The sequence below is a fragment of the Pseudomonas sp. PS1(2021) genome (genome assembly GCF_020405165.1).
Taxonomy (GTDB): Bacteria; Pseudomonadota; Gammaproteobacteria; order Pseudomonadales; family Pseudomonadaceae; genus Pseudomonas; species Pseudomonas aeruginosa.
In genome coordinates this window covers 2,599,473-2,655,786 of record NZ_CP084484.1, presented here as the reverse complement: position 1 = coordinate 2,655,786, position 56,314 = coordinate 2,599,473, and the positions used below count along the sequence as shown (strand labels likewise).

Here is a 56,314-nt window from a genome sequence, read left to right as displayed (position 1 = left end):
TACTTTAAACCCATGAAGGGGCGGAAAGGGGTGTTTGCTACCGCGACGATGAATGACAAGGGAGAGATGCGAACGATCGAGTTGTACTCGCTAGCGAGCACTCCGATCGAACGACACAAGAAGGTGAGTGGGGAGTACAACCCCTTCGATCCTTCTATGGAGGAAATGGGTGAGAAAAGGCGTATGGAACAGATGCTCAAAAGGCTGGCGTACCGTAAGCAAATTTTGAGCCTTTTCCAGAGTCAGAAAGGATTGTGTCCAATGTGTAAGTTACCGATTACGAAGGAGACGGGGTGGCATGATCACCACATTCTGTACCGCACAAAAGGCGGTGGAGACTCCCTAAATAACCGGGTACTATTGCACCCCCTTTGTCACCAGCGGCTACACGCTCGCGGATTGACAGTGAACAAACCGGCTCCCCTTACCGGGGGTTTTGATTAGGCCCGAGCCGTATGCGGGGAAACTCGCACGTACGGTTCTTAGGGGGAGGTGGGCCAGTAATGGCCCATCTCTACCCGACATTCTGGGAGCCGGAAGGACCGGCTTACGTCTGTGCAACGAGGAATATCCATGCAAGTTTCTGTTGAAAGCACTTCCGCTCTTGAGCGCCGCATGACCGTTGGTGTGCCTGCCGAGCGTATCGAGACCGAAGTCAACAAGCGTCTGCAGCAGACCGCCCGTCGTGCCAAGATTCCAGGTTTCCGCCCCGGCAAGGTGCCGATGAGTGTCATTCGTCAGCGCTACGAAGCTTCCGCGCGCCAGGAAGCCATGGGCGATCTGATCCAGGAAACCTTCTACGAAGCCGTGGTCGAGCAGAAGCTGAATCCGGCCGGTTCGCCGTCGGTAGAGCCCAAGTCCTTCGAGAAAGGCAAGGACCTGGAATACATCGCAACCTTCGAAGTCTTCCCGGAATTTACCGTTTCCGGCCTGGAAGACATCAAGGTCGAGCGCCTGCAGGCCGAAGTTTCCGATGCTGATGTCGACAACATGCTCGATGTCCTGCGCAAGCAGAACACCCGTTTCGAAGTGGTCGAGCGTGCCGCCCAGAACGATGACCAGTTGAACATCGACTTCGTCGGCAAGATCGACGGCGAAGCCTTCGCCGGCGGTTCCGCCAAGGGCACCCTGCTGGTGCTGGGCTCCGGTCGCATGATCGCCGGCTTCGAAGAAGGGCTGGTGGGGGCGAAGGCCGGTGAAGAGCGCGTGCTCAACCTGACCTTCCCCGAGGACTACCAGAACCTGGACCTGGCCAACAAGGCTGCCGAGTTCACCGTTACCGTCAATAGCGTAGCCGAGCCCAAGCTGCCGGAACTGAACGAAGAGTTCTTCGCTCTGTTCGGCGTGAAGGAAACCGGTCTCGATGGCTTCCGCGCCGAAGTGCAGAAGAACATGGAGCGCGAGCTGCGCCAGGCGATCAAGTCCAAGGTCAAGAACCAGGTCATGGAAGGTCTGCTGCAGGCCAACCCGATCGAAGTGCCCAAGGCCCTGATCGGCAACGAAGTGAACCGTCTGCGCGTGCAGGCCGTCCAGCAGTTCGGTGGCAACATCAAGCCTGACCAACTGCCGGCCGAGCTGTTCGAAGAGCAGGCCAAGCGCCGTGTGGTGCTGGGCCTGATCGTCGCCGAAGTGGTCAAGCAGCACGAGCTGAAGGCCGACGAAGGTCGCGTTCGCGAAATGATCGAGGAAATGGCCTCGGCCTACCAGGAGCCCGAGCAGGTCGTCGCCTGGTACTTCAAGAACGAGCCCCAGCTGAACGAAGTCCGTTCTGTTGTACTGGAAGAACAAGTCGTAGATACTGTCCTGCAAAAGGCCACTGTGACCGATAAGCAGGTATCCTACGAAGAAGCGGTCAAGCCGGCCGAAGCTCCGCAAGCGGCCTGATTCGTTCCTCTCGTTCGAATCCCACAAGCCAGCCTTAGTGCTGGCTTGTGCGTCTTTGAGGCTTCACTATCTGTTAGGGAGTGATCGCAAGACATGTCTCGCAACTCTTTTATTCCGCACGTTCCCGATATCCAGGCCGCCGGTGGCCTGGTGCCCATGGTGGTGGAGCAGTCCGCCCGCGGCGAGCGAGCCTACGACATCTATTCGCGCCTGCTGAAGGAGCGGATCATCTTCCTGGTCGGCCAGGTCGAGGACTACATGGCCAACCTGGTGGTTGCCCAGTTGCTGTTCCTGGAGGCTGAAAATCCCGAGAAGGACATTCATCTCTACATCAACTCGCCGGGTGGTTCGGTGACTGCCGGGATGTCCATCTACGACACCATGCAGTTCATCAAGCCCAACGTCTCGACCACCTGTATCGGCCAGGCGTGCAGCATGGGTGCCCTGCTGCTTGCGGGCGGTGCCGCCGGCAAGCGCTACTGCCTGCCGCATTCGCGGATGATGATCCACCAGCCGCTGGGCGGTTTCCAGGGCCAGGCCTCGGATATCGAGATCCATGCCAAGGAAATCCTCTTCATCAAGGAGCGTCTGAACCAGATCCTGGCGCACCACACCGGCCAGCCCCTGGACGTCATTGCCCGCGATACCGATCGTGACCGCTTCATGAGCGGTGACGAAGCCGTCAAGTATGGCCTGATCGACAAGGTCATGACCCAGCGCGACCTGGCCGTCTAAGGCTCCGCAATACTGGCGGTCGAGACATTCGGCCGCCTCGTGGGCTTGAAAATGCCCACAATTGCCTTCATCTTGTGTTTGAAGCTACCCATTGGATCGATCGAATGACTGATACCCGCAACGGCGAGGACAACGGCAAGCTGCTGTATTGCTCCTTCTGCGGCAAGAGCCAGCACGAAGTGCGCAAGTTGATTGCCGGCCCCTCGGTCTTTATCTGCGACGAGTGTGTCGACCTGTGCAATGACATCATCCGCGAGGAGGTGCAGGAAGCGCAGGCGGAAAGTAGTGGGCACAAACTTCCGGCGCCGAAAGAGATCCGCACCATCCTCGATCAGTACGTGATCGGGCAGGAGCGGGCCAAGAAGGTTCTGGCGGTAGCGGTATACAACCACTACAAGCGCCTCAACCAGCGTGACAAGAAGGACGATATCGAGCTCGGCAAGAGCAACATTCTGATGATCGGCCCAACCGGCTCGGGCAAGACCCTGCTGGCCGAGACCCTCGCACGTCTGCTGAACGTGCCGTTCACCATCGCCGATGCGACCACGCTGACGGAAGCGGGCTACGTGGGCGAGGATGTCGAGAACATCATCCAGAAACTCTTGCAGAAGTGCGATTACGATGTGGAGAAGGCCCAGATGGGCATCGTCTACATCGACGAGATCGACAAGATTTCCCGGAAATCGGACAACCCCTCCATCACTCGCGACGTCTCCGGCGAGGGTGTGCAGCAGGCCCTGCTGAAGCTCATCGAGGGTACCGTTGCCTCGGTACCGCCGCAGGGCGGTCGCAAGCATCCGCAGCAGGAGTTCCTGCAGGTCGATACGCGCAACATCCTGTTCATCTGCGGCGGCGCTTTCGCCGGTCTGGAGCGGGTCATCCAGAACCGTTCCGCGCGCGGCGGCATCGGTTTCAATGCCGAAGTGCGCAGTCAGGAGATGGGCAAGAAGGTCGGCGAGGCGTTCAAGGAAGTCGAACCGGAAGATCTCGTCAAGTTCGGTCTTATTCCCGAGTTTGTAGGGCGTTTGCCGGTGATCGCGACTCTTGATGAGCTCGACGAGGCTGCGCTCATGCAGATCCTGACCGAGCCGAAGAACGCTCTCACCAAGCAGTACGCCAAGCTGTTCGAAATGGAAGGCGTCGATCTCGAATTCCGTCCGGACGCACTCAAGGCGGTTGCCCGCAAGGCGCTCGAACGCAAGACCGGTGCACGTGGCTTGCGTTCAATTCTCGAAGGTATCCTTCTCGATACCATGTACGAGATTCCCTCCCAGCAGGATGTCAGCAAGGTGGTCATCGATGAGAGTGTCATCGATGGCTCGTCGCAACCCCTGATGATCTACGAGAACAGCGAAAAGCCAGCCAAGGCTGCGCCTGAGGCATGAAAGAGCAGGGGCCTTCGGGCCCCTTTTCTTTTCCGACTGGCACGCTTGTTTTTTCCCGGGCCTAACCCCATCTTAGGCTGAAAGGTCTTCCTATCTGTTTCGTGGCCAAGTGCCGCTGTAGAGCCGACATTATGAAAACACTCGTCGAATTGCCCTTGCTGCCGCTACGTGACGTGGTGGTGTACCCGCACATGGTCATCCCGTTGTTCGTCGGTCGGGAAAAGTCCATCGAGGCCCTGGAGGCAGCGATGACCGGCGACAAGCAAATCCTCCTGCTGGCGCAGAAAAACCCCGCGGACGATGATCCGGGCGAAGATGGCCTGTACCGCATGGGTACGGTCGCTACCGTGCTGCAGTTGCTCAAGCTGCCGGATGGCACCGTCAAGGTGCTGGTCGAAGGCGAGCAGCGCGGCCAGGTCGAGCGCTTCATCGAGGAGGAAGGGCACATTCGTGCCGCGGTCCAGGCCATCGACGACGCCAATGTCGGCGAGCGCGAGGCCGAGGTCTTCACTCGCAGCCTGCTGAGCCAGTTCGAGCAATACGTCCAGTTGGGCAAGAAAGTCCCCGCCGAGGTGCTTTCCTCGCTGAACAGCATCGACGAGCCGAGCAGGCTGGTCGATACCATGGCCGCGCACATGGCGCTGAAGATCGAGCAGAAGCAGGACATCCTGGAGATCACCGACCTGTCGTCGCGGGTTGAGCATGTCCTGGCGCTGCTGGATGCCGAGATCGACCTGCTGCAGGTGGAAAAGCGCATCCGCGGCCGGGTCAAGAAGCAGATGGAGCGCAGCCAGCGCGAGTACTACCTGAATGAGCAGATGAAGGCCATTCAGAAGGAACTCGGCGATATCGACGAAGGGCACAACGAAGTCGAGGAGCTGAAGAAGCGCATCGACGCCGCCGGCCTGACCAAGGAGGCGCACACCAAGGCCACTGCCGAGCTGAACAAGCTCAAGCAGATGTCGCCGATGTCGGCGGAAGCCACCGTGGTGCGTTCCTACATAGACTGGCTGCTGAACGTGCCGTGGAAGGCCGAGAGCAAGGTGCGCCATGATCTCGCCAAGGCGGAAGACATCCTCGATGCCGACCATTACGGCCTGGAAGAGGTCAAGGAGCGCATTCTCGAGTATCTCGCCGTGCAAAAGCGGGTGAAGAAGCTCAAGGGCCCAGTCCTTTGCCTGGTGGGGCCGCCCGGCGTGGGCAAGACCTCCCTGGCCGAATCCATCGCTCGCGCCACCAATCGCAAGTTCGTGCGCATGGCGCTCGGCGGCGTGCGTGACGAGGCCGAGATCCGCGGTCACCGTCGTACCTATATCGGCTCCATGCCGGGCCGCCTGATCCAGAAGATGACCAAGGTCGGCGTGCGCAACCCGCTGTTCCTTCTCGACGAAATCGACAAGATGGGCAGCGACATGCGCGGGGATCCCGCCTCGGCGCTGCTCGAGGTGCTCGACCCGGAGCAGAACCACAACTTCAACGATCACTACCTGGAGGTCGACTACGACCTGTCCGACGTGATGTTCCTCTGCACCGCAAACTCGATGAACATCCCAGCGCCCCTGCTGGATCGGATGGAAGTCATCCGCCTGCCGGGCTACACCGAGGACGAGAAGGTCAATATCGCCGCCAAGTACCTGATTCCAAAGCAGGTCCAGGCCAACGGCCTGAAGAAGGGCGAGCTGACCTTCGAGGAAGGCGCCCTGCGCGACATCATTCGCTACTACACCCGCGAAGCCGGGGTGCGCAGCCTCGAGCGGCAGATCGCCAAGGTCTGCCGCAAGGCGGTGAAGGAGCATGCCAAGCTCAAGCGTATCCAGGCGGTGGTGTCCAGCGAGACGCTGGAGAACTACCTCGGCGTGCGCAAGTTCCGTTATGGCCTCGCCGAACAGCAGGACCAGATCGGCCAGGTGACCGGGCTGGCCTGGACCCAGGTCGGCGGCGAGCTGCTTACCATCGAGGCGGCCGTGGTACCCGGCAAGGGCCAGTTGACCAAGACCGGATCGCTGGGCGACGTGATGGCGGAATCGATCACCGCGGCGTTGACCGTGGTGCGCAGCCGCGCCCAGAGCCTAGGAATCGCGGCGGACTTCCACGAGAAGCGTGACATCCATATCCACGTTCCGGAAGGCGCTACGCCGAAGGATGGCCCGAGCGCAGGCATCGGCATGTGCACGGCGCTGGTTTCGGCGATCACGCAGATCCCGGTGCGCGCCGACGTGGCAATGACCGGGGAGATCACCCTGCGTGGGCAGGTGCTGGCGATCGGCGGGCTGAAAGAAAAACTTTTGGCGGCGCACCGCGGCGGGATCAAGACGGTGATCATTCCCGAGGAAAATGTTCGCGACCTGAAGGAAATTCCGGACAATATTAAGAGTGATCTGGTTATTAAACCGGTTAAATGGATTGACGAAGTCCTGCAAATTGCGCTGCAATACGCCCCGGAGCCCTTGCCCGATGCGGCTCCGGAGATGGTTGCAAAGGATGAAAAACGCGAGCCTGATTCCAAGGAGCGAATTAGCACGCATTAGTCGGTAGGTATTCTTGACACTGTTTTTGGGCCCTTGTTATAAAGCGGCACTTGCTGAGTCAGTTGGCCTACCAGCGCAGAATTTCCTTACACCTAACACATAGAAACATACTCAACAGAAATAAGGGGACTTAGAGTGAACAAGTCGGAACTGATCGATGCAATTGCCGCATCTGCTGATATCCCGAAAGCTGTTGCCGGTCGCGCACTGGACGCAGTGATCGAGTCCGTCACTGGCGCCCTGAAGGCTGGTGACTCCGTCGTGCTGGTTGGTTTCGGCACCTTCGCTGTCAAAGAGCGCGCTGCTCGCACCGGTCGCAACCCGCAAACTGGCAAGCCGATCAAGATCGCCGCTGCCAAGATCCCGGGCTTCAAAGCCGGTAAAGCCCTGAAGGATGCTGTCAACTAAGCGTCTTTTTGGACTCGATCTACCCAGGTCGGCCAAGGCTGGCCTGGCTGCGGAGCGGTAGTTCAGTCGGTTAGAATACCGGCCTGTCACGCCGGGGGTCGCGGGTTCGAGTCCCGTCCGCTCCGCCAGTTACGAGAAGGCGCATCCTCGGATGCGCCTTTCTTATATCCGCATCTCTTACCCACGCCGCGCCGCCCAAGACGGCTGGTCGTGGCAGTTTTTGGGGGCTGCATGCTGCAGAACATCAGGGATAATTCCCAGGGCTGGATCGCCAAGACCATCATTGGCGTGATCATCGTTCTCCTGTCGCTGACCGGCTTCGACGCGATCATCCGGGCCACCGACCACTCCAACGTGGCCGCCAAGGTCAACGGCGACGATATCAGTCTCAATGAAGTCCAACAGGCCGTGGACATGCAGCGTCGCCAGCTGCTGCAACGCCTGGGCAAGGATTTCGATCCATCCATGCTGGATGACAAGCTGCTCAAGGAAGCGGCCCTGAAGGGGTTGATCGAGCGTACCCTGCTGCTCCAGGCCGCCAAGGACGACAAGTTCGCCTTCTCCGACCAGGCGCTGGACCAGTTGATCCTGCAAACTCCCGAGTTCCAGGTCGACGGCAAGTTCAACGCGGATCGCTTCGACCAGGTCATCCGCCAGATGAACTACAGCCGCATGCAGTTCCGCCAGATGCTCGGCCAGGAAATGCTCATCGGCCAGCTTCGCGCCGGCCTGGCGGGCACCGGTTTCGTCACCGACAACGAATTGCAGTCCTTCGCTCGCCTCGAGAAGCAGACCCGCGACTTCGCCACCCTGGCGATCAAGGCCGACGCCTCCAAGAGCAGCGTGAGCGACGACGAGGTGAAGGCCTTCTACGAAGGCCACAAGAGCGAGTTCATGACTCCCGAGCAGGTGGTCGTCGAATACGTGGAGCTGAAGAAGTCCTCCTTCTTCGACCAGGTCAAGGTGAAGCAGGAAGACCTCGAGGCGCTGTACCAGAAGGAAATCGCCAACCTTTCCGAGCAGCGCGATGCCGCACACATCCTGATCGAGGTGAACGACAAGGTCGGCGACGAGCAGGCCAAGGCGAAGATCGACGAGATCAAGGCTCGCCTGGCCAAGGGCGAGGATTTCGCCGCGCTGGCCAAGGAGTTCTCCCAGGATATCGGCTCGGCCGCCACCGGCGGTGACCTGGGCTACGCCGGTCGCGGCGTGTACGACCCCGCGTTCGAGGAGGCGCTGTATGCGCTGAAGCAAGGTGAGGTATCCGCCCCGGTGAAGACTCCGTACGGCTACCACCTGATCAAGCTGCTGGGCGTGCAGGCGCCGGAAGTACCGAGCCTGGAAAGCCTCAAGCCGAAGCTCGAGGACGAACTGAAGAAGCAGATGGTCGAGCAGCGTTTCGTCGAGGCTACCAAGGACTTGGAAAGCTCCGCCTACGAAGCCGCCGACCTGAGCCAGCCGGCGCAGGAAATGGGCCTGAAGGTCCAGACCAGCCAGCCGTTCGGACGTTCGGGGGGCGACGGCATCGCTGCCAACCGCCAGATCGTGCAGACCGCGTTCAGCCCCGAGGTGCTGGAAGAAGCGGCCAACAGTGGCGCCATCGAGCTGGATCCGGACACCGTGGTGGTGCTGCGGGTCAAGGAACACAACAAGCCGAAGGAGCAACCGCTGGAGCAGGTCGCGGCGAACATCCGCGAGCGCCTGGCCGCCGAAAAGGCCGCCGAGGAGGCGCAGAAGCGTGGCGAGGCCCTGATTGCAGAGCTGCGTGAAGGCCGTACCTCTTCCGCAGCGGGTGAGTCGTGGAAAGTGGTCGAGGCGGCCTCCCGCGGCCAGGAAGGCGTCGATCCGAAACTGCTCCAGGCGGTGTTCCGCATGCAGCGTCCGGAGGCCAAGGACAAGCCTTCGCTCTCTGGCGTGACCCTGGCCAATGGCGATTACGTGGTGATCCGCCTGAATGGCGTCAGCGAGCCGGAGGAGGCTATCTCCGACGACGAGAAGGCCATGTACCGCCGCTTCCTGGCTTCGCGCAGCGGACAGGCAGACTTCGCCGCCTTCCGCCGTCAGTTGCAGGACAAGGCGGAAGTCGAGAAATACTGAGACCGAGATGCAGAGAAAAGGCCGCTTACGCGGCCTTTTCTTTATTCCTCCCATGAAAAATGGCCGCTCGAAGCGGCCATTTTTCATGGGCGGGGTGATCAGTCGTCGTCCAGCGGGCCCATGGCGGTAGTGTTGAAGCCGCCATCGACGTAGAGGATCTCGCCACTGATACCGCTGGCCAGGTCCGAACAGAGGAAGGCGCCGGCATTGCCGACTTCCTCGATGGTGACGTTGCGCCGCAGCGGCGTCTGCCGCTCGTTGGCGGCCAGCATCTTGCGGAAACTCTTGATCCCGGAGGCGGCGAGCGTTCGGATCGGCCCGGCGGAAACCGCATTGACCCGGGTGCCTTCCGCGCCCAGGCTGCCGGCCAGGTAGCGGACCCCGGCCTCCAGGCTGGCCTTGGCCATGCCCATTACGTTGTAGTTCGGCATGGTCCGTTCGGCGCCCAGGTAGGAGAGGGTCAGCAGGCTGCCGTTGCGGCCCTTCATCATTTCCCGTCCGGCCTTGGCCAGGGCGATGAAGCTGTAGGCGCTGATGTCGTGGGCGATGCGGAAGCCCTCGCGGGTGGTCACCGCGGTGAAGTCGCCGTCGAGCTGATCGCCTGGAGCGAATCCGACGGAGTGGACGATGATGTCCAGGCCGTCCCAGTGCTTGCCCAGGGCGGCGAACACCGCTTCGATCTGGCTGTCGTCGGCCACGTCACAGGGGAAGCACAGCTCCGGCCGCGAGCCCCAGCCACTGGCGAACTCCTCCACCCGGCCCCTGAGCTTGTCGTTCTGGTAGGTGAAGGCCAGTTCGGCGCCTTCCCGGTGCATGGCGGCGGCGATGCCGGAAGCGATGGAGAGCTTGCTGGCGACTCCGACGATCAGGGCGCGTTTTCCTGTGAGAAATCCCATTGTCCGTTCCTTGTCTGCTACTCAGTTTTCCGCGCTTGCCGGGGCCATGAAGGCAGCCTCCAGCAATTGCTGCGTATAGGGATGTTGCGGCGAGGCGAAAACCGCTTCGGCGCTGCCCTGTTCCACTACCTTGCCATGTCGAACCACCATCAGCTGGTGGCTGAGCGCCTTGACCACCGCCAGGTCGTGGCTGATGAACAGGTAGGTGAGGTTGTACTTGCCCTGCAGTTGCCGCAGCAATTCCACGACCTGGCGCTGCACGGTGCGGTCGAGCGCCGAGGTCGGTTCGTCGAGCAGGATCAGTGCCGGTTTCAGCACCAGTGCCCGGGCGATGGCGATGCGCTGGCGCTGGCCGCCGGAGAATTCGTGGGGGTAACGGTAGCGGGTCTGCGGATCGAGCCCGACCTCCACCAGCGCGTCGATGATCGCCTGCTCCTGTTCGGCCTCGCTGCCGATCCTATGGATGCGCAGGCCTTCGCCGACGATCTCGCCGACACACATGCGTGGGCTGAGGCTGCCATACGGGTCCTGGAACACCACCTGCATCTCGCGGCGCAGCGGGCGCACGTCATGTTGCGCGAGACCGTCCAGCCGGGTGCCTTCGAAGCGGATGCCGCCCTGGCTTTCCAGCAGCCGCAGGATCGCCAGGCCAAGGGTCGACTTGCCCGAGCCGCTTTCGCCAACGATGCCCAGCGTCTGCCCGCGGGGTAGTTCGAAATTGACCCCGTCGACCGCCTTGACGTGGTCCACGGTGCGGCGGAACACGCCTTTGCGGATCGGGAACCAGACCCGCAGGTCGTCCACCGCCAACAGGGTTTCACCCGGCGGGTTGCTTGCCGGCGCACCGCTGGGCTCGGCGTTGAGCAGCTCGCGGGTATAGGGGTGTCGCGGGGCTGCGAAGAGTTCCTGGCAGGAAGCCTGCTCGACGATCCGCCCTTGTTGCATGACGCAGACGCGGTGGGCGATGCGCCGGACCAGGTTGAGGTCGTGGGTGATCAGCAGCAGGGACATGCCCAGGCGTGCCTGCAGGTCCTTGAGCAGATCGAGGATCTTCAACTGGACGGTGACGTCGAGCGCGGTGGTCGGTTCGTCGGCGATCAGCAGTTGCGGCTCGCAGGCCAGGGCCATGGCGATCATCACGCGCTGCCGCTGGCCGCCGGAGAGTTCGTGTGGATAGGCTTTCAGGCGCTTGGCCGGCTCGGGGATGCCGACCAGCTCGAGCAGTTCGAGAATTCTCGCGCTGGCCTTGGCGCCACCCAGGCCCTTGTGCAGGGCGAGGACCTCGGCGAGCTGCTTCTCGATGGTATGCAGCGGATTGAGCGAGGTCATGGGTTCCTGGAAGACCATGGCGATGCGGTTGCCGCGGATCCCGCGTAGGCGCCGTTCCGGGAGCTTGAGCAGATCCTCGCCCTGGTAGTGGATGCTGCCTGCTGGGTGGCTGGCGACGGAGTAGGGCAGCAGGCGCAGGATCGAGTGGGCGGTCACCGACTTACCCGAGCCGCTTTCGCCGACCAGGGCCAGGGTCTCGCCCTGGCGGATGTCGAAGCTGACGCCTTCGACCACCCGCTGGCGTTGCTCGCCGGAGAGGAATTCGACGGCGAGGTCGCGGATTTCCAGAATGTTCTCGCTCATCTCATTTCCTCGGGTCGAAAGCGTCGCGGGCGGCTTCGCCGATGAACACCAGCAGGCTCAGCATGACCGCCAGCACCACGAAGGCGGAAATGCCCAGCCAGGGTGCCTGGAGGTTGGACTTGCCCTGGGCGACCAACTCGCCCAGCGACGGCGCGCCAGGCGGCAGGCCGAAGCCGAGGAAGTCCAAGGAGGTGAGGGTGCCGATGGCGCCGGTGAGGATGAACGGCATGAAGGTCAGGGTCGAGATCATCGCGTTCGGCAGGATGTGACGGAACATGATGGCGCTGTTGCGCATGCCGAGGGCCCGGGCGGCGCGGACGTATTCCAGGTTGCGCCCGCGGAGGAACTCGGCGCGGACCACGTCCACCAGGCTCATCCAGGAAAACAGCAGCATGATGCCCAGCAGCCACCAGAAGTTCGGCTGGACGAAGCTGGCCAGGATGATCAGCAGGTAGAGCACCGGCAGCCCCGACCAGACTTCCAGGAAACGCTGGCCGAGCAGGTCGACCCAGCCGCCGTAGTAGCCTTGCAGGGCGCCGACGGTGACGCCGATCAGAGAACTGAGCACGGTCAGGGTCAGGGCGAAGAGGATCGACACGCGGAAGCCGTAGATCACCCGGGCGAGCACGTCGCGGGCCTGGTCGTCGGTGCCCAGCCAGTTTTCCGCCGACGGCGGGGCGGGGGCGGGAACCTTCAGCTCGTAGTTGATGGTGTCGTAGCTGTAGGGGATCGGCGGCCAAAGCACCCAGCCGTCCTTCTCGGCGATCAGTTGGCTGATGTAGGGGCTCTTGTAGTTGGCTTCCAGGGGGAATTCGCCGCCGAAGGTGGTTTCCGGGTAGCGTTTGAAGACCGGGAAATACCAGCCGCCGTCGTAATGCACGACCAGCGGTTTGTCGTTGGCGATCAGTTCGGCGCCGAGGCTGCCGACGAACAGGATGAGGAACAGCCAGAGCGACCACCAGCCACGCTTGTTGCTCTTGAAGCGGGCCCAGCGGCGCTGGTTGATGGGAGACAGGCGCATCGGATTACTCCCGGTTCTCGAAGTCGATGCGCGGATCGACCAGGGTGTAGACGATATCGCTGATCAGCTTCATGACCAGCCCGAACAGGGTGAAGATGAACAGCGTGCCGAAGACCACCGGGTAGTCGCGGTTCATCGCCGCTTCGAAGCTGAGCAGGCCGAGGCCGTCGAGGGAGAAGATCACCTCGATCAACAGCGAACCGGTGAAGAAGATCCCCAGCAGCGCAGCCGGCAGGCCGGCAATCACCAGCAGCATGGCGTTGCGGAATACGTGCCCGTAGAGCACGCGGCGTTCGGTCAGGCCCTTGGCGCGGGCGGTGACCACGTATTGCTTGCCGATCTCGTCGAGGAAGCTGTTCTTGGTCAGCAGCGTGATGGTGGCGAAGTTGCCGATCACCAGGGCGGTTACCGGCAAGGCCAGGTGCCAGAAATAGTCGAGCACCTTGCCGCCGAGGCTGAGCTGGTCGAAGTTGTTCGAGGTCAGGCCGCGCAGGGGGAACCAGTCCCAGTAGCTGCCGCCGGCGAACAGCACCACCAGCAGGATGGCGAAGAGGAAGGCGGGAATGGCGTAGCCGACGATGATCGCCGAGCTGGTCCAGATGTCGAAGACGCTACCATGGCGGACCGCCTTGGCGATCCCCAGCGGGATCGACACCAGGTACATGATCAGCGTGCTCCAGAGCCCGAGCGAGATCGACACCGGCAATTTCTCGATGATCAGGTCGGTGACCTTGGCGTCGCGGAAGAAGCTCTGCCCGAAGTCCAGGTGCAGGTAGTTCTTCAGCATGATCATGAAGCGCTCGGGGGCCGACTTGTCGAAGCCGTACATGCGCTCGATCTCTTTCACCAGCTCCGGGTCCAGGCCTTGCGCGCCGCGGTATTGCGAGCCGGCCACGGCGACTTCGCCGCCGCCGCCGGAGATGCGCCCGGTGGCGCCGCCGGAAGCGGCGTCGAAGCCTTCCAGCTTGGCGATCATCTGCTCCACCGGACCGCCGGGAGCGGCCTGGATGATGATGAAGTTGATCAGCAGGATGCCGAACAGGGTAGGGACGATCAGCAGCAGGCGCCGCAGGATATAGGAGAGCATGCGGCGTTACTCCCGTTCCGGCTCGGCGTCTTGCGTGGCTTCGGCTTGCGCCTTGCTCGGCAGCGCCTTGTCGCTGGTCTGCCACCAGGTCATCAGGCCCCAGTCGTAGAGTGGCGTCACCTTCGGCCGGCCGAAACGGTTCCAGTAGGCGACCCGCCAGGTATCGACGTAGTAGTTGGGAACCACGTAGTAGCCCCACGACAGTACGCGGTCGAGGGCGCGGGTATGGTCGATCAGGCTTTGCCGCGAGTCGGACTGGATCAGGCTTTCCACCAGGCTGTCGATGGCCGGGTCCTTGAGGCCGATGAAGTTGCGGCTGCCGGCCTTGTCGGCGCTGCTGGAATGCCAGAACTCTCGCTGTTCGTTGCCTGGCGAGTTGGATTGCGGCCAGGTCGCCGAGGTCATGTCGAAATCCCGCGAGCGCAGGCGGTTGACGAACTGCGAGACGTCGACGCGACGGATCTGCATGTCGATGCCAAGTTCGGCCAGGTTGCGCTTGAACGGCAGGATGACCCGTTCCATGTTGGCCTGGAACAGCATGAACTCGAAGCTCAGTGGCTGGCCGTCGGGACCTACCATGCGGTTGTTCTCGATCCTGTAGCCGGCCTCGGTGAGCAACTGGTAGGCCTTGCGCCGCTGCTCGCGGATCACCCCGCTGCCATCATTGACCGGATTCTGGAAGACCTGGTCGAAGGCCTCGTCGGGAATCTTGCCGCGCAGCGGTTCGAGGATCTTCAGCTCGGCTTCGCTGGGCAACTGGTGGGCGGCCATCTCCGAGTTCTCGAAATAGCTGTTGGTGCGCTTGTAGGAGCTGAAGAACAGCTGCTTGTTCGACCATTCGAAGTCGAACAGCAGGCTGATCGCCTGGCGTACCCGGCGGTCCTGGAACACCGGGCGGCGGATATTGAAGGCGAAGCCCTGCATCCCCACCGGGTTGTGGTTGTGGATGCTGGCCTTGATGAAGCGCCCGTCGCGCAATGCCGGCGACTCGTAGCCGGTGGCCCAGTCCTTCGCCGAATATTCGAGGTTGACGTCGTACTGGCCGGCCTTGAAGGCTTCCAGGGCGACCGACATGTCGCGATAGGAGTCGATGGTGATGGTGTCGAAGTTATAGAGTCCGCGGGAGACCGGAAGGTCCTTGGCCCACCAGTCCTTGACTCGCTCGTAGCTGATGGAGCGTCCCGGATCGACCTTGGCGATGCGGTAGGGACCGCTGCCTACCGGGATTTCCATGCCGGTCTTGGAAAAGTCGCGGTCGGCCCACCAGTGTTTCGGCAGGATCGCGATCTGCCCGAGGATCAGCGGCAGTTCGCGGTTGCCGGCGTGCTTGAAGTCGAAGCGCACGCGAAGCTTGTCCTCGGCGACCACCTTGTCGACGTCCGCATAGTAGTTGCGGTACATCGGGTCGCCCTTGCTCACCAGCGTCTCGAAGGTGAACACCACGTCTTCGGCGGTGACCGGCGTGCCATCGCTGAAACGGGCCTGGGGGCGCAGGTAGAAGCGCACGTAGCTGTTGTCCGGTGCCTTCTCGATCTTCTCCGCGAGCAGGCCGTATTCGGTGAACGGCTCGTCCTGCGACTGGAAGGCCAGGGTGTCGTAGATCAGGCCCAGCGAAGGGGCCGAGACGCCCTTGCCGATGAACGGGTTGAGGCTGTCGAAGCCGCCGAAGTCGGCCTGGCGGAGGATGCCGCCTTTTGGCGCATCCGGATTCACGTAGTCGAAATGCTTGAAATCGGCGGGATACTTCGGAGGCTCATCGTAGAGCGTCAGTGCATGTTTCGGGGCGGCGAGGAGCGGGCCGCAGCAGCCGAGCAGCAGGGCTGCCAGCAGAGGGGTGAAGCGGGGACGGATCATCGGGACGTCTCCAGGTTTTTCTGCCACCACGCGCGCAGGCCCAGGGTGTAGGGCGGGGTGGCGACGAAGGCGAAGCGGTTGCGGTACGCCAGACGGTGCGAATTGAGGTACCAGTTGGGAATGCTGTAGTACTGCCAGAGCAAGGTCCGGTCCAGGGCGCGCGCGGCGGCGACCTGTTCGTCGCGGCTGTGGGCGCCGAGCAGGCGGTTGAGCATGGCGTCGACCACCGGGTTGGCGATGCCCGCGTAATTCTTGCTGCCCTTGACATTCACCTGGCTGGAGTGGAAGTACTGCCACTGTTCCAGGCCGGGACTGAGGGTCTGCGGCAGGGTCATGAGGATCATGTCGTAGTCGAACTGGTCCAGGCGCTGCTTGTATTGGGCGCGGTCGACGGTGCGCAGGCGCGCGTCGATGCCGATGCTGGCGAGGTTTTCGCGATAGGGCTGGAGAATACGCTCCAGGCTCGGATTGACCAGCAGGATTTCGAAGCGCAGCGGTTCGCCCTTTTTATTCAGCAGTCGGTCGCCGGACAGCTTCCAGCCGGCATCGGCCAGTAGACCGAGTGCATGCCTGAGGGTTTCACGGGGAATGCCGCGCCCCTCGGTGGTCGGCAGGCTGAACGGCTGTTTGAACAACTGCGCCGGCAATTGCTTGCGGTACGGCGACAGGTACAGCCATTCCTGGCCCTCCGGGACGCCGCTGGCGGCGAATTCGCTGTTCGGGTAGTAGCTGCGCGAGCGCAGGTAGGAATTGCTGAAGAGGGCGCGATTGGTCCATTCGAAGTCGAACATCTCGCCCAGCGCCTGGCGTAGCGCGCGCTCCTTGAACACGGCGCGACGGGTGTTCATGAACAACGCCTGGGTCTGGCTGGGGATCTGGTGCGGGATTTCCGTGCGGATCACATCGCCGCGCAGAACCGCGGGGAAGCGATAGTTGTTCAGCCAGTTCTTCGCCTGGTGCTCGATGTAGAAGTCGAACTCGCCGGCCTTGAAGGCTTCGAAGGCGACGCCGTTGTCCCGGTAGAAGTCCACCACGACCCGGTCGAAATTGTATTTGCCGCGGTTCACCGGCAGTTTTTCGCCCCACCAGCCCTTCACGCGTTCGAACACCAGGCGGCGCCCGGGATCGACCTCGACGATGCGATAGGGACCGCTGCCCAGCGGCGCGGTGAAGGTGGTGGCGCGGAAGTCGCGATCCTTCCAGTAATGCTGCGGCAGCACCGGAAGCTCGCCCAGGCGCAGGATCAGCAGCGGGTTGCCGGAGCGCCGCAGGACGAAACGCACCCGGTGGGGGGTGAGGATATCGACCCGCTTCACCTCCTGCAGGTAGGTGCGGTACATCGGGTGCCCCTGCTTGACCAGGGTGCGATAGGAAAAGGCCACGTCGCTGGCGGTGATCGGCCTGCCGTCGTGGAAGCGTGCTTCCGGCCGCAGGTTGAATACCACCCAGCTGCGGTTTTCCGCGTATTCCACGCTCTTCGCGATCAGGCCATAGCTGGAGGCTGGTTCGTCGCCGGACGGGTCGTACAGGCCGGTGCCCACCATCAACGGTTCGTTCAGCTCGTTGACGCCGTACTGGAGGAAATCGCCGGTGCCGATCGGGCTGGTGCCTTTCAGGGTGTAGGGGTTGAGCGTGTCGAAGCTGCCCGAGGCCATCAGGCGCAAGGTGCCGCCTTTGGGGGCGTCGGGATTGGTCCAGTCGAAGTGCTGGAAATTGGCCGGATACTTGAGCGTGCCGAATTGGGCATAACCATGGCTCTGGGTAATCGCGGCGAAGCTGGGCAGGCTCACGGCCAGGCCGAGGATCAGGAAGGAGAGGCGACGCATCAGGCGTGTGTCCGGGTCCTTGGCTATTTTTGACAACGAATCGTCAGGCAACAGTAACACCTTGCCCGCACAGGAAAAAAGAGGGAGCGCGGGCCTGTCCGGCCTAGGGTCCGGGGTTCTGGCCGCGCTTGCGAAAACGCCACGCCGGCAGGAGCGGGCGTGGCGTTTCGGGACGGCCTGCAATGGGCTGTCAGCGGCTCGCGGTGTCCAGGTAGAGGGTCAGGGTCTGGCCGGGCTTGAGCGCCTGCTTGCTGCGCGGGTTCCAGCGCTGCAGGTGCTTCATTTCGACATTGAAGCGCTTGGCGATCAGGTACATCGAGTCGCCTTGCTTGACCTTATAGTAGGTGGCGCTGTCGCGCTTGCCGGCGGCGTTTCCCTTGCGGGCCGCCAGGGCCTGGGTGCCGCCTTGCAGCTTGAGGGTCTGGCCGACCTTCAGGGCGTGCTTGTCCAGGCCGTTCCAGCGCTTCAGGTCGTTGACGTCGACGCCGTTGTTGCGGGCGATCTGCCACAGGCTGTCGCCGTTCTTGACCTTATAGGAGCGGGTCCTGGCCGGGGTGGAAGCCTGTCGGGCGAGTTGCTGGTAGACCGGCTTGACGGCGCCGCCGGCGATCTGCCCGGGGATGCTCAGTTGCTGGCCCTTGCGCAGGTGGTTGCTGGACAGGCGGTTGGCGCTCTTGAGCTCCGCTACGGTGATCCGATAGCGGTTGGCGATGCTGTGCAGGCTGTCGCCGCTACGCACCCGGTATTGCTGCCAGGCGGTGACTTCCTTCGGCTTGAGGGTGTCCAGCGAGGCGGTCAGGAACGCCGCTTTCTCCATCGGCACCAACAGTTGCTGGGGGCCGTCCATGGTCACGCGGCGCTTGTAGGCCGGGTTCAGCTGGTACAGCTCGTCCTCGTCCAGGTTCGCCAGCGCGGCGACGCTGGACAGGTCGATCCCGCGCTTGACCCGGACGGCCTGGAAGTAGGGCTCGTTGTTGATCGGGTTCAGGCTGATGCCGTAGGAATCCGGCGCCATGACGATCTGTGAGAGGGCGAGCAGCTTGGGTACGTAGTCCTGGGTTTCCTGCGGCAGCGGCAGGTTCCAGTAGTCGGTCGGCAGGCCCAGTTTCTCGTTGCGTTCGATGGCGCGGCTGACAGTGCCTTCGCCGGCGTTGTAGGCCGCCAGGGCGAGCATCCAGTCGCCGTTGAACATGTCGTGCAGGCGCTCGAGATAGGTCAGGGCGGCATTGGTCGAGGCGGTGATGTCGCGGCGACCGTCGTAGAAATTGGTCTGGCGCAGGTTGAAATGCTGGCCGGTGGCGGGAATGAACTGCCAGAGGCCGGCGGCGTTGCTGCGCGACAGGGCGAAGGGGTTATAGGCGCTTTCGATGACCGGCAGCAGCGCCAGTTCGAGCGGCATGTTGCGTTCTTCCAGGCGCTCGACCACGTAGTGCATGTAGAGGCTGCCGCGCGCGCTCGATTGTTCGAGGAACGACTGGTTGCTGAGGAACCAGAGGCGCTGGCGTTCGATGCGCGGGTTGGTGCTGATCGCATCCTGGAGCTGGAAACCGTCGCGCATGCGGTCCCAGATGTCGTTGTAGGCGGCGTTCTGGCCGGGCTGGGTATGCAGCCAGGAGGGATTGAACTGGACGTCGACGGCTCGGGCGCCGGGACGTGCTGCTTTGGCCTGGGCCTCCCCCTTGATCTGGCCGCTGCCCTGGCAGCCGGCGAGCGCACCGGCGATGAGCAGGATGGACACCCGGACGGCGCGAGCCAGGGCGTCTAGATCGGGGGTTTTACGTGTCTGTGGCGGCATCGGCTGAGTGCTGTTCCGGGCAAAAATTCAGCCGATTCTAGAAATGACCTCAAGAGTGGTCAAGATTTCGCCAACCTTCAGAACTGGTCCTTCCAGGCCCTCAGGACGGCGAAAACCTCCTCCGGGGTGCGGTTTTGCTGGCCGCTCCGCTGGTCGGCTTTTTTCTTAACAGAATTTTCCGAAACGCGAAGAAATGGATTGGTCGACAATTCCAGCGAGATTTCCGACGGCAGGGTGATGCGATCCCGTTCGCGCAACCGGGTCGCTTCCTCGAAGCGTTCCCGCAGCGCCGCGTTGTCGGGCTCCACCGCCAGCGCGAAGCGCAGGTTGCTCAGCGTGTACTCGTGGGTGCAGTAGACCCGGGTGTTGGCCGGCAGCGCGGCCAGTCGCGCCAGGGAATGATGCATCTGCGCCGGGGTGCCTTCGAAGAGACGGCCGCAGCCGGCGGCGAACAGGGTGTCGCCGCAGAACAGCAGCGGCGTCTCCGCCGGGTGGTAGTAGGCGATATGGCCGAGGGTATGGCCGGGCACGTGGAAGATCTCGAAGACCAGGCCGAGCACCTCGACCCGTTCGCCGTCTTCCAGCGCCAGGTCGCGGGCCGGGATCTTCTCGTTGGCCGGGCCGAGAACCCGCGCGCCGGTCAGTTCCTTCAGGGCCGCGACGCCGCCGACGTGGTCGTGATGGTGGTGGGTCACCAGGATATCGCTCAACCGCCAGTCGGGATGGGCGGCCAGCCAGGCTTCCACCGGCTTGGCATCGCCGGGGTCGACCACCGCGCAGCGACGGCTTGTCGCATCTTGCAACAGCCAGATGTAGTTGTCGTTGAAGGCGGGCAGGGCGTCGATCTGTATCATGGGTCGATGTCGCTAAGCAGAAGTCATTGGCGCATAGTATTGCTTATTTTCCCGTCGTGCCGGCGTCCGTCGCCGCGAAGGGGAAGACGCTGGAGGTACGCATGAACGAACCGCAAGCCTTCGCCCAGACCGATGCCGAGTGGCTGGCATCGATCAACCGGGCGCGCGACTGGTTCCAGGGCCCGCTGGGCAGCCTGATGCTGGCCGAGGAGCGACGCCTGTTGTGCGACGAGCTGACCCGTTACTTCGGTGGCTACCTGGTGCACTACGGGCCGCATGCCGAACTACCGCCGAGCACCGGGCAGATTCAGCGCGGCGTGCGCCTGGGGCCGCCGCTGCCGGGCGTGGACATCGCCTGCGAAGAGGGCGCCTGGCCGCTCAGCGAACATGCCGCGGACGTGGTCCTGCTGCAACACGGCCTGGATTTCTGCCTGTCGCCTCACCGTCTCCTGCGCGAAGCCGCGCGTACCGTTCGTCCGGGCGGCCACCTGCTGCTGATCGGCATCAACCCATGGAGCCTGTGGGGCATCCGTCATTATTTCGCCGGGGATGCCTTGCGCCAGGCCCGCTGCATTCCTCCGTCGCGGGCCTGCGATTGGCTCAACCTGCTGGGCTTCGCGCTGGAGAAACGGCGCTTCGGGTGCTATCGTCCGCCGCTTGCGTCGGCAGCCTGGCAATCGCGCCTGGCTCGCCTGGAGCGCTGGGGCGACGCCTGGCAGTCTTCGGGCGCCGGCTTCTATCTATTGGTGGCACGCAAGCTGGTCGTGGGGTTGCGCCCGTTGCGCCAGAGCAAGCGCGAACCGCGCGGTCAGCTGGTGCCCATGCCGGTGGCGAAAGTCAGCCGGCGAGATTCCGAAATTTAGGCATGACAGATAAAGAACAGGTAGTGATCTATACCGACGGCGCCTGCAAGGGCAACCCTGGGCGCGGCGGCTGGGGGGCGTTGCTCCTCTACAAGGGCGCCGAGCGAGAGCTTTGGGGCGGCGAGCCGGACACCACCAACAACCGCATGGAGCTGATGGCGGCGATCCAGGCGCTGGCGGCACTCAAGCGTTCCTGTCCGATCCGTCTGATCACCGACTCGGAATACGTGATGCGCGGCATCACCGAATGGTTGCCGAACTGGAAGAAGCGCGGCTGGAAGACCGCCAGCAAGCAGCCTGTCAAGAATGCCGACCTCTGGCAGGCCCTGGATGAACAGGTCGCCCGGCACCAGGTGGAGTGGCAGTGGGTCCGCGGGCATACCGGCGACCCCGGCAACGAGCGGGCCGACCAGTTGGCCAACCGTGGCGTCGCCGAATTGCCGCGCTGAGCGGCCACACCGAAACAAGCGTTCAGCAGCCACGGCTGCAGCGAAACAGAGAAAGGCTCTATAGATGCGTAGCGTCGTACTGGATACCGAAACCACCGGCATGCCGGTGACCGATGGTCACCGGATCATCGAGATCGGCTGTGTCGAGCTGGAGGGGCGCCGCCTGACCGGTCGCCACTTCCACGTCTACCTGCAACCCGATCGCGAGGTCGACGAAGGGGCGATCGCCGTCCACGGCATCACCAACGAATACCTGAAGGACAAGCCGCGCTTCCGCGAGGTCGCCAACGATTTCTTCGAATTCATCCGCGGCGCCCAGCTGATCATCCACAACGCGGCGTTCGATATCGGCTTCATCAACAACGAGTTCGCCCTGCTGGGCCAGCAGGACCGCTCGGACGTGACCGAGTACTGCTCGGTGCTGGATACCCTGCTGATGGCCCGCGAGCGCCATCCGGGCCAGCGCAACAACCTCGATGCGTTGTGCAAGCGCTACGGCGTGGACAACTCCGGCCGCGACCTGCACGGCGCGTTGCTCGACGCCGAGATCCTCGCCGACGTCTACCTGGCGATGACCGGCGGCCAGACCAGCCTGTCGCTGGCCGGCAGCGGCGCGGAAGGCGACGGCAGCGGCCGGCCGATGGTCAGCCCGATCCGTCGGCTCGATCCGGCGCGGGTCGCCACCCCGGTGCTGCGCGCCAACGCCGAAGAGCTGGCTGCGCATGCGGCGCGGCTGGCGGTGATCGAGAAGTCGGCAGGTGGTCCGTCGCTCTGGGCGCAACTGGAAGCGCCGGTCGGCGAATAGCCTGCCCATGCACCACGGGCGCCGCGTTCAGCGCGTCGCCCGCTCCACCAGCAAGGTGTCGCAGAACTGCTCGAAACGGCGGATCCTGCCGTCCTCCACCGTCCATACGTGTGCCACGCGCGCTTCGAACGACTTGCCGCTGCGACGGTGGGTCGCTGCATATCGACCGACGGCGACCACGCTGTCGCCGCCGTCGATCAGGCGCTCGATCTCGACCCTGAAGCCCTCCCAGTCCCGCTGCAAGGCCTGGAACACACCGGCGCCGATGGCGGCCGCGCCGACATAGGTGCCGGCCAGCGGGAAACCGGCCATTTCCGTCCATTCGGTGCGTTCGTCCATGTCCGCCAGCATTCCGGCGAGGTCCCCACGGCTAGAGGCCGCATAGTGATCGCTGACGATCCGATAAGCGCTGCGCATCGTTGTCGCTCCGTAGCAGGGCAGAGAGGTCCATGCTCCTCGCTGGCGGGAGCGGAGGCAAGCGCGGCGCGCCGACTTGTGTTGCCGCGACCTTTTCTTACAAGGGCAAGCCGCCGGGGGTTACGCGCGTGCCGGCAAGTCTCTACCCTGAGCCGACCGGCGGGGTTCGCCCGCCTGCTGCTCGGGATCAACAATGTATAAAGACCTCAAATTTCCCGTCCTCATCGTCCATCGCGACATCAAGGCCGACACCGTTGCCGGCGAACGCGTGCGGGGCATCGCCCACGAACTGGAGCAGGACGGCTTCAGCATTCTCTCCACCGCCAGCTCCGCCGAGGGGCGCATCGTCGCTTCCACCCACCACGGCCTGGCCTGCATCCTGGTCGCCGCCGAAGGTGCCGGGGAAAACCAGCGCCTGCTGCAGGATGTGGTCGAACTGATCCGCGTGGCCCGCGTGCGGGCGCCGCAATTGCCGATCTTCGCCCTCGGCGAGCAGGTGACCATCGAGAACGCGCCGGCCGAGTCCATGGCCGACCTGCACCAGTTGCGCGGCATCCTCTACCTGTTCGAAGACACCGTGCCGTTCCTCGCCCGCCAGGTCGCCCGGGCGGCGCGCAACTACCTGGCCGGGCTGCTGCCGCCATTCTTCCGTGCGCTGGTCGAGCACACCGCGCAGTCCAACTATTCCTGGCATACGCCGGGCCACGGCGGCGGTGTCGCCTATCGCAAGAGTCCGGTGGGACAGGCGTTCCACCAGTTCTTCGGGGAGAACACGCTGCGTTCCGACCTGTCGGTCTCGGTCCCCGAGCTGGGCTCGCTGCTCGACCATACCGGCCCCCTGGCCGAGGCCGAGGACCGTGCCGCGCGCAATTTCGGCGCCGACCATACCTTCTTCGTGATCAATGGCACTTCCACCGCGAACAAGATCGTCTGGCACTCCATGGTCGGTCGCGAAGACCTGGTGCTGGTGGACCGCAACTGCCACAAGTCGATCCTCCACTCGATCATCATGACCGGGGCGATACCGCTCTACCTGACTCCGGAACGCAACGAACTGGGGATCATCGGGCCGATCCCGCTGAGCGAATTCAGCAAGGAGTCGATTGCCGCGAAGATCGCCGCCAGTCCGCTGGCGCGCGGTCGCGAGCCGAAGGTGAAGCTGGCGGTGGTGACCAACTCCACCTACGACGGCCTGTGCTACAACGCCGAGCTGATCAAGCAGACCCTCGGCGACAGCGTCGAGGTGCTGCACTTCGACGAGGCCTGGTACGCCTATGCCGCGTTCCACGAGTTCTACGACGGACGCTATGGCATGGGCACCTCGCGCAGCGAGGAGGGCCCCCTGGTGTTCGCCACCCACTCCACGCACAAGATGCTCGCCGCCTTCAGCCAGGCCTCGATGATCCACGTGCAGGATGGCGGGACCCGGAAGCTGGACGTGGCGCGCTTCAACGAAGCCTTCATGATGCACATCTCGACCTCGCCACAGTACGGCATCATCGCTTCGCTGGACGTGGCTTCGGCGATGATGGAAGGGCCCGCCGGGCGTTCGCTGATCCAGGAGACCTTCGACGAGGCCCTCAGCTTCCGCCGGGCCCTGGCCAACGTACGGCAGAACCTGGACCGGAACGACTGGTGGTTCGGCGTCTGGCAGCCGGAGCAGGTGGAGGGCACCGATCAGGTCGGCACCCATGACTGGGTGCTGGAGCCGAGCGCCGACTGGCACGGCTTCGGCGATATCGCCGAAGACTACGTGCTGCTCGATCCGATCAAGGTCACCCTGACCACCCCGGGCTTGAGCGCCGGCGGCAAGCTCAGCGAGCAGGGGATTCCGGCTGCCATCGTCAGCCGCTTCCTCTGGGAGCGCGGGCTGGTGGTGGAGAAAACCGGTCTCTACTCCTTCCTGGTGCTGTTCTCGATGGGCATCACCAAGGGCAAGTGGAGCACCCTGGTCACCGAACTGCTCGAATTCAAGCGCTGTTACGACGCCAACCTGCCGCTGCTCGACGTCTTGCCCTCCGTGGCCCAGGCCGGCGGCAAGCGCTACAACGGAGTGGGCCTGCGCGACCTCAGCGACGCCATGCACGCCAGCTACCGCGACAACGCCACGGCGAAGGCCATGAAGCGCATGTACACGGTGCTGCCGGAGGTCGCGATGCGGCCGTCCGAGGCCTACGACAAGCTGGTGCGCGGCGAGGTCGAGGCGGTACCGATCGCTCGGTTGGAAGGGCGCATCGCGGCCGTCATGCTGGTACCCTATCCGCCGGGTATCCCGCTGATCATGCCGGGTGAGCGCTTCACCGAGGCGACCCGCTCGATCCTCGACTATCTCGAGTTCGCGCGGACCTTCGAGCGCGCCTTCCCTGGTTTCGACTCCGATGTGCATGGCCTGCAGCATCAGGACGGACCGTCCGGGCGCTGCTATACCGTTGAATGCATAAAGGAATGAAGCCGACAGGCTAAGGGGTGTCGATGGCGGGGGGAGAGAAGGCCGGCAAGCGCGGCATGGGGTTCTGGACCTGCAGCGCGCTGGTGATCGGCAACATGGTCGGTTCGGGAGTCTTCCTGCTTCCCTCCAGCCTGGCGGCGTTCGGCGGGCTCAGCCTGTTCGGCTGGCTGGTGTCGAGCACCGGCGCGGTGCTGCTGGCGCTGACCTTCGCCCGCCTGGCGCGGGTCAACCCCGGCGCCGGCGGCCCCTACGCCTATACCCGCGACGGTTTCGGCAGCTTCGCCGGCTACCTGTGCGCCTGGACCTACTGGAAAGCCGCCTGGATCGGCAACGCGGCGATCGCCGTGACCCTGGTCGGCTACCTGCGGGTGTTCATCCCGGCGCTGGCGGATCCGCTGCTGATGGTCTGCGTGGCCATCGCCGCGATCTGGCTGTGCACCCTGATCAACCTGCGAGGCATCGGCACCTTCAGCGTGGTGCAGAACCTGCTGACCATCCTCAAGCTGCTGCCGTTGTTGCTGGTCGGTATCCTCGGCTGGTTCCACTTCAATCCCGAGCACCTGGCGATCCCGGCGCGCAGCGAGCTGCCGAACATGGGCTATGCCCAGGCGATCGCCACCACCGCGGCGCTGACCCTGTGGTCGTTCATCGGCCTGGAGTCGGCCACCGTGCCGGCCGACGACGTCGAGGACCCGCGCCGCACCATTCCCCGCGCGACCCTGTTCGGCACGCTGGCCGCGGCGGCCCTCTACATCCTCTCTATCACTGCGGTGCAGGGCCTGATGCCGCCGGAGGTGCTGGCCCGCTCCACCTCGCCGTTCGCCGACGCGGCACGGATCCTGATGGGCGACTGGGGCTACTACCTGGTGGCTGCCGGGGCGGTGATCGCCTGCCTGGGCGCGCTCAATGGCTGGGTCCTGTTGCAGGGCCAGATCCCGGTGGCTCCGGCGCGCGACGGGCTGTTCCCTGAGTCGCTCGGCCAGCTCAACAAGAACGGCGCGCCGGCCCACGGCCTGCTGGCCTCGGGGCTGCTGGTGACGGCGCTGGTGATGGTCGACGGGCATGGCGACCTGGTCGATGTGTTCAACGTGATCATCCTGCTCGGCACCATGACCGGGGTGGTCCCCTACGCGTTCTGCACCGCCGCGCTGTTGCAACTGCTGGCGGTGCGACCGGACGAGTTCTCGCCGCGTTCACGCCGGCAATTGCTGGTGATCGGCTCGCTGGGCTTCGCCTACTCGCTATGGGCGCTGTATGGCACCGGCCAGCAGGCGATCTTCTGGGGCTTCCTGGTGCTGATGGCCGGTATCCCGATGTACACCTGGCGGCAATGGCGCAACCAGGTCAACGGAGTGCCGACGCTCAAAGCCAATGACTGACCGCCCACCAGCCCAGGCCGCCCATCACCAGGGTGTAGGGTAGCGCCATCCAGACCATGCGGCCGTACGACAGGCGCACCAGCGGGGCGATGGAGGAGGTCAGCAGGAAGAGGAACGCCGCCTGGCCGTTGGGCGTCGCTACGCTGGGCAGGTTGGTGCCGGTATTGATCGCCACCGCCAGGGTATCGAAATGCTCGCGGCTCATGTGGCCGGCATCCAGCGCCTGTTTCACCTCGGTGATGTAGATGGTGGCGACGAATACGTTGTCGCTGATCGCCGAGAGCAGGCCGTTGGCGATGAACAGCATGCCCGGCTGGCGTTCCGCCGGCAGCGCCAGCACCGCCTGGATGATCGGGGTGAACAGGTGCTGCTGGTGGATCACCGCGACCACCGCGAAGAACACCACCAGCAGCGCAGTGAACGGCAGGGCCTCCTGGAAGGCGCGGCCGATCTGGTGTTCGTCGGTGACGCCGGTGAAGGCAGTGATCAGCACGATCACCAACAGGCCGATCAGGCCGACCTCGGCGACATGCAGGGCCAGCCCGACGATCAGTACCAGCGCCGCCAGGGCCTGCACCAGCAGCGCGGCCTTCTGCTGCGCTCCGCGTTTGCGGCTTTCGCTGGCGGCGTACTCGGCGAGCACCTGGCGCACCGCCGCCGGCAACTGGGCGCCATAGCCGAAGCGGCGGCTCTTCTCCAGCAGCACGCAGGTCAGCAGGCCGGCCGCCAGTACCGGCATGGATACCGGCGCGACCTGGCGGAAGAACTCGACGAAATGCCAGCCGGCCTCGTGGCCGATCAGCAGGTTCTGCGGCTCTCCCACCAGGGTGCAGACGCCGCCCAGCGCGGTGCCGACCGCCGCGTGCATGAGCAGGCTGCGGAGGAAGGCGCGGAATTCCTCGAGATGGGCCCGGTGCAGCTCGGGGACCTGGCGGTCGGTGGCGGGATCGTAGTCCTCGCTGGCGCGCTGCCCCGAAGCGACCCGGTGATACACGGCGAAGAATGCCACCGCCACGCTGATCACCACGGCGGTCACGGTGAGGGCGTCGAGGAAGGCCGAGAGGAGGGCGGCCAGCAGGCAGAACAGGAGCGATAGCAGGGTCTTCGAGCGCACGCCGAGCAGCAGGCGGGAAAACAGCAGGAGCAGCAGGTCCTTCATGAAGTAGATGCCGGCGACCATGAACATCAGCAGCAGGAGCACCGGGAAGTTGTGCTGCAATTCCGCATAGAGCGCCTCGGGGGTAGCCAGGCCAAGCAGCAGCGCCTCCAGCACCAACAGGCCACCCGGCTGTAGCGGATAGCATTTCAGCGCCATGGCCAGGGTGAAGATGAACTCGCCGACCAGCACCCAGGCGCTTGTCACCGGCCCGGCCAGCCATAGCAGCAGGGGGTTGAGCAAGAGGAAGGCGAGCACCGTCAGCTTGTACCAGCGCGGCGAATGCCCGAGGAAGTTCTGTGCGAAAGCCTGGCTCAGGGGACTGCTCACGATGGACTCCACGGCAAGGAAAAGACTGAAAATGCCAGCAGGACTTTCGTTGGATCAAGCGTTTAGCGCAATCATCGAAGAGATTGCGGTATCAATGGGCGTGCCGTGCATCACATAGTGCAGCATCGACATTTGGCTCGCCCTTGTTATAGTTGCGGGATTTTCCGCACAACAAAAATCTCTGCGTTCTGACAGCGCAGTTGCTCTGCCGAGGACTATCGCCGTGACCGAGTACAACGCATTCCGTGTGGAGCTGGCAGACAAGATCGCCCACGTCCAGATCAACCGTCCGGACAAGATCAATGCCATGAACCAGGACTTCTGGCGCGAGATCATCGAGATCTTCCGCTGGGTCGACGATACCGACGAAGTGCGGGTGGTCGTGCTGTCCGGGGCGGGCAAGCATTTTTCCTCGGGGATCGACCTGATGCTGCTGGCCCAGGTCGGCAGCCAACTGGGCAAGGACGTCGGCCGCAACGCCGACGCCTTGCGTCGCAAGATTCTCGAGCTGCAGGCCTCGTTCAACGCGGTCGACAACTGCCGCAAGCCGGTGCTCGCGGCGATCCAGGGCTACTGCCTGGGCGGCGCCATCGACCTGGTCTCGGCCTGCGACATGCGCTACTCGACCGCCGACGCGCAGTTCTCGATCAAGGAGATCGACATCGGCATGGCCGCCGACGTCGGCACCCTGCAGCGCCTGCCGCGGATCATCGGCGATGGCATGATGCGCGAGCTGGCCTACACCGGGCGCATGGTCGACGGCGAAGAGGCACGGAGCATCGGCCTGGTCAATCGTACCTACGCGGACCAGGCCGCATTGATGGATGGGGTCTTCGAACTGGCGCGGCAGATCGCCGCGAAGTCGCCGATCGCCATCCGTGGTACCAAGGAAATGATCCGCTATATGCGCGACCACCGGGTCGACGACGGCCTCGAGTACGTCGCTACCTGGAACGCCGCCATGCTCCAGTCCGCCGACCTGCGGGTGGCGATGGCCGCGCATATGGCCAAGCAGAAGCCGGAATTCGCTGATTGATGCCGTTGTATATTCTTGCGCGGGAGGCGCACTAGACCGATGGTCACAGGAGCCACGTCCCTCAGTCTGGTGCGCGACGAGTTGTTCGCCACCATGGAACAGGCCGAACAGGGTCTTGAGCAGTTCATTGCCGAGCGGCAGAACGGCAGCCTGCTGCAGCACGCCGTCGAATGCCTGCAACAGATCCGCGGCACCCTCAACCTGATCGAGCTGGCCGGCGCCGAGCTGCTGGCCCAGGAGGCCCTGCAGCTGGCGACCGACATTCCCACCGGCGTCAGCGAGGAGCGCGACGGCCAGCTGGCAGCCCTGGGCAACGCCCTGTACGTGCTGCGCCGCTACCTGGAGAACGTCGAGGCCAATCGCCAGGAGATCCCCGAGCTGCTCTTGCCGGCGATCAACGAAGTGCGCTGTGCCGCAGGGCAGCCGGCGCTGCCGGAAAGCTTCTTCTTCAGCGCCCGCCTGGATATCCCGCGGCCGCCGAGCACCGCCATCGACCACCTGCCTTCCGAAGCCGAACTGGGCGAGGAAAGCCGGCGGATGCGCCACATGTACCAGATCGGCCTGCTCGGCCTGATCCGCGAACAGAACCTCTATCCCAGCCTCAAGCTGATGGGCCGCGCGCTGGCGCGCCTCGACAGCCTGCACGGCGGGGTGGCCCGTTCGCGGCTGTGCTGGATCGGCGCCGCGGCGATCGAGTCGATCGTCGACGGCCAACTGTTGCCGCGCAAGTCGCGCAAGCAACTGTTCTCGCGCATCGACCGCGAGCTCAAGCAATTGCTGATCGGCCCGGCCTACGAGGCGCCGCGCCATCTGCTCAAGGAACTGCTTTACCTGGTGGCGCTGTCCGACGGCCAGGGCCCGCGTTCGCGCGAGGTCCGCGAACTGCATGGGCTGGCGCCGCTGCCGTTCACCGACCACCTGCTGGAAGAGGAATCGCAGCGCCTGTCCGGCCCCGGCCAGTCGGTGATGCGTTCGCTGTCCACGGCGATCCGCGAGGAACTCGCCGGGGTCAAGGACATGCTCGACCTGATCGAGCGCGGCGTGGCCCAGCCGGATAGCCTGACCAACCTGCATGCGCAACTGGGCAAGCTGAGCAAGACCCTCGGCATGGTCGGCCTGAACTCGGCCGGCACCGCCCTGCAGACCCAGCTACCCACCGTGGCCGCCTGGGCTGCCAGCGGCGTCGCCGATTCGCCGCCGGCGTTGCTGCGCCTGGCCGATGCGGTGCTCTACGTGGAAAGCATGGTCGGCAACCTCGAGCGCGGCGAGCGCCGCATCATCCGGCCGACTCCGGCGGAGCCCGGGCAGGAAGCCGATGCGTTCGCCGTGCACCAGTTGGCCGAGGCGCGCATCGTGGTGATCGAGGAGGCCAAGGCCGGCCTGGCCCTGGCCAAGCGTGCGATCACCGCGTACCTGGAATCCAATGGCGACAAGCTCAACCTGGCCAACGTCCCGGCCAGCCTGCAGGCGGTCCGGGGCGGTCTCTGGTTCCTCGGTCAGGAGCGCGCCGCGCTGCTGGTCGGCGGCTGCGCCGACTACATCCAGCAGCGCATGATCGAGACCGCGCAGATGCCTTCGGAACAGATGCTGGAAACCCTCGCCGACGCCCTGACCAGTCTCGAATACTATCTCGAGGGCGGTGCCGTGCTGCGTCCGCAGGGCCAGCCGGACGTCCTCGACCTGGCCAGCGCCAGCGTCAAGGCGCTCGGACTGCCGGTGGCCGCCTGATGGTCGGCGAGTTCCGCTGGCAGGCAGGTCGGCCGGCTACCGCCCAGGTTGGCGGCTGGGTGCTCGCGCACTGTCAGCAGCGCTTCCTCCAGGACGACAACGGCCTGCTGTTCCCCCGCGAATGGCTGAAGCGCCAGGAACTCCCGCTGCTCGCCGAACATGGGGTCGGCCATTGGCAGGGCGAGCCGGTCTACGTGCTGGAACTGGACGAGCCGATCGAGCTGCCGGGCATGGCCTGGGCGCCGTTGCGGCAGTTCATGCTGCACGGCGATTTCGATCAGTTCTGCATGCTCGGCTATGCCAGCCAGATCGGCATCTGGGCACGTCACAACCGGTTCTGTGGCAACTGCGGCACACGCATGCAGGCGCAGGACCACGAGCGGGTGATGCAGTGTCCGCAGTGCGGGCTGCACCAGTACCCGCGCCTGTCGCCGAGCATGATCGTCCTGGTGACCCGGGGCGACGAGGTGTTGCTGGCGCGTTCGCCGCGCTTCGTGCCGGGGGTCTACAGTACCCTGGCCGGCTTCGTCGAGGCCGGCGAGTCGGTGGAGCAGTGCGTGGTCCGCGAGGTGCGCGAAGAGGTCGGGGTGGAGGTCGCCAATCTCGAATACATCGGCAGCCAGAACTGGCCGTTCCCGCATTCGCTGATGCTCGGTTTCCACGCCGAGTACGTGTCCGGCGAGATCGTCCCGCAGGAGGACGAGATCGAGGACGCCCAGTGGTTCTCCCTCGATGCCTTGCCGCCGCTACCGGCGCAGCGCTCGATCGCCCGGCACCTGATCGACCTGTACCTGGCGCGCCGCTCAGGCGCCGCTGAACCAGTGCTGCCAGGCTAGCCGCGCGGTCAGCGCCAGGACCACCAGGATGAACACCGGGCGAATGAACTTCGCCCCGCCGCCGATGGCGGTGCGCGCGCCGAAATAGGCGCCGACCATCAGCGACGCACCCATGCACAGGCCGAGCAACCAGATCACCTGGCCGGAGGCGATGAACACCGCCAGCGCCACTATGTTGCTGACGAAGTTCATGCTCCGCGCCACACCGCTGGCGCGGACCAGGTCCAGCGGGTACATGAGCAGCGAGCTGACGGTCCAGAACGCTCCGGTGCCCGGTCCCGCCACGCCGTCGTAGAAGCCCAGGGCGAGGCCCTGCGGCCACTGGCGCTTGCGTCCGAGCGGCGCATCGGCGTCCAGCGGCGCCTTCGGCGTGCCGCCGAAGAGCATGTAGAGGCCGCAGGTGAATACCACCACCGGGAGCATCCGGTTCAGCCACTCGGCGGGCAGCAGGTGAGCCGCCCAGGCGCCTATGGCGGCGCCGATCGCGGTGGCGAGCAGACCGTTGCGCCACTTCCCGGGATGGAACAGCTTGCGCCGGTAGAAGGTGTAGCTGGCGGTCGCCGCACCGAAGGTCGAGCTCAGCTTGTTGGTACCCAGCGCCAGGTGCGGCGGGACCCCGGCGGTGAGCAGCGCAGGGATGGTCAACAGGCCGCCGCCGCCGGCGATGGCGTCGATGAAGCCGGCGAGAAAGGCCACCACGGCCAGGATGATCAGGGTGCTGGGGTCTATCGCGAGTTCGAAGGGCATGAAAAACCGGACCTGCTTCCAATCGGGAAACGGCCTCGCTGGCCGTCGGGAGGAGGGGTGCGCATAATGCCCGCAATTTCACGCAGAAGGAATCGCTTGCATGCAGTACGACGGTCTGGCCTGGGCATTCGCGTTACTGGCCTTGCTGGCCGCCCTGGTCGCGGTGCGCATCCTCTTCGAACGCACCTGGTTCCTCGGCTGGCTGCGCGGCACCTGCGGCTTGGCCTTCGTCGCCGTGGCGGCGCTGCTGCTGGTGCTCGCCTGGGACCTGCGCAGCTATTCGCTGCTCAAGCCCGAGCAGCCGATGGCCACCCTGAGCTTCCAGGCCGAAGGGCCGCAGCGCTACCGGGTGCTGATCCAGGAGGGCGCCAACGAGCGCAGCGTGGTGCTGGACGGCGAACTCTGGCAACTGGACGCGCGGATTTTCCGCTGGAAGGGGCTGGCCGCGTTGATCGGTCTGGCGCCGGGCTATCGCCTCGACGCGCTCAGCGGCCGCTTCCTGGCTCTCGAGCAGCAGTCCCGGGGCCGCCGCCTGGGCTTGTCGCAGAGTCCGCTGGGGGTCGATCTCTGGCGCTGGCTGCGGGCCGGCGAGCACGACCTGTTCCTGTTCGAGCCGCTGGCGGGGCGGGTGACTTTCCTGCCGATGGCGGACAAGGCGGTGTTCGCGGTGAACTACGGCGTCGCCGGGCTGCTTGCCGAGCCGATGAACCTGGCGGCCGAGGAGGCGCTCAGGGACTGGCGCTAGGCCATGCGAAAAGTCGGGGCGGCGGCGATCGCCTGGGCGGTTTCGCGAAAGCGTTCGATGAGTTCCGACGGCGTGCGGTAGGCCAGCGCCAGCCGATAGGGAATTCGCGCCCGCCGCCCTTGCAGGGGACGAAAGGTGACCCCCGGCGGGCGCAACGGTTGTAGCAGCGAAGGCACTAGCGCGACGCCGATGCCGCCGGCCACCAGCCCGGCGATGGTCTGCATCTGCCGCGCCTCCTGCACCATCTCCGGGACGAAGCCGGCTGCCGCGCAGGCGGCGACGATCAGGTCGTGCATGCCCGGCCCATAGTGCCGTGGAAACAGCAGCCAGGGTTCTCCGGCCAGTTGTTCCAGGCGCAGGCGCGCATGGCGTGCCAGCCGATGCCCTTCGGGCAATGCCACGCGCATGTCGCCGTCCACCAGTAGATGTGTGTACAGGCCGGGCTGGCGGTCGACCGGCAGGACGATCAGGCCGGCATCGATGCGGTCTTCGCGCAACGCCTCCAGTTGCCCCGCAGTGGTGTCTTCCTGGAGCTGGAAGTCCAGCGCGCCATGCTGGTGGCGGAACGCCTGGAGTATGCGCGGTAGCAGAATATTGATGGTGCTGTCGACGAACGCCAGGCGCAACGTTCTGCGTCCGCTGGCGGCGCTGCGCGCGGCCGCCAGGGTGCGTTCGGCCTGGGCCAGGGTGCGCCGGGCTTCGTCGAGGAACGCGCGGCCTGCCGGTGTCAGGCGGTGGATACGGTTGTCACGCTCCAGCAGGCTGGCGCCGACTTCTTCTTCCAGCCGCCGGATCGCAGTGGTCAGCGGTGGCTGGGCCATGTGCAGGCGCTCAGCGGCGCGGCGGAAGCTCAGCTCCTCGGCAACCGCGACGAACTGGCGGAACTGGCGTAAGTCGGCCATTGCGATATCTCCCGGATATGGTGAGTTAAGAAAGACAGTATTGGATATATCGCGGCGGATCCGTCGAAAATCCATCCGTACGCTCGCTCTGGCCAGACGAGGCGTTCCATCCATTACAGAGGAAGCCCGTCATGCACACTCATTCTCCAATCCCCCGTACCGCCCTGGTCACCGGCGGCTCGTCGGGCATCGGCCTGGCCATCGCCCGGCGCCTTCGGCAACAGGGTTATCGGATCGCCCTGGTGGCCCGTGATTCCCAGCGCCTGCAACGCGCTGCCGCCGAGTTGGGCGGTGTGCCCTGGATGGCCGCCGATCTTTCCCGCCGCGAAGCTGTCGAGGCGGTGGCCGCCTGGGTTGGCGACACCTTCCAGGGGCTCGACGTGCTGGTGAACAACGCCGGGTTCACCCGAAAGATCGCCGCCACCACTCCGCTGGCTGAGGCCGAGCGGGAATGGGATGCGCTGCTGGACGGCAACCTGAAAAGCGCGTTCCTCATGTCGCTGGCGGTGTTGCCGCATTTCGCGGAAGAGGGCGGGCGGATCATCCATATCGGATCGATCGCTGCGCAGACCGGTAGCGGCAGTCCTGGTGCGCTGGGCTATGCGGCAGCCAAGGCCGGCCTGCATGGCTTCGGCGTGGCCCTGGCGCGGGAACTCGGTTCGCGCGGGATCACGGTGAACAGCGTGGCGCCGGGTTACATCGCCGACACCCGGTTCTTTCCCGGCGGCCTCGATCCGCAACGGGTCGCCGCCATCGTCGGCGAGACCCCGCTGGGCAGGACCGGCCGGGTCGAGGACATCGCCGCGGCGGTGGCCTGGCTGGCCTCGCCCGAGGCGGGGTTCGTCACCGGAACGGTGGTGTCGGTGAACGGTGGCTGGCGGGTCGGCAACTGAAGTGGAAGCGGCGGGTAACGCCTATGGGGGTACTCGTCCGGCTACCCGAGAACGCAGGTGAATAGCCGCGGGGCGCCTGTCCCGCGCTGGTGCGAGGCATTGGCAATCCTGAAATGAAAAGAGGGAGCCCTGGCTCCCTCTTCGCGCGTTCGCCGTTCCGTCAGGAAAGGAAGCCGCCGTCGACGTTCAGCGCCACGCCGGTGGTGTAGCTGGACGCTTCGCTAGCCAGGTAGAGCACGGCGCCTGCCATTTCGCTCGGCTCGGCCACGCGCTTGAGCGGGATGCGCTGCAGGGCGAGGTTGCGGATCGCGTCGTTCTTCACCAGCGCCGAAGCGAACTTGGTGTCGGTCAACCCTGGCAGGAGGGCGTTGCAGCGGATGCCGAACTGCGCGCATTCCTTGGCGAAGACCTTGGTCATGCTGATCACGGCGGCCTTGGTCACCGAGTAGATGCCCTGGAACTCGCCGGGCGATACGCCGTTGATCGAGGCCACGTTGATGATGCTGCCGCCGCCGTGTTCCTTCATCAGCTTGCCGCCCTCGATGGACATGAAGTAGTAGCCGCGGATGTTGACGTCGACGGTCTTCTGGAAGGCGCCGAGGTCGGTTTCCAGTACGTTGCAGAACTGCGGGTTGGTGGCGGCGTTGTTGACCAGGATGTCGAGGCGGCCGAACTGCTCGCGGATCTGTGCGAAGACGTTCTGGATCTGCTCCATCTCGCCGATGTGGCAGGCGATCGCGGTGGCCTTGCCGCCCTCCGCGGTGATCGCGTCGGCGACCGCCTGGCAGCCATCGATCTTGCGGCTCGAGACGATCACGTGGGCGCCTTGCTGGGCCAGCAGCTTGGCTATCGCCTCGCCGATGCCGCGGCTGGCGCCGGAAACGAAGGCGATCTTGCCGTCGAGGTCGAACAGGTGGGTCTTGGACATGGGCTATCCCCTTGTAGTGGTCGGTTACAGGCGGGAGCGCTCGATGGCCTGCAGGCTCATCTGCTCCAGCAGCTTGTTCATCTGCACGAACTGGGCGAAACGCTTGTCCTGGGTCTGCCCGTGGTAGTAGCGGTAGTAGATCTGCTGGACGATGCCGGCAAGACGGAACAGGCCATAGGTGTAGTAGAAGTCCAGGTTGTCGATCGGTGGGATCCCGGCCCGCTCGGCGTAGTAGTCGGCGAACTCTCGGCGGGTCAGCATGCCCGGCAGGTGGCTGGGCTGGCGGCGGGTCAGCTGCACCGGAGCCGGGTCGCCGGCTTCCACCCAGTAGGCGAGGGTATTGCCGAGGTCCATCAGCGGATCGCCGAGGGTGGCCAGTTCCCAGTCCAGCACGCCGATGATCTGCATCGGGTTTTCCGGGTCGAGGATCACGTTGTCGAAGCGGTAGTCGTTGTGCACGATGCCCGGCTTGTGGTGATCGGCCGGCTGCTTGTCCTTGAGCCAGGCCTTGACCGGTTCCCAGAGCGGCGCGTCGGGGGTCAGGGCCTTCTCGTAGCGGTCGGTCCAGCCGGCGATCTGGCGCTGCACGTAGCCGTCCGGGCGGCCCAGGTCGGCCAGTCCGCAGGCGGCGTAGTCGACGTTGTGCAGTTCGACGAACTTGTCGATGAAGCTCTTGCACAGGCTGCGGGTCTGTTGTTCGTCGAGATTCAGCTCAGGCGGCAGTTCGGCGCGCAGGATGATGCCCTTGACCCGTTCCATGACGTAGAACTCGGCGCCGATCACCGACTCGTCGGTGCAGTAGAGGTAGGCTTTCGGGCAGTAGGGGAAGCCTGCGTTCAACTGGTTCAGGATGCGGTATTCGCGGCCCATGTCGTGGGCCGACTTGGCCTTGTGGCCGAATGGCGGGCGACGCAGGACGAACTCTTGGCGCGGATACTCGATCAGGTAGGTCAGGTTGGACGCGCCACCGGGGAACTGGCTGATCTTCGGGGTGCCTTCGAGGCCGGGGATATGGGCTTTCAGGTACGGGTCGATGACGGCGGCGTCGAGTTCTTCGCCGGCGCGGATGCGAGTGGATTGGTCGGTCAGCGACATGGGGTTCCCTTCTCGTGGTGCCACGGCGGAGCCGCGGGAGCCGGTGCGCGCATCAGGCTGCGCAATGATGGTGACCGGCGATAATTGGCTAATCTAATGCCCTGTCCCGGCCCTCACAAGCCGCCGCCAGGCGTTATGGGCAAGCGTGTTGCCGCTCCATCACGGTCCCTGATCGTCGGCCTGGAGGAATGCCGGACGAAAAAAAACCGGAGCCGCGAGGGACTCCGGTTTTCCTTCTGGCATGGCGCCGGAAACGGTCAGACCGGGAACAGTTCGCCCAGCTTCATCGCCAGCATCATGTCGCCTTCGGCGCGCAGCTTGCCGGCCATGAAGGCCTGCATGCCGTCGGTCTCGCCGCTGGTGATGCCCTTCAGGGTTTCGCTGTCCATGATCAGGGTGACGTTGGGGTTCTCGGCGTCGCCCTGTACCACTTCGCAGGTACCATCCTTGACGACCAGGTAGTGGTTGTCGCCGTCTTCGATGTTGAACTGGAACACCAGATCCAGGCCGGCGGCCGCGCTGGCGTTGAACTTGCTTTTCATGGTGGAGACGATGTCAGCAACGGTGGTCATGGGTTCTATTCCTTTCTTCTAGGGTTTTTTCGGCGACCGGAACGGTCGCGGTAGGCCGGCTCATCGATAGGTGATGAGTTCCGGCGCCTTCAACAGTTCCAGGTGCACGTGACTGTTGAAGGAAGCCAGGGACACTTCCTCGCCGCGGAATTTCAGGCGAGTCAGCGAGGTATTGACGATCTGCCAGTTCAGCTCGAAGGCCTTGAGCGGCGGAACGCCGACGATCAGCTGGAGCAGGGCGGTAATGGTACCGCCGGAGGTGAACACGGCGACCCTGTCCTTGCCGCTGGCCTGCGCCAGCAGACGACGAAGACCGTCATGGACCTTATCGAGGAATTCCTGCCAGCTTTCCAGCCCATCTTTCTCATGGTTGCCGGAAACCCAGCGCGCGATGATGGTGGAGAACAGGCGCTGGAACTCGGCCCGATGCTCGGCCGCATGGCGAAGGATGTGCAAGGCTTCCGGCTGCTCATCGAGCAGGTCCGGCAGGTGCGCGCGGATCACCGCGTCGGCTTCGAATTCGTTGAACGCCGGATCGACTTCCAGCTCCGGCGTGGCCAGCCCGGAGGACTCCAGGCGTTCGAGGGCGGCGCGGGCGGTGTGCTGCTGGCGGCGCAAGCCGCCGCTGAGGACGCGGTCGAAACGGACGCCGAGGTTCAGCAGGTGGTCGCCGAGGATTTCCGCCTGGCGGATGCCGGTCGGCGACAGCACGTCGTAGTCGTCGGCACCGAACGACGCCTGGCCATGTCGAATCAGGTAGATGCTGCCCACGGGCGGACCTCGGCGGGTGAAAGTTCCGCGAGGGTATGAGGATCACCCAGGGCTGTCAACGAAAAAACATACGCTTGTTTGAATGTCATTCGCTGCCTTTATCGGCTGCTCCGGGCGCGCCCTGCAAAGGCTCTCCAGGCAGTGGCATCGCTGGCCGCCCGTCGGTGGCCTGGGTATGCTTGCGCAATCGTGTCGCCCGTAGACGGGTGCGTCAACAGTAGAGAGGGGGTTGTGTGGAGTTCATTGCCGAATATGCGGGCTTTCTGGCCAGGACCGTGACCGTGCTGGCGGCGATCATCGTGGTGCTGGTGGTGATCGTCGCCCTGCGCGGCCGCGGCCGGCGCGGCGCAGGCGGGCACCTCGACGTGCAGAAGCTCAACGATTTCTACAAGGACCTGCGCGAGCGGGTCCGCCACAGCGTCCTCGACAAGACCAGCCTCAAGGCCTTGCGCAAGGAGGAGAGCAAGGCGGCGAAGCAGGCGAAGAAACATCCTGAACAGAAGTCGCGGGTCTACGTGCTCGATTTCGACGGCGACATCAAGGCCTCGGCTACCGAGCAACTGCGCCACGAAGTGACTGCGGTGCTGAGCATGGCGGGCAAGGACGACGAGGTGGTGCTGCGCCTGGAAAGCGGCGGTGGCATGGTCCATGGCTACGGCCTGGCGGCCTCGCAACTGGCGCGCATCCGCCAGGCCGGCGTGCCGCTGACCGTGTGCGTCGACAAGGTGGCGGCCAGCGGCGGCTACATGATGGCCTGCATCGGCGATCGGATCCTTTCCGCGCCCTTCGCCATCCTCGGCTCGATCGGCGTGGTGGCGCAGTTGCCCAACGTCCACCGGCTGTTGAAGAAGCACGATATTGACTTCGAGGTGCTTACCGCCGGCGAATACAAGCGTACGCTGACGGTATTCGGCGAGAACACCGAGAAGGGCCGGGAAAAGTTCCAGGAGGACCTGGAGGTGACCCACGAACTGTTCAAGAACTTCGTGGCCCACTACCGGCCGCAACTGAACATGGACGAGATCGCCACCGGCGAGGTCTGGCTGGGCCAGGCCGCACTGGGCAAGCTGCTGGTGGACGAACTCAAGACCAGCGACGAGTACCTGGCCGAGCAGGCCAGGGAGCGCGATGTCTACCAGGTGCAATTCGTCGAGCGCAAGAGCCTGCAGGAACGCGTCGGCCTGGCCGCCAGCGTGGTTATCGACCGCGTGCTGGTGACCTGGTGGGGGCGGCTCAACCAGCAGAAGTTCTGGCAATAGGCCGGCGCCGACAGGGACGAACACGCTGTCTTCAGGGTTTTCACGAGAGGAGGTCGAAATGGCTGTATTCAAGGCGTTGTGGGTGACGGAAGCGCCCCACGGCGTTTACGAAACGCAGGTGGTCGAGCGCGATACCGGCGACCTACCGGCGGGCGACGTACTGATCCGCGTGCAGTATTCCTCGCTGAACTACAAGGATGCGCTGTCCGCCAGCGGCAACCGCGGGGTGACCCGCAAGTACCCGCATACCCCCGGCATCGATGCCGCCGGTGTGGTCGCCGAGTCCTCGGTGGCCGAGTTCGCGGCCGGCGACGAGGTGATCGTCACCGGCTACGACCTGGGCATGAACACCGCCGGTGGTTTCGGCCAGTACATCCGCGTGCCCGCGGCCTGGGTGATCAAGCGCCCGCAAGGCCTGAGCCTGCGCGAGGCGATGATCCTCGGCACCGCCGGCCTGACCGCGGCGCTCTGCGTCGAAAAGCTGGAGCGCAGCGGCCTGCGCCCCGACCATGGCTCGGTGCTGGTCACCGGCGCCAGCGGTGGGGTCGGCAGTATCGCCGTGGAACTGCTGGCCAAGCTCGGCTACACCGTGGCGGCCGCCACCGGCAAGCTGGAGCAGGCCGAGTTCCTCAACCGCCTGGGGGCCAAGCAGATCCTCGATCGCGCCACCGTGGCCGATGGCGTCGACAAGCCGTTGCTCAAGGAACAGTGGGCCGGCGCGGTGGACACCGTCGGCGGCGACATCCTCTTCAACGTGGTCAAGTCGTTGCAGTACGGCGGCAGCGTCGCCTGCTGCGGCCTGACCGCCGGCGCCGGCTTCAAGGCCTCGGTGCTGCCGTTCATCCTGCGCGGGGTCAACCTGCTCGGGGTGGACTCGGTGGAGCTGCCGCTGGTGGTCAAGGCATCCATGTGGGACAAGCTGTCGCTGCAATGGAAGCTCGACAACCTCGAAGAGGTGGCGCGCGAGATCGCCCTCGAAGAGCTGCCGGGGGCGATCAACCAGATCCTCGCCGGCAAGCTGGTCGGCCGGGTGCTGGTCAACCTCGGCTGAGGGCGTTGCCGGAGCCCAGCTCCGGCAACAGGTAGCCCGCCCAGAGCGATTCGGCGAACTGCGGCCGGAAGAAGCCGAAATGGCCGATGTGGCGGGCGCCGATTTCCTCGGGAGCGATGCGCCAGGCGGTTTTCGGCGCTTCGCGGTAGAAGCCCAGCAGCGACTCGATGCTGCGTCGGGACATCATTTCATCGTCGGTGAACGACAGCGACACGATGGGCGTGCGTACGGCGGAGAAGGCGCGGCGGATGGCCTCGCCATCCGCGAGGGCGTACTGCGGATGCAGGCACCAGCGTCGCCATTGTTCGATCACCCCGCGCGGCAGGTCGCCGACCATGCCCAGGCGGCGCCCGGGAAAATAGCCGAGCAGCGGCGTCAGCAGGGGCGCGACGAGGTACCAGAACAACCAGACCTTGTTGCGCAACCGCGGGCTGTTTTCCTTCCAGTAGCCACTGCCGCTGGCGATGCTGAAGACCCTATCGATACGCTCGCGCCCTTCGACGAAGGGCAGGATCTGGCCGCCCAGGCTATGGCCGATCCAGTACAGGGGCTTGCTCCCGCTCTCGGCGAGCGCGGCGGCGAGCATGGCGCTGCAGTCATGACGGGCCCAGCCCAGCACATCGACCTCGAGACCGCGCAGCGAGCCGTTGCGCGATTGCCCCATGCCCAGGTAGTCGAAGGTGATGGCCAGGTAGCCGCGCTCTGCCAGCCAGGCGGCGAAGGGCGCGTAGAAGCGCTGTTCCACTCCCATCGCCGGGACGATCAGGAGATAGCCGCGCGGCTCCCCGGCAGGCCGGTACCAATGGCTGACCAGCGGATGGCCGTTGCCGTTATCGATGAGGCGTGGTTGCGGAGGGTTCATGCCGGTCTCCGTGGTCTGCTCATGGCTTCGAGAATAGAGCTGGCCGCCAGGGCGCCTCCAGCCGGCCGAAAGCACGGCCGGGACGCCTTGGCGGTCAGGCCTGGCTGACGTACATGGTGATCTCGGCGCGGAATACCGGCTTGTCGTCGACATAGGCGACCACCGGCACCACCAGGTTGCCGGTGGCTTGCCAGTCGATCTGGCTGCCGTCGGCCACCGCGCGCACGTCGCCAGTGGCCTTGGCCAGGTACTCGACGGTCATGCCGCGCGGAATCCAGCGATGGCCGGCGGGAATCGAGGCGTCGGTCATGGTCCCGGCGGCCAGTTCGGCGGCATTGCACAGGGCGATGGCATGCACCGTGCCGATATGGTTCAGCACCTCGCGGCGCTTGGGGAAGGTGACTTCGGCATAGCCGGGACGCAGTTCGACGAACTGCGGGGCGATGCTGGCGAAATAGGGTGCGAACTGGCCGATCATGGCGCTGAACTGGGCCGGGCCGACCTGCTGGTACATCTGCATCATCTGACTCATGGAAAACTCCGGGCGTTTCAGGATTGAAGATGTGTGCGCACCGGGGCAGTATACGAAGGTTAGAAATTTATTCTAGAAAAATATTCTAGTCAGCGTTTCGACGATTAACGACAAGGACCGACATGGGCCGTTCTTCCCGCAAAGACGAGATTCTCCAGGCCGCCCTGGCCTGCTTCAGCGAGCATGGCGTAGACGCCACCACCATCGAGATGATCCGCGACCGTTCCGGAGCGAGCATCGGTAGCCTCTACCACCATTTCGGCAACAAGGAACGCATCCATGGCGAACTCTACCTGGCCGGGATCGGCCAGTACGCGGCGTTGCTCGAAGCCGGCTTCGCCAGGGCGCGTAGCGCCGAGGAAACGGTCAGGTTGCTGGTCACCAGCTACATCGACTGGGTCGTGGCGAATCCCGACTGGGCACGCTTCATCCTGCACAGCCGCGGGCGGGTGGAGGCGGGGGAGCTGGGCGAGCGCCTGCGGGCCGACAACCAGGCGCACTTCGCACGGATCCATGCGGCGCTGGCGGGATATCGGGCCGAGGGCCTGTTCCGCGAGATGCCGGACGACTGCTTTGCTTCGGTGGTGATCGGCCCGGCCCACGACCTTGCCCGCCAGTGGCTGGCCGGGCGAACCCGGGTGGCGTTGGCCGACTGTCGCGAACTGCTGGCGCAGGTGGCGTGGGACAGCGTGCGGGCGGCCTGAGGCGTCCGTGGCCTCGGGAATGAAAAAGCCCCGCGGCTGCGGGGCTTTTCCGTCAGGGCGGGGGTCAGCCGCGGCGGCGGAACAGCGGTAGAGGCTGCTCCACCGAGGTCTGGTAGACCTCGCTGAAGTCGTCCAGGCTGGCCAGGGCGTCTTCCGGGCTGCGGTCGGCACGGATGGCATAGGCGTCGAAGCCGCAGCGGCGCATGAAGAACAACTGGTCGCGCAGCACGTCGCCGATCGCGCGGATCTCGCCCTTGTAGCCGTAGCGCTCGCGCAGCAGGCGCGCGCTGCTGAAGCCGCGGCCATCGGTAAAGGCGGGGAAGTTCACCGCGATCACCTGGAACCTGTCGAGGTCGCCGGCGATGCTTTCCGGCTCCTCGTCCGCGTCCAGCCAGACCCCCAGGCCGCCGTCGCGGCCGCGCAGGGCCGGGCCGTGCTCGAGCCACAGGGCCAGCGGGATGATCACGTCGTCGCTGTTGGGTACGCTTTCCAGGGTCGCGTCCTTGGGCAGCAAGTGCCAGCGGTCGTCGACCACCTGGCGGTCCTTAATGATTCGCTGCATATACGCGCTCCTTGAACGGGTCGATACCGATACGGCGGAAGGTGTCGATGAAGGGTTCTTCCTCGGTCCGGCGTTCCACGTAGACCTGGATGATCTTGTCGATCACGTCGGCCATCTGCTCCTGGGCGAAGGACGGGCCGAGGATCTGCCCGAGGCTGGCGTCGCGCGCCGAGCTGCCGCCGAGGGAGACCTGGTAGAACTCCGCGCCTTTCTTGTCGACCCCGAGGATGCCGATGTGGCCGACATGGTGATGGCCGCAGGCGTTCATGCAACCGGAGATGTTCAGGTCGATGTCGCCGATGTCGAATAGATAGTCGAGATTGTCGAAGCGGCGCTGGATGGCTTCGGCGATCGGGATCGACTTGGCGTTGGCCAGGGAGCAGAAGTCGCCGCCGGGGCAGCAGATGATGTCGGTCAGCAGGCCGACGTTGGGGGTGGCGAAGCCCAGTTCGCGGAGTTCGCCCCAGAGGGCGAAGAGTTCGCCCTGCTCGACGTCGGCGAGAATGATGTTCTGGTTATGGCTGTTGCGCACCTCGCCGAAGCTGTAGCGGTCGGCGAGATCGGCGATGGCCTCCAGCTGTTTGTCGGTGACGTCTCCCGGCGCGGTGCCGGTGGGCTTCAGCGAGAGCGTCACGGCGACGTAGCCGGGCTTCTTGTGGGCGAAGGTGTTGCGTGCGCGCCAGCGGGCGAAGCCGGGGTGCTCTGCGTCGAGCCGGGCGAGGGACTCGTCGAGGTCGTCGAGGGCCTTGTAGGCCGGATCGACGAAATGCGCGGCGACGCGCTGGACTTCCGCCTCGGTGAGGGTGCTCGGTCCGTCCTTGAGGTTGGCCCATTCGGCCTCGACGCGCTCGGCGAAGACTTCCGGGGTCAGCGCCTTGACCAGGATCTTGATCCGCGCCTTGTACTTGTTGTCGCGCCGGCCATAGCGGTTGTAGACGCGCAGGATGGCATCCAGGTAGCCGAGCAGGTGCTGCCAGGGCAGGAATTCATTGATGAAGCTGCCGACGATGGGGGTTCGGCCCAGGCCGCCGCCGACCGAGACGCGGAAGCCGAGCTCGCCGGCCTCGTTCTTCACCGCCTCCAGGCCGATGTCGTGCACTTCGATGGCGGCACGGTCGCTCACCGCGCCGTTCACCGCGATCTTGAACTTGCGCGGCAGGTGGGCGAACTCGGGGTGGAAGGTCGACCATTGGCGGATGATCTCGCACCAGGGGCGCGGGTCCACCAGCTCGTCGCGGGCGACGCCGGCGAACTGGTCGGTGGTGGTGTTGCGGATGCAGTTGCCGCTGGTCTGAATCGCGTGCATCTGCACGGTGGCCAGCTCGGCGAGGATTTCCGGCACGTCTTCCAGCTCCGGCCAGTTGAACTGCACGTTCTGCCGGGTGCTGATGTGGGCGTAGCCCTTGTCGTAGTCGCGGGCGATCTGCGCCAGCTTGCGCAGTTGGCGCGAGGAGAGCAGGCCATAGGGAACGGCGATGCGCAGCATCGGGGCATAGCGCTGGATATAGAGACCGTTCTGCAGGCGCAGCGGGCGGAACTCCTCACCGGTCAATTCACCCGCCAGGTAACGGCGGGTCTGGTCGCGGAACTGCTTGACGCGGTCCTCGACGATCCGTTGGTCGTACTCGTCGTATACGTACATGAATATTCCTGCTGTCAGGCTATGCGGCTTACTGCGTTAACCAGCGCGCACGGCTACGCGCTCCACGCGGAGTGGGCGCACGATACCAGTTCATATTTATGCGTAAAAGTGATGTTTGAGTATATGGTAAGAACCAAAAAGACTAAGTCGCCAGGCAAGCATAACCGCTTCGCAACGGCGCCTTTCTTGAGCGATGGGCGGCGCTGGTCTTAACTGGAGAGTGCCTTTCGATGTCTTCGTCCCGATACCCACAAGAAACAGGGGGAGTCATGAGCGAGCCGAGCAAAACCCAGGAAAACCGCGACAGCGTGGTCGACGCCCGCGCGGCCTTCGTCCTGATCCTGCTGGTGGTGGCTACCGCGGTGTTCTGGGTCAGCCACCAGTGAAAGCCCGCCTCGGCGGCGCAGAGGTCACAGGCCGCTGAGGCTCAGCACCAGTTTCACGATCCCGGCCAGCAACAGCACGAACACCAGGGTGAAGAGCAGGCCCAGCATGATGAAGTGCACGGGCTTGCCGTGGGTGAAGTCGCGGGCGCGGTTTCGCCCGCTCTGTACGCCGAAGGCGGCAGCCATCACGCTATGCAGCATCTGCCAGAAGGTCGGCGGCTTCTGGTTCGGTTCTTCCGTCTCGATACCCATCGGTGGTCCTCCCTTTTCCATACCTGCCCTGAGAGTCTAGACCCTTGGCGGGAGGAGGGTGGCTTCAGGCCTGGCGGGCGGGGATGCGCCGTTCCACCGTGCCCTGCGTGGCTCTGGCGCGCAGTTGCCCGCAGCCGCCGTCGATGTCCTGGCCGGCCGAGTTGCGCACCTTGGTCAGCACGCCGCGGCTGTGCAGGTAGCGCACCAGCTCGACGATCCGCTCCCCGCTCGGGCGCCGGTAGGCGTCGCCGTCCATGCTGTTGTAGGGGATCAGGTTCATCACCGCGAAGCGGCCCTTGAGCAGGCGCAGGATGCCGTCCATTTCCTCCAGGCTGTCGTTGATCCCTTCGAGCAGGGTCCATTGGTACTGGATCGGATAGTCGACCCGGCGGGCGTAGGCCTCGCCGGCTTCCACCAGTTCTTCCGGGCTCAGCGGCGGCGCCTTGGGCAACAGTTGCCGGCGCAGTTCGGCGCGGGTGCTGTGCAGGGACAGGGCGAGGGCGGGCTTCACCCGTTGCCGGGGCAGGCGCTCGAACACGCGGGGATCGCCGACGGTGGAGAACACCAGGTTCTTGTGGCCGATGCCGCCATCGGTGCCGAGCAGGTCGATGGCTTCGAGGACGTTGTCGAGGTTGTGCGCCGGCTCGCCCATGCCCATGAACACCACTTTCTTCACCGCTCGCCGACGGCGCGCCAGGACCACCTGGGCGACCATCTCCAGGCTGCCGACCTGGCGCAGCAGGCCGCTGCGGCCGGTCATGCAGAACACGCAGCCGACCGCGCAGCCGACCTGGGTCGAGACGCACAGCCCACCGCGCGGCAGCAGCACGCTTTCCACCATCTGCCGGTCGGCCAGTTCCACCAGCAGGCGCGACGAGCCGTCGCTCGCCGGATGCTCGCTGTGCAGGCGGGCGATGCCTTCCAGTTCCGCTGCTACCTGGGGCAGACCATGGCGTACGCCCAGCGGCAGGAAGTCCTCGGCCCGCTGGCGGGCGGTGCAGGCATCGAGGGCGCGGCCCTGCAGCCAGGCGCGGACGATCCTCCCGCAATGCAGGGGCTTGGCGCCGAGATCGGCGAGGCGCTGGTGGAGGTCTTGGCTACGCATGGGGCGCGCATCCTACCATTGCCCGTCATGAGGCGGTATGGCCGGCGCCGACGTGCTATCGTTGCGCTCCGCTCCACCGCAGCAACGGAACCGTTCCATGAAATTCGTCCACCAGCGCGAACACCTCAACGAAGACGACATCGTGGTCATCGAGTGCTCGCAGCAATGCAATATCCGCCTGATGAACGACGCCAATTTCCGCAGTTTCAAGAATGGCGGGCGGCATAGCTACCATGGCGGCGCCTTCGACCGCTTCCCGGCGAAGATCAAGGTGCCCAGCACCGGGTTCTGGAACATCACCATCGATACCGTGACGCGGCGCCCGATCAGCGTGACGCGCAAGCCGAACTTCAAGTGGTCGATCAAGTTCGTGCGCCGTTCCGGTTCGCAGTTCACCTGAGGGCGCGCGTCCCATGAGTGCGAAAATGGACGAGCAGGCGCTTCTGGCGTTGCTCCGCGAGCTGGCCATCGACAGCCAGCGGGTCGAGCATCCCGCGATCTCCTCCATCGAGGAATATTACGCGCAGGGCATCGAATTGCCCGACCAGGGCATCAAGAACCTGTTCCTGCGCAACCGCAAGGGTACTCGCCACTACCTGGTGCTGCTCGACGAGCGCAAGGAGGCCGACCTGCCGGGCATCGCCGAACAGATCGGCGAAAGCCGCCTGTCGTTCGCCTCGGTCGAGCGCCTGCGCGAATACCTCGGCGTTGAACTGGGCTGCGTGACGCCTTTCGCGCTGGTCAACGATCCGCAGCACAGGGTCGAGGTGTTGCTCGACGATGCCATCCGCCAGGACCAGTTGCTCGGTTTCCACCCGTTGGTGAATACCGCCACCGAGTGCATCCGCTACGCAGACCTGCTGGCTTTCCTCGCCCACACGGGGCATGAACCGCGCCTGATCCGGGTGTAGGTCGCAGCTTCGCGCCTGCCGGCGCCAGGCCAGGTCATGCCGGCGCCGGTTTCACTCGAAGAAGTTGTGCCAGCAGTCGCTCAACGGGCCGACCTCGAAGGTCTTGCACCAGGGTTGGGCTTCCAGCCACAGGCGGGCGCTTTCCCGGTCCGCCTCGTCCAGGCTGCCGACCCGCGCCAGGCACAGGTAGCCGCTGATCTCCGCCTGTTCCGGCGAGCCGCCACCGCCGAACACCCAGCCCTGGGCCTCGACGAAGTCGATCAGATGGTCCAGCGCATCGTCGTGGGAGAGGGCGTTGCGGTCGTAGGTCAGTTCGAAGCTGAAGCCGAACTCCTGGAACTCGCCCAGGCGCAGTTTCTTGCGCAGGCGGCGCTTGCGCGGCTTTTCCATCTGCTCGGGAGTGAGGAATTTCATCGTCGCCTTCCTGGTCAGTCATCGTAGCCAAGGTTCGGCGCCAGCCAGCGCTCGCTGACGCTGGCTTCCTGGCCCTTGCGCTGGCTGTAGCGTTCCACCTGGTCCTTGTCGATCTTGCCGACCGCGAAGTACTGCGCCTGCGGGTGGGCGAAATACCAACCGCTGACCGCCGCGGCCGGGAACATCGCGTAGTGCTCGGTCAGGCTGACGCCGGACAGGCCCTGCGGATCGAGCAGTTCGAACAGAGTGCCTTTCTCGGTATGGTCGGGGCAGGCCGGGTAGCCCGGTGCCGGGCGGATGCCGACGTATTGCTCCTTGATCAAGGCCTCGTTGTCGAGGTGTTCGTCGCGGGCGTAGCCCCAGTACTCCTTGCGCACCCGCTCGTGCAACCACTCGGCGCAGGCTTCGGCGAGGCGGTCGGCGAGCGCCTTGACCATGATGCTGTTGTAGTCGTCGCCCTTGGCTTCGTACGCCTTGGCCACTTCCTCGGCGCCGATCCCGGCGGTGGTGATGAAGCCGCCGATGTAGTCGCGCACGCCGCTTTCCTTCGGCGCGACGAAATCGGCCAGCGACAGGTTCGGCTTGCCGTCCGGCTTGATCGTCTGCTGCCGCAGGTGGTGCAGGGTGGCGAGGGTCTCGCCATCGGCGCCGTAGACCTCCAGGTCGTCGTGCTCGACCTGGTTGGCCGGCCAGAAGCCGAACACCGCACGGGCCTTGATCAGCTTCTCGTCGATCAGCTTCTTCAGCATCGCCTGGGCGTCGTTGAACAACGAGGTGGCGGCCTCGCCGACCACCTCGTCGGTGAGGATGCGCGGGTACTTGCCGGCCAGGTCCCAGGAAATGAAGAACGGCGTCCAGTCGATGTACTCGGCGAGCACCGCGAGGTCGATCTCGTCGAGCACCCTGACGCCGGTGAAGGAAGGCGTCGGCGCCTGGTAGCCGGCCCAGTCGAACGCCGGCTTGTTGGCGATCGCCTGTTCGTAGCTCAGCCGCTCGGTGCGGGCGCTGCGGTTGGCCGTGCGTTCGCGGACCACCGCGTAGTCGGCGCGGGTGCGGGCCACGTAGTCGGCCTTCAGCTCCTTGGACAGCAGGCTGGTGGCCACGCCTACCGCGCGCGAGGCGTCGGTGACGTAGACCACCGCGTCGTTGCTGTACTGCGGATCGATCTTCACCGCGGTATGCGCCTTCGAGGTAGTGGCGCCGCCGATCATCAGCGGCAACTGGAAATTCTGCCGCTGCATTTCCTTGGCGACGTGGACCATCTCGTCCAGCGACGGCGTGATCAGGCCAGACAGGCCGATGATGTCGCATTTCTCGGCGATGGCGGTCTGCAGGATCTTCTCCGCCGGCACCATCACGCCGAGGTCGACCACGTCATAGCCGTTGCAGCCGAGCACCACGCCGACGATGTTCTTGCCGATGTCGTGCACGTCGCCCTTCACCGTGGCCATCAGGATCTTGCCCTTGGCTTCCGGCTTGTCGCCTTTCTCCGCCTCGATGAAGGGAATCAGGTGGGCCACCGCCTGCTTCATCACTCGCGCGGACTTGACCACCTGCGGGAGGAACATCTTGCCGGCGCCGAACAGGTCGCCGACCACGTTCATCCCGGACATCAGCGGACCTTCGATGACCTCGATGGGACGCGCACACTGCTGGCGGCATTCCTCGGTGTCCTCGACGATCCAGGTGGTGATGCCCTTGACCAGCGCATGCTCGAGGCGCTTCTCGACGCTGTAGCTGCGCCATTCCTCGTCCTCGGCCTCCTTGACCGCGCCGCCGCCCTTGTAGTCGTCGGCGATCGCCAGCAGGGCCTCGGTGGCCTCGGGCGTGCGGTTGAGCACCACGTCCTCGACCCGGTCGCGCAGCGCTTTCGGAATCTCGTCGTAGATTTCCAGCTGGCCGGCGTTGACGATGCCCATGGTCAGGCCGTTGCGGATCGCGTAGTAGAGGAACACCGAGTGGATCGCCTCGCGTACCGGGTTGTTGCCGCGGAACGAGAAGGACACGTTGGACACCCCGCCCGAGCTCAGGGCGTAGGGCAGGTGGTCGCGGATGTAGGCGCAGGCGTTGATGAAATCGACCGCGTAGTTGTTGTGTTCCTCGATGCCGGTGGCGATGGCGAAGATGTTCGCATCGAAGATGATGTCTTCCGGTGGGAAGCCGACTTCGTCGACCAGGATGTCGTAGGAGCGCTTGCAGATTTCTTCCTTGCGCGCCTGGGTGTCGGCCTGGCCGTCCTCGTCGAAGGCCATCACCACCACCGCGGCGCCGTAGCGCTTGCACAGGCGGGCATGGTGCTTGAAGGCCTCGACGCCTTCCTTCATCGAGATCGAGTTGACGATGCCCTTGCCCTGGATGCACTTCAGGCCGGCCTCGATCACTTCCCACTTGGAGGAGTCGATCATGATCGGCACGCGCGAGATGTCGGGCTCGGAGGCGATCAGGTTGAGGAAGGTGACCATGGCCGCCTTCGAGTCCAGCATGCCTTCGTCCATGTTGATGTCGATCACCTGGGCGCCGGCTTCCACCTGCTGCTGGGCGACCTCGAGAGCTTCCGCGTAGTTTTCCTCGCGGATCAGCCGGGCGAACTTGGCCGAACCGGTGATGTTGGTGCGCTCGCCGACGTTGACGAACAGCGAGCTGCGGTCGATGGTGAACGGCTCCAGGCCGGACAGGCGACAGGCCCGGGGAATCTCCGGGATGGCCCGCGGCGGGTACTTGGCCACTGCCTTGGCGATCGCCTCGATGTGCGCCGGGGTGGTGCCGCAGCAGCCGCCGACGATATTGAGGAAGCCGGCGGCGGCGAATTCCTCGACCACCACGGCCATTTCCGCCGGCGATTCGTCGTATTCGCCGAAGGCGTTCGGCAGGCCGGCGTTGGGGTGGGCCGAGACATGAGTGTCGGCCTTGGTCGACAGTTCCTCGATGTACGGCCGCAATTCCTTGGCGCCGAGGGCGCAGTTCAGGCCTACCGAGATCGGCCGGGCATGCCGCACCGAGTTCCAGAAGGCCTCGGTGGTCTGGCCCGACAGGGTGCGGCCGGAGGCGTCGGTGATGGTTCCGGAGATCATGATCGGCAGCTCCACGCCGAGTTCCTCGAACACGCCCTGGACGGCGAAGATCGCCGCCTTGGCGTTGAGGGTGTCGAAGATGGTCTCGATCAGGATCAGGTCGGCGCCGCCTTCGATCAGGCCGCGGGTCGCCTCGACGTAGTTCTCCACCAGTTCGTCGAAGGTGACGTTGCGGTAGCCGGGGTTGTTCACGTCCGGGGAAATCGAGCAGGTGCGGCTGGTCGGGCCGAGCACGCCGGCGACGAAACGCGGCTTGTCCGGGGTCTCGGCGGTCTTCGCGTCCGCCACCTGGCGGGCCAGGCGCGCCCCTTCGACGTTGAGTTCGTAGGCCAGCGACTGCATGCCGTAGTCGGCCTGGGACACCTGGGTGGCGTTGAAGGTGTTGGTCTCGAGGATGTCGGCGCCGGCGTCGAGGTAGGCCTTCTCGATGGCCTGGATCACGTCCGGGCGGCTCAGCAGCAAGAGGTCGTTGTTGCCTTTCACGTCGCTCGGCCAGTCGGCGAAGCGCTCGCCGCGGTAGTCGGCCTCTTCCAGCTTGTAGCTCTGGATCATGGTGCCCATGCCGCCATCGAGGATCAGGATACGTTCCCTGAGGGCGTGCTGGAGGGCTTGCAGGCGGGCGCTGCGATCGGTGAGCGGGCTGGACATGGATGGACCTGGCGTCAGTGGGCGGAAAGGTGAAAAGCATAACAAAGGCAGGGGCTTTCCGGCCGGGGGTGGTCGGACCATGAATTTCATTCAAGTTGAAGGATGTTCATTCGCGGGCCGGAAAAATCCCTGGCGCCGTTTTGTCGCAGTATACGGGCGGAATGCGGAGGTCGGAGTGCGCAGGCGGGCGGCGAAGGGACGGCCGAGTGGAGTCGGGATGCTCGTGGGGAATCGTGCTGCGAATGAGTCTGGCTCATTCGCAGCACGGCCTGAATCAACTGGCCCTGGGCAGGCTGCAACTGGCCAGGGAGTAGACGTAGTAGTTGAGGCGGTCGCGGTCGGTGCGATTCCACACCTGGCCGACCGACTTCAGGCCCTGGCTCTGGCCGACCGCGCCGGCGATGCTGCCGCACCAGCACATCGGGTACTTCTGCCGATACAGCGGACCGCTGATGACCACCGCGACGTGCCCGTAGGTGCGGCCCTTCAGGCCGGCGATCACCAGGAAGCCCTGGGCCGCCTTCTGCGCGGCCTCGGCGCCGGAGGCGAGCTTGGTCCAGCTCTGCTCCAGGCCGTCGACCATGGCGTTGGCGTTGCCGCGGGGCATCGGTACGCCCAGCTCGGCGGCCACCGACTGGACGAAGCCGGAACAGTTGTCCTTGTTCGGGGTGCCGGCCAGGTAGCTCTTGTCCCAGCTGTTCTTGCAGGCGTTGACGATGCATTGATCGAGACTGTCCATGTATCACCTATGCGTGTCGATAAGGGGCGCTCCGGCCCGGATCATTTCTTTGCGGTCTGGCAGAACGGCGCGAGCGAACGCTTCACGATCTTCGCGCAGCTGTCGACGGATTCGCCCGAGCATTTCTGACCCAGGCGCAGCCCGTCCTTGTCCACCGCCCAGCGCTGGCCGGAGATGTCCTCGCGGTGCACCACCTTGCAGGTGGCGCTGTCGTAGGACACCAGCTCGGCGCTGGAGCCGCTGAATTCATGCATCAGCACGCGCCGACCGTCCTGGCTCAGGAACACGCCGCCGCGCGACCAGATGCCGCCGTCCTCTATGCGGCAATCGTTGCCGCTGTCGCGGTCGGCCAGGTAGACCGGCGGTTCGGGAAAGGCATCGGGGTTGTCGTCGTTGGGATCCTCGTTGCTGAACATCACGCGGACGTGCTCGTCCTCGCCGCCGAACATGTTCGGCGAGCCGAACTGGGGCACGATTTCCAGCTGGGTGAAAGTACAGTCCGCCGCCTGGGCCGAAAGGCTCAGGAAGAGAGCGGCGAAGCTGCCGGCGAGCAGTTTCATGGGGCGGGTTCTCCGTTGGGCCGCCAGGGCGGCGAAAGGATGGACCAGGCCGCGCCGGGCGCGAACGGAAGCGCCGCCTGACGACAGCAGGCGGAAAGCGGCGAAGAGGGGACGTGGGGCGCACGCGAACCGGCGCGGATGGGGCGCGGCGAGTCGAAACATATCCCTGTTTCCTCGAAGTCATCGTCCTTGATCGCCAGGGCGGGCCTGGGAGCCCGGCTAGCATACGTGGCGGCCGAAGCCGGTGGAATGCTGGCGAAATGGCGGCTCATGTCCGGGGCGCGTTCGCCCGCCGTTGTGAAAGTGCGGCGTAGAGAGGCGGGTTTGCTAGAATCGCCCGTCGCCGAGTGAGGAGTGGTTCATGTTGCCAAGACCGTTGGTTGGGTTGGCCTTCGTTTTGTCGTCTTTTATCCAGTCTGTTTCCGCTGCTGAAATTTCCTATAGCCGTGACGTCCAGCCGATCTTTACCGCCAAATGCGTCGCCTGCCACGCCTGCTACGATTCGCCCTGCCAGCTCAACCTGAGCAGCGCCGAGGGCGCGCAGCGCGGCGCCAACCAACTGCCGGTCTACGACGGCACGCGGACCAAGGCGCAGGAAACCACCCGCCTGTACCTCGATGCGCACGGTGCCGACGCCTGGCGGCGCAAGGACTTCTGGTCGGTGCTCGAACCGCAGGACGGCCAGGCCGCACTGATGGCGCGGATGCTCGAGCTTGGCCACAGCCAGCCGTTGCAGCCGAATGCGAAGATCCCCGAAGGCCTGGACATTTCGATCAGCCGCGCCAACCAGTGCCCGACGCCGGCCAGCATCGATGCGTTCATCCGCAAGAACCCAGGTTCCGGCATGCCTTTCGCGGTGGCCGGGCTGAGCGACGACGAATACGCCACCTTGCAGAAGTGGCTGGCCGCGGGCGCCCCGGTCGACCAGCAGCCGTTGCGGCCGACCGCCGCCGAGGCGCGCCAGGTGGCCAGCTGGGAGCGTTTCCTCAACCAGCCTGGGGCCAAGCAGAGCCTGGTCTCGCGCTGGCTCTACGAGCACCTGTTCCTGGCGCACCTGTATTTCCCGGAGCAGGGCGCGCCCGGCCACTTCTTCCAGCTGGTGCGTTCGCGCACGCCCAGCGGCCAGCCGATCGACCCGATCCCGACCCGGCGTCCCAACGACGATCCGGGCAACAGCTTCTATTACCGCCTCTGGCCGATCCAGGGCGTGATCGTCCACAAGACGCACATCACCTATCCGCTGACGGCGAAGAAGCTGGAACGCGTCCAGGAGCTGTTCTTCGGCACCCAGTGGAACACCGACAAGGTTCCCGGCTACGGCGTGCAGAGCCGCGCCAACCCGTTCGTCACCTTCGCCGCGATCCCGCCACGGGCGCGCTACCAGTTCATGCTGGACAACGCCGAATACTTCACCCGTACCTTCATCCGCGGGCCGGTGTGCCGTGGACAGATCGCTACCGACGTGATCCGCGACAACTTCTGGGTGGTATTCCAGGACCCCGAGCAGGACCTGTTCGTCACCGACGCCAACTTCCGCGCGCAGAGCGAGCCGCTGCTGGCCTTGCCGGGGCAGATCGACGAGCTGAAGAACCTGCTCGGCCTGTGGAGCGCCTACCGGGACAAGCGCAACGAGTACGAAGACCTGCGCCAGGACGTCTACGCCGACGCGCCGCCGCCGACCTGGAACACGATCTGGCACGGCAACGACAACGCCCTGCTGAGCATCTTCCGCCAGTTCGACAGCGCCTCGGTGCGCAAGGGCCTGCTTGGCGAGGTACCGCAGACCCTGTGGCTGATGGACTACCCGCTGTTCGAGCGAACCTACTACGGGCTGGTGGTGAACTTCGATGTCTTCGGCAACGTCTCGCACCAGGCGCAGACGCGCCTGTACTTCGACCTGATCCGCAACGGCGCCGAGCAGAACTTCCTCCGCTTGATGCCGGTCGACGCGCGCCAGCCGTTGCTTGACGACTGGTACCAGAACAGCGGCAAGCTGAAGATGTGGATGGACTACCAGGCCTTCGACGATGACACGCCGAGCGCGCTGGGATTGCCGGAGAAGCAGCCGAAGAAGGCCTTCGCCGAAGAACTGCTGCGTCGCTACGGCGACCTCAATGCGCGCCCCGACCCGATCAACCGCTGCCTGGACGGCAACTGCTATCGACCGGGCATCGACCGCGAACTGCAGGACGCCGAGCAGGCCTTCAGTCGCCTGGTCAGCCGGCCGGCGGCCGGCCTCAAGGTCATCGAGCGCTTCCCCGAGGCGACCATGCTGCGGATACGTACGTCCAGCGGCAAGCGCGAGGTCTATACCGTGCTGCGCAACCGCGCGCACAGCAATGTCGCCTTCATGCTCGGCGAGTCGCTGCGCTACCAGCCGGGCCTGGACACCCTGACGATCTACCCGGGCGTGCTGTCCAGCTACCCGAACTTCATGTTCGATCTGCCGGCGACGGATGCCGAGGCCTTCGTCGGCGCCCTGGAGGCGGCGAAGAGTAGCGAGGACTTCGACAAGGTGGTCGAACGCTGGGGCGTGCGCCGCAGCAATCCGCGGTTCTGGAGCTACTTCCACGATCTCGAGGCGTACCTCCGCGAAACCGAGCCGGTCGAGGCGGGCGCGCTGGACATGAATCGCTACGAGAACCTCTGAGTCTCGCGACCCGCTCCGCAAGGGGCGGGTCGGTTATCGCGAATTATTCCTACTAATTTACTAGGGCTTTATCCGCAAGTACCGATTGGCGTAAACTGTCGGCATATTTGCGAGGAGTTGCCATGAGCGCCATCACCATTACCGAAGCTGCCCAAGCGTATCTGGCCGAGTTGCTGGAGAAGCAGAGCACCCCGGGTATCGGCATTCGTATCTTCATCACCCAGCCGGGTACCCAGTACGCGGAAACCTGCATCGCCTACTGCAAGCCGGGCGAGGAAAAGGTCGAGGACACCGCCATCGCCCTGAAGGACTTCACTGCCTGGATCGATGCGGTCAGCGAGCCCTTCCTCGAAGACGCGGTGGTGGACTACGCCACCGACCGCATGGGCGGCCAGTTGACCATCAAGGCGCCGAACGCCAAGGTGCCGATGGTCAACGAGGACAGCCCGATCACCGAACGCATCAACTACTACCTGCAGACCGAGATCAATCCCGGCCTGGCCAGCCACGGCGGACAGGTGAGCCTGGTCGACGTGGTCGAGGACAACATCGCCGTGTTGCGTTTTGGCGGCGGTTGCCAGGGCTGCGGGATGGTCGACATGACCCTCAAGGATGGCGTCGAGAAGACCCTGATCGAGCGTATTCCCGAACTGAAGGGCGTGCGCGACGTGACCGACCACAGCAACAAGGAGAACGCCTACTACTGAGGCGTTTCCGTAAAGCAGAAGAGGCGACCGCAAGGTCGCCTTTTTCGTTGCCGGCGTTTCAGCGCGACAGCGTCCGCGTTCGCCGTACCGGCCAGAGCAGTGCCAGCGCCACCAGCAGCGCCGGCCAGACCAGCAGGTTCACCGCGTTCCAGCCAA

At 64.8% G+C, this 56,314-nt stretch carries 51 protein-coding genes and 1 tRNA gene (2 of these 52 only partly in view); 25 read left to right on the top strand and 27 right to left on the bottom strand.

Annotation, left to right across the window (positions count from 1 at the left end):
• The 8 genes from ltrA to LE197_RS12485 all read left to right on the top strand — a co-directional run.
• Positions 1-444, top strand: the 3' end of a protein-coding gene (gene ltrA, locus LE197_RS12520; RefSeq protein WP_034004593.1) for a group II intron reverse transcriptase/maturase. 1,260 nt of this gene lie to the left of the window's left edge; only the last 444 of its 1,704 coding nucleotides appear in the window; the start codon falls outside the window, past its left edge; the stop codon is at positions 442-444.
• Between the two features lie 129 nt (positions 445-573).
• Positions 574-1,884 (top strand): trigger factor, encoded by a 1,311-nt coding sequence (gene tig, locus LE197_RS12515; protein WP_003087920.1) that lies wholly within the window; start codon positions 574-576, stop codon positions 1,882-1,884.
• A gap of 93 nt (positions 1,885-1,977) precedes the next feature.
• Positions 1,978-2,619 carry an ATP-dependent Clp endopeptidase proteolytic subunit ClpP gene (gene clpP / locus LE197_RS12510; RefSeq protein ID WP_003098129.1) on the top strand — a complete coding sequence of 214 codons (642 nt, stop codon included), beginning with the start codon at positions 1,978-1,980 and terminating at the stop codon, positions 2,617-2,619.
• Between the two features lie 104 nt (positions 2,620-2,723).
• Positions 2,724-4,004, top strand: coding sequence for an ATP-dependent Clp protease ATP-binding subunit ClpX (clpX, locus tag LE197_RS12505; RefSeq protein WP_003087924.1), 1,281 nt, complete (start codon positions 2,724-2,726; stop codon positions 4,002-4,004).
• Positions 4,005-4,135: 131 nt separating this feature from the next.
• Positions 4,136-6,532, top strand: a complete 2,397-nt coding sequence (gene lon, locus LE197_RS12500) for an endopeptidase La (RefSeq protein WP_003087926.1) — start codon at positions 4,136-4,138, stop codon at positions 6,530-6,532.
• 135 nt (positions 6,533-6,667) lie between these two features.
• Complete coding sequence (hupB, locus tag LE197_RS12495) at positions 6,668-6,940, top strand: nucleoid-associated protein HU-beta (protein ID WP_003087931.1); 273 nt, start codon at positions 6,668-6,670, stop codon at positions 6,938-6,940.
• A 51-nt stretch (positions 6,941-6,991) separates the two neighbouring features.
• Positions 6,992-7,068: transfer RNA gene (locus tag LE197_RS12490), tRNA-Asp, on the top strand.
• Positions 7,069-7,171: 103 nt separating this feature from the next.
• On the top strand, positions 7,172-9,037 hold the full coding sequence (locus LE197_RS12485; protein ID WP_003117690.1) for a SurA N-terminal domain-containing protein: 1,866 nt from the start codon (positions 7,172-7,174) through the stop codon (positions 9,035-9,037).
• 98 nt (positions 9,038-9,135) lie between these two features.
• On the opposite strand, the gene fabI is transcribed toward LE197_RS12485, so the two are convergent.
• The 8 genes from fabI to gloB all read right to left on the bottom strand — a co-directional run bounded on the left by fabI (position 9,136) and on the right by gloB (position 20,002).
• A complete protein-coding gene (gene fabI / locus LE197_RS12480) occupies positions 9,136-9,933 on the bottom strand; it encodes an enoyl-ACP reductase FabI (RefSeq protein WP_003087936.1) in 798 nt (265 codons plus the stop codon).
• Positions 9,934-9,954: 21 nt separating this feature from the next.
• Positions 9,955-11,565 (bottom strand): ABC transporter ATP-binding protein, encoded by a 1,611-nt coding sequence (locus tag LE197_RS12475; RefSeq protein ID WP_003087940.1) that lies wholly within the window; start codon positions 11,563-11,565, stop codon positions 9,955-9,957.
• Between the two features lies 1 nt (position 11,566).
• Positions 11,567-12,586, bottom strand: coding sequence for an ABC transporter permease (locus tag LE197_RS12470; RefSeq protein ID WP_003087942.1), 1,020 nt, complete (start codon positions 12,584-12,586; stop codon positions 11,567-11,569).
• Positions 12,587-12,590: 4 nt separating this feature from the next.
• Positions 12,591-13,673, bottom strand: a complete 1,083-nt coding sequence (locus tag LE197_RS12465) for a microcin C ABC transporter permease YejB (protein WP_003098134.1) — start codon at positions 13,671-13,673, stop codon at positions 12,591-12,593.
• A 6-nt stretch (positions 13,674-13,679) separates the two neighbouring features.
• A complete protein-coding gene (locus LE197_RS12460; protein WP_003098136.1) occupies positions 13,680-15,527 on the bottom strand; it encodes an extracellular solute-binding protein in 1,848 nt (615 codons plus the stop codon).
• Positions 15,524-17,353 (bottom strand): extracellular solute-binding protein, encoded by a 1,830-nt coding sequence (locus tag LE197_RS12455; protein WP_023108913.1) that lies wholly within the window; start codon positions 17,351-17,353, stop codon positions 15,524-15,526. Before LE197_RS12455 ends, LE197_RS12460 begins: the two co-directional genes overlap by 4 nt.
• A gap of 190 nt (positions 17,354-17,543) precedes the next feature.
• The gene (locus tag LE197_RS12450) at positions 17,544-19,148 is read right to left on the bottom strand and encodes a lytic transglycosylase domain-containing protein (protein WP_003120244.1); all 1,605 of its coding nucleotides are present in this window, start codon (positions 19,146-19,148) and stop codon (positions 17,544-17,546) included.
• A gap of 77 nt (positions 19,149-19,225) precedes the next feature.
• Positions 19,226-20,002, bottom strand: a complete 777-nt coding sequence (gloB, locus tag LE197_RS12445) for a hydroxyacylglutathione hydrolase (RefSeq protein WP_003087949.1) — start codon at positions 20,000-20,002, stop codon at positions 19,226-19,228.
• 101 nt (positions 20,003-20,103) lie between these two features.
• Between gloB and LE197_RS12440 the strand changes: the two genes are divergently transcribed.
• From LE197_RS12440 to dnaQ, 3 genes are all read left to right on the top strand, one after another.
• Entirely contained in the window at positions 20,104-20,865 is a 762-nt protein-coding gene (locus LE197_RS12440) for a methyltransferase domain-containing protein (protein ID WP_003087952.1), read from the top strand.
• A 2-nt stretch (positions 20,866-20,867) separates the two neighbouring features.
• Positions 20,868-21,314, top strand: coding sequence for a ribonuclease HI (gene rnhA / locus LE197_RS12435; protein WP_003087954.1), 447 nt, complete (start codon positions 20,868-20,870; stop codon positions 21,312-21,314).
• Between the two features lie 64 nt (positions 21,315-21,378).
• The gene (gene dnaQ, locus LE197_RS12430) at positions 21,379-22,119 is read left to right on the top strand and encodes a DNA polymerase III subunit epsilon (RefSeq protein ID WP_003087958.1); all 741 of its coding nucleotides are present in this window, start codon (positions 21,379-21,381) and stop codon (positions 22,117-22,119) included.
• Positions 22,120-22,146: 27 nt separating this feature from the next.
• Here the strand turns inward: dnaQ and LE197_RS12425 are convergent, their stop codons facing one another.
• On the bottom strand, positions 22,147-22,536 hold the full coding sequence (locus LE197_RS12425) for a nuclear transport factor 2 family protein (protein ID WP_003132809.1): 390 nt from the start codon (positions 22,534-22,536) through the stop codon (positions 22,147-22,149).
• Between the two features lie 193 nt (positions 22,537-22,729).
• Here LE197_RS12425 and ldcA point away from each other — a divergent pair, with 193 nt between their 5' ends.
• Entirely contained in the window at positions 22,730-24,985 is a 2,256-nt protein-coding gene (gene ldcA, locus LE197_RS12420; protein WP_003087961.1) for a lysine-specific pyridoxal 5'-phosphate-dependent carboxylase LdcA, read from the top strand.
• A gap of 23 nt (positions 24,986-25,008) precedes the next feature.
• On the top strand, positions 25,009-26,364 hold the full coding sequence (locus LE197_RS12415; protein WP_003087965.1) for an amino acid permease: 1,356 nt from the start codon (positions 25,009-25,011) through the stop codon (positions 26,362-26,364).
• Here LE197_RS12415 and nhaB read toward each other — a convergent pair.
• The gene (nhaB, locus tag LE197_RS12410) at positions 26,348-27,850 is read right to left on the bottom strand and encodes a sodium/proton antiporter NhaB (RefSeq protein ID WP_003113594.1); all 1,503 of its coding nucleotides are present in this window, start codon (positions 27,848-27,850) and stop codon (positions 26,348-26,350) included. The two genes, LE197_RS12415 and nhaB, sit on opposite strands and share 17 nt — an antisense overlap.
• Before the next feature lie 223 nt (positions 27,851-28,073).
• Between nhaB and LE197_RS12405 the strand changes: the two genes are divergently transcribed.
• From LE197_RS12405 to nudC, 3 genes are read left to right on the top strand one after another with little or no spacing between them, the layout of a single operon-like run.
• Positions 28,074-28,886: a crotonase/enoyl-CoA hydratase family protein gene (locus LE197_RS12405; protein ID WP_003087972.1), complete on the top strand. Its 813-nt coding sequence runs from the start codon at positions 28,074-28,076 to the stop codon at positions 28,884-28,886.
• A 39-nt stretch (positions 28,887-28,925) separates the two neighbouring features.
• The gene (fimL, locus tag LE197_RS12400; protein ID WP_003098159.1) at positions 28,926-30,614 is read left to right on the top strand and encodes a type IV pilus/biofilm regulator FimL; all 1,689 of its coding nucleotides are present in this window, start codon (positions 28,926-28,928) and stop codon (positions 30,612-30,614) included.
• On the top strand, positions 30,614-31,450 hold the full coding sequence (gene nudC, locus LE197_RS12395; RefSeq protein WP_012614278.1) for an NAD(+) diphosphatase: 837 nt from the start codon (positions 30,614-30,616) through the stop codon (positions 31,448-31,450). The genes fimL and nudC overlap by 1 nt, the downstream gene beginning before the upstream one ends.
• Here nudC and LE197_RS12390 read toward each other — a convergent pair.
• Positions 31,418-32,197 carry a TSUP family transporter gene (locus LE197_RS12390; protein ID WP_003113596.1) on the bottom strand — a complete coding sequence of 260 codons (780 nt, stop codon included), beginning with the start codon at positions 32,195-32,197 and terminating at the stop codon, positions 31,418-31,420. The two genes, nudC and LE197_RS12390, sit on opposite strands and share 33 nt — an antisense overlap.
• 100 nt (positions 32,198-32,297) lie before the next feature.
• On the opposite strand from LE197_RS12390, the gene LE197_RS12385 reads away from it, so the two are divergent.
• Positions 32,298-32,942 (top strand): hypothetical protein, encoded by a 645-nt coding sequence (locus LE197_RS12385; protein WP_003087981.1) that lies wholly within the window; start codon positions 32,298-32,300, stop codon positions 32,940-32,942.
• On the opposite strand, the gene LE197_RS12380 is transcribed toward LE197_RS12385, so the two are convergent.
• The gene (locus LE197_RS12380; protein ID WP_023108912.1) at positions 32,939-33,844 is read right to left on the bottom strand and encodes a LysR family transcriptional regulator; all 906 of its coding nucleotides are present in this window, start codon (positions 33,842-33,844) and stop codon (positions 32,939-32,941) included. The two genes, LE197_RS12385 and LE197_RS12380, sit on opposite strands and share 4 nt — an antisense overlap.
• Positions 33,845-33,975: 131 nt before the next feature.
• On the opposite strand from LE197_RS12380, the gene LE197_RS12375 reads away from it, so the two are divergent.
• The gene (locus LE197_RS12375; RefSeq protein WP_003113599.1) at positions 33,976-34,737 is read left to right on the top strand and encodes an SDR family NAD(P)-dependent oxidoreductase; all 762 of its coding nucleotides are present in this window, start codon (positions 33,976-33,978) and stop codon (positions 34,735-34,737) included.
• Between the two features lie 160 nt (positions 34,738-34,897).
• On the opposite strand, the gene LE197_RS12370 is transcribed toward LE197_RS12375, so the two are convergent.
• From LE197_RS12370 to LE197_RS12355, 4 genes are all read right to left on the bottom strand, one after another.
• Complete coding sequence (locus LE197_RS12370; RefSeq protein ID WP_003087987.1) at positions 34,898-35,665, bottom strand: SDR family oxidoreductase; 768 nt, start codon at positions 35,663-35,665, stop codon at positions 34,898-34,900.
• Between the two features lie 24 nt (positions 35,666-35,689).
• The gene (locus LE197_RS12365; RefSeq protein ID WP_003098170.1) at positions 35,690-36,760 is read right to left on the bottom strand and encodes a phosphotransferase family protein; all 1,071 of its coding nucleotides are present in this window, start codon (positions 36,758-36,760) and stop codon (positions 35,690-35,692) included.
• Between the two features lie 257 nt (positions 36,761-37,017).
• A complete protein-coding gene (locus LE197_RS12360) occupies positions 37,018-37,332 on the bottom strand; it encodes an SCP2 sterol-binding domain-containing protein (protein WP_003087993.1) in 315 nt (104 codons plus the stop codon).
• 60 nt (positions 37,333-37,392) lie between these two features.
• The gene (locus LE197_RS12355; protein ID WP_003098172.1) at positions 37,393-38,103 is read right to left on the bottom strand and encodes a histidine phosphatase family protein; all 711 of its coding nucleotides are present in this window, start codon (positions 38,101-38,103) and stop codon (positions 37,393-37,395) included.
• Between the two features lie 233 nt (positions 38,104-38,336).
• Here LE197_RS12355 and sohB point away from each other — a divergent pair, with 233 nt between their 5' ends.
• The gene (gene sohB / locus LE197_RS12350) at positions 38,337-39,362 is read left to right on the top strand and encodes a protease SohB (RefSeq protein ID WP_003098174.1); all 1,026 of its coding nucleotides are present in this window, start codon (positions 38,337-38,339) and stop codon (positions 39,360-39,362) included.
• A 58-nt stretch (positions 39,363-39,420) separates the two neighbouring features.
• Positions 39,421-40,413: a YhdH/YhfP family quinone oxidoreductase gene (locus tag LE197_RS12345; RefSeq protein WP_003087998.1), complete on the top strand. Its 993-nt coding sequence runs from the start codon at positions 39,421-39,423 to the stop codon at positions 40,411-40,413.
• Here the strand turns inward: LE197_RS12345 and LE197_RS12340 are convergent.
• The gene (locus LE197_RS12340; protein ID WP_015648637.1) at positions 40,400-41,275 is read right to left on the bottom strand and encodes an alpha/beta fold hydrolase; all 876 of its coding nucleotides are present in this window, start codon (positions 41,273-41,275) and stop codon (positions 40,400-40,402) included. The genes LE197_RS12345 and LE197_RS12340 overlap by 14 nt on opposite strands.
• 94 nt (positions 41,276-41,369) lie before the next feature.
• Positions 41,370-41,807, bottom strand: a complete 438-nt coding sequence (locus tag LE197_RS12335; protein WP_003098177.1) for a hotdog fold domain-containing protein — start codon at positions 41,805-41,807, stop codon at positions 41,370-41,372.
• Positions 41,808-41,929: 122 nt separating this feature from the next.
• On the opposite strand from LE197_RS12335, the gene LE197_RS12330 reads away from it, so the two are divergent.
• On the top strand, positions 41,930-42,511 hold the full coding sequence (locus tag LE197_RS12330; RefSeq protein WP_003098179.1) for a TetR/AcrR family transcriptional regulator: 582 nt from the start codon (positions 41,930-41,932) through the stop codon (positions 42,509-42,511).
• A 64-nt stretch (positions 42,512-42,575) separates the two neighbouring features.
• Here the strand turns inward: LE197_RS12330 and LE197_RS12325 are convergent, their stop codons facing one another.
• The 4 genes from LE197_RS12325 to LE197_RS12310 all read right to left on the bottom strand — a co-directional run bounded on the left by LE197_RS12325 (position 42,576) and on the right by LE197_RS12310 (position 46,458).
• Positions 42,576-43,073, bottom strand: coding sequence for a DUF934 domain-containing protein (locus LE197_RS12325; RefSeq protein ID WP_003088003.1), 498 nt, complete (start codon positions 43,071-43,073; stop codon positions 42,576-42,578).
• Positions 43,057-44,715, bottom strand: a complete 1,659-nt coding sequence (locus LE197_RS12320) for a nitrite/sulfite reductase (RefSeq protein ID WP_003098180.1) — start codon at positions 44,713-44,715, stop codon at positions 43,057-43,059. Before LE197_RS12320 ends, LE197_RS12325 begins: the two co-directional genes overlap by 17 nt.
• A 410-nt stretch (positions 44,716-45,125) precedes the next feature.
• Entirely contained in the window at positions 45,126-45,353 is a 228-nt protein-coding gene (locus LE197_RS12315; RefSeq protein WP_003098182.1) for a DUF2970 domain-containing protein, read from the bottom strand.
• Positions 45,354-45,417: 64 nt separating this feature from the next.
• Complete coding sequence (locus tag LE197_RS12310) at positions 45,418-46,458, bottom strand: RNA methyltransferase (RefSeq protein ID WP_003122825.1); 1,041 nt, start codon at positions 46,456-46,458, stop codon at positions 45,418-45,420.
• 37 nt (positions 46,459-46,495) lie between these two features.
• Here LE197_RS12310 and LE197_RS12305 point away from each other — a divergent pair, with 37 nt between their 5' ends.
• Both LE197_RS12305 and LE197_RS12300 read left to right on the top strand, forming a co-directional pair.
• Positions 46,496-46,858: a DUF1883 domain-containing protein gene (locus LE197_RS12305; RefSeq protein WP_003122824.1), complete on the top strand. Its 363-nt coding sequence runs from the start codon at positions 46,496-46,498 to the stop codon at positions 46,856-46,858.
• Positions 46,859-46,871: 13 nt separating this feature from the next.
• The gene (locus LE197_RS12300) at positions 46,872-47,369 is read left to right on the top strand and encodes a prolyl-tRNA synthetase associated domain-containing protein (RefSeq protein WP_023108911.1); all 498 of its coding nucleotides are present in this window, start codon (positions 46,872-46,874) and stop codon (positions 47,367-47,369) included.
• 51 nt (positions 47,370-47,420) lie between these two features.
• Here LE197_RS12300 and LE197_RS12295 read toward each other — a convergent pair whose 3' ends face one another.
• From LE197_RS12295 to tsi1, 4 genes are all read right to left on the bottom strand, one after another.
• Complete coding sequence (locus LE197_RS12295; RefSeq protein ID WP_003098191.1) at positions 47,421-47,783, bottom strand: YggL family protein; 363 nt, start codon at positions 47,781-47,783, stop codon at positions 47,421-47,423.
• 14 nt (positions 47,784-47,797) lie between these two features.
• Positions 47,798-51,502, bottom strand: a complete 3,705-nt coding sequence (gene metH / locus LE197_RS12290; RefSeq protein ID WP_003088025.1) for a methionine synthase — start codon at positions 51,500-51,502, stop codon at positions 47,798-47,800.
• A 274-nt stretch (positions 51,503-51,776) separates the two neighbouring features.
• Entirely contained in the window at positions 51,777-52,241 is a 465-nt protein-coding gene (gene tse1, locus LE197_RS12285; protein WP_003088027.1) for a type VI secretion system effector peptidoglycanhydrolase Tse1, read from the bottom strand.
• A 41-nt stretch (positions 52,242-52,282) separates the two neighbouring features.
• Positions 52,283-52,801, bottom strand: a complete 519-nt coding sequence (tsi1, locus tag LE197_RS12280) for a type IV secretion system immunity protein Tsi1 (protein WP_003113603.1) — start codon at positions 52,799-52,801, stop codon at positions 52,283-52,285.
• Between the two features lie 361 nt (positions 52,802-53,162).
• Between tsi1 and LE197_RS12275 the strand changes: the two genes are divergently transcribed.
• Entirely contained in the window at positions 53,163-55,451 is a 2,289-nt protein-coding gene (locus tag LE197_RS12275; protein ID WP_023108910.1) for a fatty acid cis/trans isomerase, read from the top strand.
• Between the two features lie 122 nt (positions 55,452-55,573).
• A complete protein-coding gene (gene nfuA / locus LE197_RS12270; protein ID WP_003088034.1) occupies positions 55,574-56,158 on the top strand; it encodes a Fe-S biogenesis protein NfuA in 585 nt (194 codons plus the stop codon).
• Positions 56,159-56,216: 58 nt separating this feature from the next.
• Here nfuA and LE197_RS12265 read toward each other — a convergent pair whose 3' ends face one another.
• Positions 56,217-56,314, bottom strand: the 3' portion of a protein-coding gene (locus LE197_RS12265; protein WP_003161607.1) for an MFS transporter. It continues 1,072 nt past the right edge of the window; only the last 98 of its 1,170 coding nucleotides appear in the window; the start codon falls outside the window, past its right edge — the gene reads right to left on this strand; its stop codon occupies positions 56,217-56,219.

Excerpts from the sequence above, each read along its gene's own strand:
- tig (WP_003087920.1), top strand. The coding sequence starts at position 574 with ATGCAAGTTTCTGTTGAAAGCACTTCCGCTCTTGAGCGCCGCATGACC.
- clpP (WP_003098129.1), top strand. The coding sequence starts at position 1,978 with ATGTCTCGCAACTCTTTTATTCCGCACGTTCCCGATATCCAGGCCGCC.
- clpX (WP_003087924.1), top strand. The coding sequence starts at position 2,724 with ATGACTGATACCCGCAACGGCGAGGACAACGGCAAGCTGCTGTATTGC.
- lon (WP_003087926.1), top strand. The coding sequence starts at position 4,136 with ATGAAAACACTCGTCGAATTGCCCTTGCTGCCGCTACGTGACGTGGTG.
- LE197_RS12485 (WP_003117690.1), top strand. The coding sequence starts at position 7,172 with ATGCTGCAGAACATCAGGGATAATTCCCAGGGCTGGATCGCCAAGACC.
- fabI (WP_003087936.1), bottom strand. The coding sequence starts at position 9,933 with ATGGGATTTCTCACAGGAAAACGCGCCCTGATCGTCGGAGTCGCCAGC.
- LE197_RS12475 (WP_003087940.1), bottom strand. The coding sequence starts at position 11,565 with ATGAGCGAGAACATTCTGGAAATCCGCGACCTCGCCGTCGAATTCCTC.
- LE197_RS12470 (WP_003087942.1), bottom strand. The coding sequence starts at position 12,586 with ATGCGCCTGTCTCCCATCAACCAGCGCCGCTGGGCCCGCTTCAAGAGC.
- LE197_RS12465 (WP_003098134.1), bottom strand. The coding sequence starts at position 13,673 with ATGCTCTCCTATATCCTGCGGCGCCTGCTGCTGATCGTCCCTACCCTG.
- LE197_RS12460 (WP_003098136.1), bottom strand. The coding sequence starts at position 15,527 with ATGATCCGTCCCCGCTTCACCCCTCTGCTGGCAGCCCTGCTGCTCGGC.
- LE197_RS12455 (WP_023108913.1), bottom strand. The coding sequence starts at position 17,353 with ATGCGTCGCCTCTCCTTCCTGATCCTCGGCCTGGCCGTGAGCCTGCCC.
- LE197_RS12450 (WP_003120244.1), bottom strand. The coding sequence starts at position 19,148 with ATGCCGCCACAGACACGTAAAACCCCCGATCTAGACGCCCTGGCTCGC.
- gloB (WP_003087949.1), bottom strand. The coding sequence starts at position 20,002 with ATGATACAGATCGACGCCCTGCCCGCCTTCAACGACAACTACATCTGG.
- LE197_RS12440 (WP_003087952.1), top strand. The coding sequence starts at position 20,104 with ATGAACGAACCGCAAGCCTTCGCCCAGACCGATGCCGAGTGGCTGGCA.
- rnhA (WP_003087954.1), top strand. The coding sequence starts at position 20,868 with ATGACAGATAAAGAACAGGTAGTGATCTATACCGACGGCGCCTGCAAG.
- dnaQ (WP_003087958.1), top strand. The coding sequence starts at position 21,379 with ATGCGTAGCGTCGTACTGGATACCGAAACCACCGGCATGCCGGTGACC.
- LE197_RS12425 (WP_003132809.1), bottom strand. The coding sequence starts at position 22,536 with ATGCGCAGCGCTTATCGGATCGTCAGCGATCACTATGCGGCCTCTAGC.
- ldcA (WP_003087961.1), top strand. The coding sequence starts at position 22,730 with ATGTATAAAGACCTCAAATTTCCCGTCCTCATCGTCCATCGCGACATC.
- LE197_RS12415 (WP_003087965.1), top strand. The coding sequence starts at position 25,009 with ATGGCGGGGGGAGAGAAGGCCGGCAAGCGCGGCATGGGGTTCTGGACC.
- fimL (WP_003098159.1), top strand. The coding sequence starts at position 28,926 with ATGGTCACAGGAGCCACGTCCCTCAGTCTGGTGCGCGACGAGTTGTTC.
- nudC (WP_012614278.1), top strand. The coding sequence starts at position 30,614 with ATGGTCGGCGAGTTCCGCTGGCAGGCAGGTCGGCCGGCTACCGCCCAG.
- LE197_RS12390 (WP_003113596.1), bottom strand. The coding sequence starts at position 32,197 with ATGCCCTTCGAACTCGCGATAGACCCCAGCACCCTGATCATCCTGGCC.
- LE197_RS12385 (WP_003087981.1), top strand. The coding sequence starts at position 32,298 with ATGCAGTACGACGGTCTGGCCTGGGCATTCGCGTTACTGGCCTTGCTG.
- LE197_RS12380 (WP_023108912.1), bottom strand. The coding sequence starts at position 33,844 with ATGGCCGACTTACGCCAGTTCCGCCAGTTCGTCGCGGTTGCCGAGGAG.
- LE197_RS12375 (WP_003113599.1), top strand. The coding sequence starts at position 33,976 with ATGCACACTCATTCTCCAATCCCCCGTACCGCCCTGGTCACCGGCGGC.
- LE197_RS12370 (WP_003087987.1), bottom strand. The coding sequence starts at position 35,665 with ATGTCCAAGACCCACCTGTTCGACCTCGACGGCAAGATCGCCTTCGTT.
- LE197_RS12365 (WP_003098170.1), bottom strand. The coding sequence starts at position 36,760 with ATGTCGCTGACCGACCAATCCACTCGCATCCGCGCCGGCGAAGAACTC.
- LE197_RS12360 (WP_003087993.1), bottom strand. The coding sequence starts at position 37,332 with ATGACCACCGTTGCTGACATCGTCTCCACCATGAAAAGCAAGTTCAAC.
- LE197_RS12345 (WP_003087998.1), top strand. The coding sequence starts at position 39,421 with ATGGCTGTATTCAAGGCGTTGTGGGTGACGGAAGCGCCCCACGGCGTT.
- LE197_RS12340 (WP_015648637.1), bottom strand. The coding sequence starts at position 41,275 with ATGAACCCTCCGCAACCACGCCTCATCGATAACGGCAACGGCCATCCG.
- LE197_RS12335 (WP_003098177.1), bottom strand. The coding sequence starts at position 41,807 with ATGAGTCAGATGATGCAGATGTACCAGCAGGTCGGCCCGGCCCAGTTC.
- LE197_RS12330 (WP_003098179.1), top strand. The coding sequence starts at position 41,930 with ATGGGCCGTTCTTCCCGCAAAGACGAGATTCTCCAGGCCGCCCTGGCC.
- LE197_RS12325 (WP_003088003.1), bottom strand. The coding sequence starts at position 43,073 with ATGCAGCGAATCATTAAGGACCGCCAGGTGGTCGACGACCGCTGGCAC.
- LE197_RS12320 (WP_003098180.1), bottom strand. The coding sequence starts at position 44,715 with ATGTACGTATACGACGAGTACGACCAACGGATCGTCGAGGACCGCGTC.
- LE197_RS12315 (WP_003098182.1), bottom strand. The coding sequence starts at position 45,353 with ATGGGTATCGAGACGGAAGAACCGAACCAGAAGCCGCCGACCTTCTGG.
- LE197_RS12310 (WP_003122825.1), bottom strand. The coding sequence starts at position 46,458 with ATGCGTAGCCAAGACCTCCACCAGCGCCTCGCCGATCTCGGCGCCAAG.
- LE197_RS12305 (WP_003122824.1), top strand. The coding sequence starts at position 46,496 with ATGGCCGGCGCCGACGTGCTATCGTTGCGCTCCGCTCCACCGCAGCAA.
- LE197_RS12300 (WP_023108911.1), top strand. The coding sequence starts at position 46,872 with ATGAGTGCGAAAATGGACGAGCAGGCGCTTCTGGCGTTGCTCCGCGAG.
- LE197_RS12295 (WP_003098191.1), bottom strand. The coding sequence starts at position 47,783 with ATGAAATTCCTCACTCCCGAGCAGATGGAAAAGCCGCGCAAGCGCCGC.
- metH (WP_003088025.1), bottom strand. The coding sequence starts at position 51,502 with ATGTCCAGCCCGCTCACCGATCGCAGCGCCCGCCTGCAAGCCCTCCAG.
- tse1 (WP_003088027.1), bottom strand. The coding sequence starts at position 52,241 with ATGGACAGTCTCGATCAATGCATCGTCAACGCCTGCAAGAACAGCTGG.
- tsi1 (WP_003113603.1), bottom strand. The coding sequence starts at position 52,801 with ATGAAACTGCTCGCCGGCAGCTTCGCCGCTCTCTTCCTGAGCCTTTCG.
- LE197_RS12275 (WP_023108910.1), top strand. The coding sequence starts at position 53,163 with ATGTTGCCAAGACCGTTGGTTGGGTTGGCCTTCGTTTTGTCGTCTTTT.
- nfuA (WP_003088034.1), top strand. The coding sequence starts at position 55,574 with ATGAGCGCCATCACCATTACCGAAGCTGCCCAAGCGTATCTGGCCGAG.